The 57,671-nt window shown below is 45.0% G+C and carries 51 protein-coding genes (2 of these 51 only partly in view); 23 read left to right on the top strand and 28 right to left on the bottom strand.

Annotated elements, in window-relative coordinates:
- Positions 1–621: the final stretch of a Fic family protein gene (locus tag C7475_RS22815; protein ID WP_110055714.1), read on the top strand. The gene continues 876 nt to the left of window position 1, outside the view; only the last 621 of its 1,497 coding nucleotides appear in the window; the start codon falls outside the window, past its left edge; its stop codon occupies positions 619–621.
- Between the two features lie 74 nt (positions 622–695).
- Here the strand turns inward: C7475_RS22815 and C7475_RS22810 are convergent, their stop codons facing one another.
- Positions 696–2,105 (bottom strand): sialate O-acetylesterase, encoded by a 1,410-nt coding sequence (locus C7475_RS22810; protein WP_233259932.1) that lies wholly within the window; start codon positions 2,103–2,105, stop codon positions 696–698.
- A gap of 11 nt (positions 2,106–2,116) precedes the next feature.
- Entirely contained in the window at positions 2,117–3,961 is a 1,845-nt protein-coding gene (locus C7475_RS22805) for a glycoside hydrolase family 2 protein (protein ID WP_110055712.1), read from the bottom strand.
- 130 nt (positions 3,962–4,091) lie between these two features.
- On the opposite strand from C7475_RS22805, the gene C7475_RS22800 reads away from it, so the two are divergent.
- Entirely contained in the window at positions 4,092–4,949 is an 858-nt protein-coding gene (locus tag C7475_RS22800) for a serine hydrolase (RefSeq protein WP_110055711.1), read from the top strand.
- 29 nt (positions 4,950–4,978) lie between these two features.
- Here the strand turns inward: C7475_RS22800 and C7475_RS22795 are convergent, their stop codons facing one another.
- The 6 genes from C7475_RS22795 to C7475_RS22770 form a co-directional block, all read right to left on the bottom strand.
- Positions 4,979–6,295: a BamA/TamA family outer membrane protein gene (locus C7475_RS22795; protein ID WP_110055710.1), complete on the bottom strand. Its 1,317-nt coding sequence runs from the start codon at positions 6,293–6,295 to the stop codon at positions 4,979–4,981.
- 141 nt (positions 6,296–6,436) lie between these two features.
- A complete protein-coding gene (locus C7475_RS22790; protein ID WP_110055709.1) occupies positions 6,437–6,937 on the bottom strand; it encodes an SMI1/KNR4 family protein in 501 nt (166 codons plus the stop codon).
- Between the two features lie 13 nt (positions 6,938–6,950).
- On the bottom strand, positions 6,951–7,454 hold the full coding sequence (locus C7475_RS22785) for a GNAT family N-acetyltransferase (protein ID WP_110055708.1): 504 nt from the start codon (positions 7,452–7,454) through the stop codon (positions 6,951–6,953).
- 10 nt (positions 7,455–7,464) lie between these two features.
- Positions 7,465–7,899 carry a MarR family winged helix-turn-helix transcriptional regulator gene (locus tag C7475_RS22780; RefSeq protein ID WP_110055707.1) on the bottom strand — a complete coding sequence of 145 codons (435 nt, stop codon included), beginning with the start codon at positions 7,897–7,899 and terminating at the stop codon, positions 7,465–7,467.
- A 197-nt stretch (positions 7,900–8,096) separates the two neighbouring features.
- On the bottom strand, positions 8,097–10,646 hold the full coding sequence (locus C7475_RS22775; protein WP_110055706.1) for a TonB-dependent receptor: 2,550 nt from the start codon (positions 10,644–10,646) through the stop codon (positions 8,097–8,099).
- 225 nt (positions 10,647–10,871) lie between these two features.
- Positions 10,872–11,759 (bottom strand): transglutaminase domain-containing protein, encoded by an 888-nt coding sequence (locus tag C7475_RS22770; RefSeq protein WP_110055705.1) that lies wholly within the window; start codon positions 11,757–11,759, stop codon positions 10,872–10,874.
- 209 nt (positions 11,760–11,968) lie between these two features.
- Here C7475_RS22770 and C7475_RS22765 point away from each other — a divergent pair, with 209 nt between their 5' ends.
- Together C7475_RS22765 and C7475_RS22760 are read left to right on the top strand one after the other, a co-directional pair.
- Positions 11,969–13,036, top strand: coding sequence for a sensor histidine kinase (locus C7475_RS22765; RefSeq protein ID WP_110055704.1), 1,068 nt, complete (start codon positions 11,969–11,971; stop codon positions 13,034–13,036).
- Entirely contained in the window at positions 13,033–13,755 is a 723-nt protein-coding gene (locus C7475_RS22760) for a LytTR family DNA-binding domain-containing protein (protein ID WP_110055703.1), read from the top strand. The genes C7475_RS22765 and C7475_RS22760 overlap by 4 nt, the downstream gene beginning before the upstream one ends.
- Positions 13,756–13,777: 22 nt before the next feature.
- On the opposite strand, the gene C7475_RS22755 is transcribed toward C7475_RS22760, so the two are convergent.
- From C7475_RS22755 to C7475_RS22740, 4 genes are all read right to left on the bottom strand, one after another.
- Positions 13,778–14,026 (bottom strand): hypothetical protein, encoded by a 249-nt coding sequence (locus tag C7475_RS22755; RefSeq protein WP_110055702.1) that lies wholly within the window; start codon positions 14,024–14,026, stop codon positions 13,778–13,780.
- Between the two features lie 115 nt (positions 14,027–14,141).
- Positions 14,142–15,137, bottom strand: a complete 996-nt coding sequence (locus C7475_RS22750) for an alpha/beta fold hydrolase (RefSeq protein ID WP_110055701.1) — start codon at positions 15,135–15,137, stop codon at positions 14,142–14,144.
- 178 nt (positions 15,138–15,315) lie between these two features.
- Positions 15,316–16,062, bottom strand: coding sequence for a M57 family metalloprotease (locus C7475_RS22745; protein ID WP_110055700.1), 747 nt, complete (start codon positions 16,060–16,062; stop codon positions 15,316–15,318).
- Positions 16,063–16,437: 375 nt separating this feature from the next.
- Positions 16,438–17,178 (bottom strand): SDR family oxidoreductase, encoded by a 741-nt coding sequence (locus tag C7475_RS22740; RefSeq protein ID WP_233259931.1) that lies wholly within the window; start codon positions 17,176–17,178, stop codon positions 16,438–16,440.
- A gap of 102 nt (positions 17,179–17,280) precedes the next feature.
- Between C7475_RS22740 and C7475_RS22735 the strand changes: the two genes are divergently transcribed.
- The 4 genes from C7475_RS22735 to C7475_RS22720 all read left to right on the top strand — a co-directional run bounded on the left by C7475_RS22735 (position 17,281) and on the right by C7475_RS22720 (position 20,463).
- Positions 17,281–17,850 carry a Crp/Fnr family transcriptional regulator gene (locus tag C7475_RS22735; RefSeq protein WP_110055801.1) on the top strand — a complete coding sequence of 190 codons (570 nt, stop codon included), beginning with the start codon at positions 17,281–17,283 and terminating at the stop codon, positions 17,848–17,850.
- 100 nt (positions 17,851–17,950) lie between these two features.
- Positions 17,951–18,688, top strand: coding sequence for a hypothetical protein (locus C7475_RS22730; protein ID WP_110055699.1), 738 nt, complete (start codon positions 17,951–17,953; stop codon positions 18,686–18,688).
- A gap of 31 nt (positions 18,689–18,719) precedes the next feature.
- Complete coding sequence (locus C7475_RS22725; protein ID WP_110055698.1) at positions 18,720–19,571, top strand: AraC family transcriptional regulator; 852 nt, start codon at positions 18,720–18,722, stop codon at positions 19,569–19,571.
- Between the two features lie 148 nt (positions 19,572–19,719).
- Positions 19,720–20,463 carry a 1-acyl-sn-glycerol-3-phosphate acyltransferase gene (locus C7475_RS22720; protein ID WP_110055697.1) on the top strand — a complete coding sequence of 248 codons (744 nt, stop codon included), beginning with the start codon at positions 19,720–19,722 and terminating at the stop codon, positions 20,461–20,463.
- Between the two features lie 138 nt (positions 20,464–20,601).
- Here C7475_RS22720 and C7475_RS22715 read toward each other — a convergent pair whose 3' ends face one another.
- Positions 20,602–23,352: a putative LPS assembly protein LptD gene (locus tag C7475_RS22715; protein ID WP_146217621.1), complete on the bottom strand. Its 2,751-nt coding sequence runs from the start codon at positions 23,350–23,352 to the stop codon at positions 20,602–20,604.
- 239 nt (positions 23,353–23,591) lie between these two features.
- On the opposite strand from C7475_RS22715, the gene C7475_RS22710 reads away from it, so the two are divergent.
- From C7475_RS22710 to C7475_RS22675, 8 genes are all read left to right on the top strand, one after another.
- The gene (locus C7475_RS22710) at positions 23,592–25,235 is read left to right on the top strand and encodes an N-acetylmuramoyl-L-alanine amidase (protein WP_110055695.1); all 1,644 of its coding nucleotides are present in this window, start codon (positions 23,592–23,594) and stop codon (positions 25,233–25,235) included.
- 207 nt (positions 25,236–25,442) lie between these two features.
- Entirely contained in the window at positions 25,443–26,441 is a 999-nt protein-coding gene (locus tag C7475_RS22705; protein WP_110055694.1) for an MlaD family protein, read from the top strand.
- A gap of 8 nt (positions 26,442–26,449) precedes the next feature.
- The gene (locus C7475_RS22700) at positions 26,450–28,498 is read left to right on the top strand and encodes an OstA-like protein (RefSeq protein ID WP_158286587.1); all 2,049 of its coding nucleotides are present in this window, start codon (positions 26,450–26,452) and stop codon (positions 28,496–28,498) included.
- A complete protein-coding gene (nhaA, locus tag C7475_RS22695; protein ID WP_110055692.1) occupies positions 28,495–29,634 on the top strand; it encodes a Na+/H+ antiporter NhaA in 1,140 nt (379 codons plus the stop codon). The genes C7475_RS22700 and nhaA overlap by 4 nt, the downstream gene beginning before the upstream one ends.
- Before the next feature lie 71 nt (positions 29,635–29,705).
- The gene (locus tag C7475_RS22690) at positions 29,706–30,164 is read left to right on the top strand and encodes a hypothetical protein (RefSeq protein ID WP_110055691.1); all 459 of its coding nucleotides are present in this window, start codon (positions 29,706–29,708) and stop codon (positions 30,162–30,164) included.
- Between the two features lie 45 nt (positions 30,165–30,209).
- The gene (locus C7475_RS22685; protein ID WP_146217620.1) at positions 30,210–30,731 is read left to right on the top strand and encodes a hypothetical protein; all 522 of its coding nucleotides are present in this window, start codon (positions 30,210–30,212) and stop codon (positions 30,729–30,731) included.
- 99 nt (positions 30,732–30,830) lie between these two features.
- Complete coding sequence (locus C7475_RS22680; protein ID WP_110055689.1) at positions 30,831–32,375, top strand: NAD(P)H-hydrate dehydratase; 1,545 nt, start codon at positions 30,831–30,833, stop codon at positions 32,373–32,375.
- Positions 32,376–32,461: 86 nt separating this feature from the next.
- Positions 32,462–34,702 carry a sodium-translocating pyrophosphatase gene (locus tag C7475_RS22675; RefSeq protein ID WP_110055688.1) on the top strand — a complete coding sequence of 747 codons (2,241 nt, stop codon included), beginning with the start codon at positions 32,462–32,464 and terminating at the stop codon, positions 34,700–34,702.
- Positions 34,703–35,076: 374 nt separating this feature from the next.
- On the opposite strand, the gene C7475_RS22670 is transcribed toward C7475_RS22675, so the two are convergent.
- A complete protein-coding gene (locus C7475_RS22670) occupies positions 35,077–36,078 on the bottom strand; it encodes a helix-turn-helix transcriptional regulator (protein ID WP_110055687.1) in 1,002 nt (333 codons plus the stop codon).
- A 462-nt stretch (positions 36,079–36,540) separates the two neighbouring features.
- Between C7475_RS22670 and C7475_RS22660 the strand changes: the two genes are divergently transcribed.
- From C7475_RS22660 to C7475_RS22635, 6 genes are all read left to right on the top strand, one after another.
- Complete coding sequence (locus tag C7475_RS22660; protein WP_110055686.1) at positions 36,541–38,919, top strand: TonB-dependent receptor; 2,379 nt, start codon at positions 36,541–36,543, stop codon at positions 38,917–38,919.
- A gap of 23 nt (positions 38,920–38,942) precedes the next feature.
- A complete protein-coding gene (locus C7475_RS22655; RefSeq protein ID WP_110055685.1) occupies positions 38,943–39,812 on the top strand; it encodes a DUF4249 domain-containing protein in 870 nt (289 codons plus the stop codon).
- A 75-nt stretch (positions 39,813–39,887) separates the two neighbouring features.
- Entirely contained in the window at positions 39,888–40,514 is a 627-nt protein-coding gene (locus C7475_RS22650) for a hypothetical protein (RefSeq protein WP_110055684.1), read from the top strand.
- A 222-nt stretch (positions 40,515–40,736) separates the two neighbouring features.
- Positions 40,737–41,129 carry a BlaI/MecI/CopY family transcriptional regulator gene (locus tag C7475_RS22645; protein WP_110055683.1) on the top strand — a complete coding sequence of 131 codons (393 nt, stop codon included), beginning with the start codon at positions 40,737–40,739 and terminating at the stop codon, positions 41,127–41,129.
- A 33-nt stretch (positions 41,130–41,162) separates the two neighbouring features.
- On the top strand, positions 41,163–43,166 hold the full coding sequence (locus C7475_RS22640; RefSeq protein WP_110055682.1) for a M56 family metallopeptidase: 2,004 nt from the start codon (positions 41,163–41,165) through the stop codon (positions 43,164–43,166).
- Positions 43,167–43,269: 103 nt separating this feature from the next.
- Positions 43,270–44,397: a C1 family peptidase gene (locus C7475_RS22635; RefSeq protein WP_110055681.1), complete on the top strand. Its 1,128-nt coding sequence runs from the start codon at positions 43,270–43,272 to the stop codon at positions 44,395–44,397.
- A gap of 511 nt (positions 44,398–44,908) precedes the next feature.
- Here the strand turns inward: C7475_RS22635 and C7475_RS22625 are convergent.
- Positions 44,909–45,184, bottom strand: a complete 276-nt coding sequence (locus tag C7475_RS22625; RefSeq protein WP_110055679.1) for an acylphosphatase — start codon at positions 45,182–45,184, stop codon at positions 44,909–44,911.
- Between the two features lie 336 nt (positions 45,185–45,520).
- Here C7475_RS22625 and C7475_RS32815 point away from each other — a divergent pair, with 336 nt between their 5' ends.
- Positions 45,521–45,805, top strand: coding sequence for a hypothetical protein (locus C7475_RS32815; RefSeq protein ID WP_146217619.1), 285 nt, complete (start codon positions 45,521–45,523; stop codon positions 45,803–45,805).
- A 96-nt stretch (positions 45,806–45,901) separates the two neighbouring features.
- Here the strand turns inward: C7475_RS32815 and C7475_RS22620 are convergent, their stop codons facing one another.
- From C7475_RS22620 to C7475_RS22560, 13 genes are all read right to left on the bottom strand, one after another.
- Positions 45,902–46,510: a 2'-5' RNA ligase family protein gene (locus tag C7475_RS22620; RefSeq protein WP_110055678.1), complete on the bottom strand. Its 609-nt coding sequence runs from the start codon at positions 46,508–46,510 to the stop codon at positions 45,902–45,904.
- A gap of 227 nt (positions 46,511–46,737) precedes the next feature.
- A complete protein-coding gene (gene tpiA / locus C7475_RS22615; RefSeq protein WP_110055677.1) occupies positions 46,738–47,499 on the bottom strand; it encodes a triose-phosphate isomerase in 762 nt (253 codons plus the stop codon).
- Between the two features lie 32 nt (positions 47,500–47,531).
- Complete coding sequence (locus C7475_RS22610; RefSeq protein ID WP_110055676.1) at positions 47,532–48,698, bottom strand: putative sugar nucleotidyl transferase; 1,167 nt, start codon at positions 48,696–48,698, stop codon at positions 47,532–47,534.
- A 68-nt stretch (positions 48,699–48,766) separates the two neighbouring features.
- The gene (locus tag C7475_RS22605; protein ID WP_089836827.1) at positions 48,767–49,018 is read right to left on the bottom strand and encodes a type B 50S ribosomal protein L31; all 252 of its coding nucleotides are present in this window, start codon (positions 49,016–49,018) and stop codon (positions 48,767–48,769) included.
- 157 nt (positions 49,019–49,175) lie between these two features.
- Positions 49,176–49,667: a YajQ family cyclic di-GMP-binding protein gene (locus C7475_RS22600; RefSeq protein WP_110055675.1), complete on the bottom strand. Its 492-nt coding sequence runs from the start codon at positions 49,665–49,667 to the stop codon at positions 49,176–49,178.
- Positions 49,668–49,822: 155 nt separating this feature from the next.
- The gene (locus C7475_RS22595) at positions 49,823–50,563 is read right to left on the bottom strand and encodes a head GIN domain-containing protein (RefSeq protein WP_110055674.1); all 741 of its coding nucleotides are present in this window, start codon (positions 50,561–50,563) and stop codon (positions 49,823–49,825) included.
- A 52-nt stretch (positions 50,564–50,615) separates the two neighbouring features.
- Entirely contained in the window at positions 50,616–51,695 is a 1,080-nt protein-coding gene (locus tag C7475_RS22590; RefSeq protein ID WP_110055673.1) for a hypothetical protein, read from the bottom strand.
- Positions 51,679–52,230, bottom strand: a complete 552-nt coding sequence (locus C7475_RS22585; protein WP_110055672.1) for a hypothetical protein — start codon at positions 52,228–52,230, stop codon at positions 51,679–51,681. Before C7475_RS22585 ends, C7475_RS22590 begins: the two co-directional genes overlap by 17 nt.
- Positions 52,230–52,799 carry an RNA polymerase sigma factor gene (locus C7475_RS22580; protein WP_110055671.1) on the bottom strand — a complete coding sequence of 190 codons (570 nt, stop codon included), beginning with the start codon at positions 52,797–52,799 and terminating at the stop codon, positions 52,230–52,232. Before C7475_RS22580 ends, C7475_RS22585 begins: the two co-directional genes overlap by 1 nt.
- Before the next feature lie 186 nt (positions 52,800–52,985).
- Positions 52,986–55,448, bottom strand: a complete 2,463-nt coding sequence (locus C7475_RS22575; protein WP_110055670.1) for an outer membrane beta-barrel family protein — start codon at positions 55,446–55,448, stop codon at positions 52,986–52,988.
- A 298-nt stretch (positions 55,449–55,746) separates the two neighbouring features.
- The gene (locus tag C7475_RS22570; RefSeq protein ID WP_110055669.1) at positions 55,747–56,172 is read right to left on the bottom strand and encodes a hemerythrin domain-containing protein; all 426 of its coding nucleotides are present in this window, start codon (positions 56,170–56,172) and stop codon (positions 55,747–55,749) included.
- A 2-nt stretch (positions 56,173–56,174) separates the two neighbouring features.
- On the bottom strand, positions 56,175–57,473 hold the full coding sequence (locus C7475_RS22565; protein WP_110055668.1) for a prolipoprotein diacylglyceryl transferase: 1,299 nt from the start codon (positions 57,471–57,473) through the stop codon (positions 56,175–56,177).
- A gap of 176 nt (positions 57,474–57,649) precedes the next feature.
- Positions 57,650–57,671 carry the end of a BrxA/BrxB family bacilliredoxin gene (locus C7475_RS22560; RefSeq protein ID WP_110055667.1) on the bottom strand. Its footprint extends 392 nt past the window's final position, so only the last 22 of its 414 coding nucleotides appear in the window; its start codon lies beyond the right edge, outside the window; its stop codon occupies positions 57,650–57,652.

Below are 57,671 nucleotides of genomic sequence, written 5' to 3'. Positions count from 1 at the left end.
AGTGGCCTCGTGGATGTTTCTAATAGATCTACCGGTATACCGCCTGAAATCAGAGCCGCTATCATTTCCTTTGGCTTTGTTTTTATTCATCCGTTTGAGGACGGTAACGGAAGACTTCACCGGTTTTTAATTCATGATATATTAGTACATGATGGAGTTGTTCCTAAAGGCTTGATCATTCCGGTGTCGGCTCATATGCTGAATAATATACGTCAGTATGACTCCATACTTGAAAAATATTCCAAACCACTAATGCAACTGATAAAGTATAACAAGAATAAGGAAGGTGGAATTGAAGTCATAAACCCGCAGGAGGTTGAACCCTACTTCCGTTTCCCGGATTTGACTGACCATTGTGTCTATCTGGCTGAAACAATTTATGCAACGTTAAAAGAGGATATGCCGGAAGAATTACTATTCATACAAAGGTATGATGAAGTGAAACGAGCATTGCAAGATGTCGTGGACATGCCGGATCGGGATATTAATCTAATGATTTTGTTTTTACATCAAAATAAAGGCATATTCCCAAAACGCAGGAGATCACAATTCTCCAAATTAACAGATCAGGAAATTGAAAGAATGCAAACGGAATATCGAAAAATATTTGAGTTAGAATAGTTCTGATCTTAAGGATCTAACAATAAAAGTCGGGCCTCAGTTTATCACTGAGGCCCGACTTTTTTAAAGCAATACTATTCCGAATCCGTCCTGAACGGCGATGCAGGTAGTCCTGCTGAATTATACAAATTACACTCCGGTACATTCGCCCAGCCATAACGCACCGCTACAGGCTGGGACACCGATGCACTGTGTACAACGACTGTATTCCCCCTGATCTCCGCAGTAGCAGGTACAAACTTCTTATCTGCACCAGCTATTGTAAACCCGGATAGTGTCCCGTTATCTTTCGCACGAAGCCCTTTTGCGGTATGACTGAAGTTCAGCACTACATCATTACCATTAATCTTCTGAGACGCAAATAGTGGCCCTGAATACGCTATCTTCTGATGATAGGCCAATCCACAGGCAGCAATGCCTAATCGCTCGCCAACAGGTTGTTTATGGGTAGGATGAATATCGTTCGCATCCCCGCAATCTGTTGTCACGATCAGCGCAGTATTCTTCACCCGTTCTGATACCTTTAGCTGTGCTTCCCTGATCTCTGGCGTCATGTCCTTATACGGCGCGATCTGCACAATAAGGAAAGGGAAATCTCCCTGGCCAAAGTCAGTCCGCCAGTTCCGGATCATATTCGGAAGGATCACCTGATATTCCTTTGGCCAGTCCCGGTTTGCTTCGCCCTGGTACCAGGCTACTCCCTTAATGGCATAAGGGATCAATGGGGCGATCATACCGTTATAAAGACCGCTCATTAACTTACCGGCAGGCCGGTAACCTTCAACTGGCTTGTCATAGTTCTTTACCAGCTCTGCCAGTTGAGGATTGCCTTCCAGCGCAGGCTTACTTGTCCAATCTTCTGCAGGCGTACCTCCATAAGCGGAAAAGATAATACCTACAGGAATATTCAAACGTTTATACAGCTCCCTCGCAAAAAAATATCCTACAGCTGAGAAATCAGATACCGTCTGCGGAGAACAAACCGTCCACCGTTGCTGTACGTCTTCCACTTTCTCTGCAGCATATTTTAAAGGCACATAATACTCTCTGATCATCGGATAATTAGCAGCATCGCGCTCCTTCTCCCAATCGGTAATAGGTTGCTGTGGAGGTCTTGGTCCCAGTTGCCGCTCCATATTGGACTGGCCGCTGCACAACCACACTTCACCAACAAGAACGTCCTTGATCGATATCGTATTCTGTCCTGTAATGGTCATTTCCTGCGGAGTGGTAATGTATGGCATTGGCGCCAGTTTCACCATCCATTTGCCATTCTTTGCCACGGTAGAGACTACCTGTCCGTTAAACTTAACCACTACCTTCTCCCCTTCATCAGCACGGCCCCAAACCGGTACAGCCACTCCTTTCTGTAAGATCATATGATGCGAGAAAAGACTGCTGGGACGTACGGTAGCATCTGCAGCCGCAGTTATTGCGAACATCGAAAACGCTGTAACAAGATATTTCTTCATAACGAGCTTCATAACGCGTACGTTTATTTCACTAAAGTAGGATCATACAATTTTACATTTGCTTCATGCAGTTTATCAACAGGCATTTTCTCTACCTTACGATCATAAGTCATAAAGCCATTCACCTCTCCTTCAACATCTGTGGTCTGTGTATACACAGCGGCCGATAAACCTAAAGGGATCAACTGTTCGATCCTTTCAGTAAACGTTTTGTACTTCTTGAACATATCCTCTGATGTCTTGAACGACTGATACCCCCAGTTCTTGTTCTTCTGCCAGGTATGTCCTTCCAGCGGTAATCCCAGACCACCGAATTCACCCAGTACCAGGATCTGCTTCTGACCGAACAGGTCCGGACGTGGCATAGCAGGATGAGGATAGTTATGCAGGTCAATGATATGTCCTGTCGGATAGAAGTTACCACCACTGGCACTATTCACTAAGCGGGATGGGTCTTTCTTCTTTGTCCATTCAGTGATCTCTTCTGTTTTAAATTGTCCCCATGCCTCGTTGAATGGTATCCATACCACGATGCTCGGATAGTTATATAACGCATCTATGATAGCATTCCACTCTTTCCTGTAATAACCTTCCGATTCAGGTGTACGGTCCTTATCAGTAGCGTGGTCCAGTATTCCCGGACGATTTTCCCATCCGTTACCCCTGTCGCCACTAGGCATGTCCTGCCACAGCAACATGCCTGCTTTATCGCAGTAAGCATAGTAAGTAGCCGGTTCAACCTTGATATGTTTACGGATCATATTAAAGCCCATCTTCTTCAGCTGATCAACATCATAGATCATCGCTTCATATGTAGGCGGAGTATACAATCCGTCAGGCCACCAACCCTGGTCCAGCGGACCATATTGGAAAAGGAATTTATTATTCAGCAGCATACGCTGTATACCTTTGGCATCAGCAGCCATTGATATCTTACGCATAGCGAAATAACTTTTGATCTCATCCACCGGCTTGTTATTACGTACCAGCGTCACTTTCAGGTCATACAGGAAAGGTGTTGACGGCGACCATAATTTCTCATTGCTAAGTGCGATCTCCGCAGTCTCATTCGCAGCAATTTCCTTCTGTGCTACAACAGTCGGTCCTTCCATTACATCGATCTTCAGTTTATCACCTGCCTGCGCGTTCTCTATTGACGCAGCAACTGAGATAGTGTGTTTATCAATATCAGGCGTTTGTTTGGTAGCGCTGATATATGTTTTAGGAACAGCCTCTAACCATACCGTCTGCCATATACCTGTTACCGGTGTATACCAGATGCCTTCAGGATTAACAACCTGTTTACCTGCCGGCTGCGGACCTTCATCCGTTGGGTCCCACACACGTACAGTTATATCTTGTTTCGCTCCTTTCTTCAGGAACGGTGTGATGTTTATTGAAAAAGGATCATATCCGCCTTCATGTTTACCAGCACTCTTTCCGTTTACGAAAACTTCGGTCTGCCAGTCAACAGCACCAAAGTGCAGTAAGATGTCTTTATTCTTCATGGTAGATGGAATACTGATGGTATTCTTATACCACAGCAGACTATCTTTCCCAACGGTGCGGCCAACACCTGATATGGCCGATTCTACGGCAAAAGGCACCAGGATGCTGCCTTCATAAGCAGAAGGCTCAGTCTGCGCTTTTGGCGTAATAGCATAACTCCAGAGACCATTTAAATTTATCCAGTTATTACTTCTGACCAGCAAAGGACGTGGATATTCAGGCAGTGGGGCTTTCGGGTCAACCTTCTCAGCCCATTGGGTTACAATTTTGTCCTTAATAAGATGCCACTGCGTTCCCTGGGCGCTTGCAGCAGATGCAATGCCAAGAGATACAACGAAACAGGATAATACTTTCTTCATGTAATTCGATTGTAAGATTTCGATTGTTAGAAGCTTGAATTTACTCAAATGTTTTTTAAATCTATAGTGGTTCTTCCGGGGAATTTACCGGTACTGTTTTATATCTTAGGGCAAACATCGCAATAAGATCATGTACCGGTTCCTCATTTTATTCCTGCTTCTTCCTGCATTGGCATTTTCACAGCACGACCGTAAACTTGAAAAAGGCCTGCGTGAGCTCATTAAAGGTTTCAACGGCGATATAGGCATCTATGTCAAAAACCTCAAAACAGGCCGTTATGCAGGTATCAATGAAGACACGATCTTTCCTACAGCAAGCATCGTGAAAGTCCCTATCCTGGTAGGCGTGTTCGATAAGATAGAGAAAGGCGAACTGAAGTATCATCAGCCTCTTATTTACCGTGACTCCATCAAATACGGCGGCTCCGGCATCATGCAGTTCTTCAAAGACAGCACGGAAACAGAATTGAGTGTATTATTGGCATTGATGATGTCATATAGCGACAATACCTCCTCCTTATGGAACCAGGCATTAGCTGGCGGCGGACAGCGCATCAATGAGCTGATGGAACAATATGGCTTCTCCGTAACCCGCGTCAATTCACGTACGCCGGGACGTGCAGAAATAAGGAATATATATGGTTGGGGAATGACCACTCCACACGAGATGGCCGACTTAGTAGCGAAGATCCGTAAAGGAGAGATCATCAGTAAGGCAGCTTCTGAGCGTATGTACCGTCTTATGACACATGGCTATTACGATGAAACGGGCCTCTCCCAGATCCCTCCTTTTGTACAGGCAGCACATAAAACAGGCTCTGTCGACGCATCGAGGTCGGAAGTGTTGCTGGTAAATGCACCACACGGCGATTACGTATTTTATGTAGGCACTAAGAATAATAAAGACCAACGCTGGACAGACGAAAATGAAGCAGAAAACCTGATCAGGAAGATCTCCAAATATTTGTGGGAGTATTATGAGCATTAGGACGTAAAAAAAGGGCTAGCATATTTGCCCTAAAACGCCTCATTCAGCCCCAGAAAGAACCCTCTGGCCCCATACTTACCCCAGGCATAATCGAGGCAAAGATTCGTACGCGTATACTTGTTAAACAGTATCCGCAGCCCCGCTCCTCCTCCCGGTCGGAATACCTGGAACAGTTTTGTACCTAATTCATCACTGGCAGTCTGTAAATGGAAAAACGCCACACCACTCACGAAATTATTCCTCAGTATCGGGAAACGGTATTCCACCTCTGAGTAGTTATAATTCTCTCCCTTAAAATACTGCACCACATATCCGCGGCCACTACGGGAACCGGGATCTTTCGCGGTCCCTGGCAATTCAAGATAGGGCAGCGCACCGTTGATGAGATACGATCCCCAGTTCCAGAACGCCACGACATGTGCCGGATTGCGTGTAGAAAGGCTAACATACTTTCTGAAATCCGTCGTAAACTGTAAAGCATTCCTTGTACTCCCCATCCAGGTCTGATTGGTACGGAAGCCCGCATCTATGTAGACGCCTTTGTAAGCGCGGTTCTGATTATCCCGTGTCGTATACTGGACATTAAACAAAAGACCATTCGCCATATAATGATCTCTTGGAAATCCGTGCCTGTCACTGTAGATGTTAAACGGTGTAAGATCTGTAGTAGTATCCTTACTATGAAGTTTGCGCCTTATATCAAACGATACTCCCAGGCCAACAAAGAGGTTCTTACTGACTTCCTTATATACTTTCTCTCTGAAATTATAAAGCTGTCCATGGATTGCACGCCCTTTACGTCCTGCATTAGCCAGTACCCTGTCCGCTTCGTCCTTTCCTCCTTCATTGGCAATCCCTAACCCATAGTCCGGCGTCACTGTTTTGGCAGCTATCAATGTACCCTGCAGGTTCCATTTATTACCCGGTGTGTAGACATTATGAGATATATAGAAATACATGATCCCCTTCGTAGTAATGGAAGCAGATGTAGCTGCAACTGAAAGCAGGGTTTTAGGGTCGCCGCCCAGCTTCTTCCCTGCAACGGCCTTGATCCCGATCTGTGAACCTATACTGGGGTTAGAAGCCACATTCGGAATGATAATAATGCCGGAACGTGTCTTTGCCGGTCCGGGCGGTCTCTTCGGATGTAAAATATATCTGGCCAGGTCGCCCAGGTCGAACTGTCCATATAGGTTCTCTCCCATTGGCCTGTCCCGCTTAATCTCTGAAGTATCCCTTTTCAAAGTGTCCGCAGGGGTTTGCACCTGACCATAGACTGTCCCGCTTATAATTACGAAAGACGTCAATAGCAAGATCCGCCACAGCACTTTAATGTGTCTATTCATTCGGATGTAATCTCCTTTACGGTTTAACAAAGCTTGAGTTTTTGTTTGTCTACATTTATCAACAAAACAAATTTCAAACCAACAATATCAATACATCCGTCCGGTGCCGCGCTCGCTAATTATTACCACGCGTCCAGTTACTCAAGATTTCGGACGCTGTCGATTTCTTATAATCTCCTCCGCCCATTCAAAAATTCCTACATAGCCCTCATTTAAATGCCTCTCCAGGAATTCAGCTAATGAACTGGTATAGTATAAACGGTCACCCCCATCGGGATGATAAATGATATAATTATTACGGTTATTTTTATCAATACTTACAACCCATACTTCATAAAAGAGAGCAAAATCAGCAAACGGAAATTCCCATGGCCCTTTCCATCGCTCCTCAGGCGCGTCAGGATCATCGTCTTTTCTTGTAATTTCTTCCAGTGTGATGATCCGGAACGCGTCAACGTTCCTTGTAGTTCCATTACAGAAAGAATAGAATTTTCTGAAATCGTCTGGTAAAGCTGCTCCTAATTTTCTTTCCACCTGTTCAATAACATCGTCAGACACCGGAGGCAGCAATTCAAATGATTCCTTAACATCCCCTCTCCGCATCCTTTCCATAATGTCTTCTATCCTTAATATTTTATCCATAACAGATAATATTTTATACAATTTTCAGATCATACCTTCTCTCCACCAACTTCTTATCAAACGCATCCGACTTCTTTTCTTCAGTCAGCCGAAAACCATAACGTAAATACAACCCGATCGCTTCTTCCTGCTCATTGGTCGTCCATAAATATGCCCTGGTAACACCACGCTCTTTCATGAAACTAATAAATTCTTCCATCAGTTTCTTACCAAGCCCTATTCCCCGGTACTCCGGTAAGAAGATAAAGTAACGCAATTGTATACTGTCTTCTCTTCCAAATGCCATCAGGAAACCAATGATCTTTCCCTCATGCTCACATACCCATATCCGGTCTTTAGTAGCATCATACTGATGGGCAAACTCACCCAATCCGTCCAGCACATAACCTTCGAAATTAAATCCGTACCCCCGTTCCTTAGCATACAATATCCCATGCAGATAGGCGACATAGCCCAGATCTCCCGGTAACAGCTCATTGCGTAGCCTGATCTCATTTAAACTCACCTTAGTTGTCATAGCATTCTCTCTATTTATGTTGTAATATGTCCATTATCGATTTCATATGATTCACCAGCTCTTCCTGTTTACGCACAGGCAAATTGCTGATCAGTTCATTTATCTGTTCATCAGATGCTTTATTAAGTGTTTTAAACACCTTCAATCCTTTTCCTGTAAGGGAAATAAGTGTAGCCCGCGCATCCTCTTCTGACGGGGTTTTGCAGATTAATCCGTCCTTTTCCAGCTTCTTCAGTAAACGGCTCAGATAACTCTTATCAATGTGCATCGCCGTCATGATCTGGGAAGCCTGCACACTTTTACCAATGTGTATCTCATATAAGGTACGCACCTCGGACAGCGAATACTCACTGTCAAGTAAATGTGCATCCAGCAGCCCGATAATGTCAGTGTAGAAACGGTTAAACGCACGGATCTCCTGGACAGCTGTTTTAGTGTCTCTCATTTTTCCTCATTTAAGTTTACCAGTGAATCGTAGTGCGAATATAAATAAATGGTGGACAAAGTCCACTATTTATTAAGAAATATTTTCAGGGGAGATCATCAATACAAACAAGATAACAAATACAGCTTTCATTTACAGGTGTCTCATAGATCAGCAGGTGCAAGAACCTATGCCTCGCACCTGCCGGATATTAAGGGTTACGGACGATAATTATAACGTATCGTGATGCCATATGTCCGCTGATCACCAAGCACCGCTGCATAGTGACCTGCATTGCCTGCCGCCGGCAGCAATTGCTCATAATAATCTTCGTCCAGGATGTTACGTCCCCATACAAATACCGACAAACCATTGAATGCACGGAAACCTAACCGACCATTCAACAAAGTGTAACCGTCGATATTCAGGTACTGTGAAGGCGACGGACTGGATGAAAAAGAAGACCGGTAGTAAGTGTCAAAAGCCACAAAGAAAGTAGCGCTCTGACCAATGATCACCCGGGGATTTGATGTTAACTCACCACCCAGTGAACCTGCCCATTTCGAAATACCCGGTAGTTTTCCTCCGGAGATATCTTTAAACGCTGATGGACCTCCGGTTTCCTCCAGCGGCACTGGTGCATTGGTAAAAGATACATACTTGCCATCCGTATACGCCAGTGCGCCATATAATGTAAGATGTCTGAACCTTAAGTTACCGTCCAGCTCTGCTCCCAGTACCCGCACCTTTTCAGCGTTGGCCAGATAGCCACGGTTCACGCCCACTTCGGCCGTCTGTACCTGTGTCTGATAATCTTTGATATCCGTCTTGTGGAATACCAGGTTCAAGGTAGAATTACCGGTAGGCGTTGTTTTTACACCCACCTCAATATGATGCACAGACTCCGGTTTGATCCTGGCCAGATCGGTCAGCACCTTACCTCCCGCTGTTGGCAGCCCGCCCAGGTTAACGCCGATAGGCTTATAGCTGGTGGAATAAGTAGCAAACGCATTCACGTTTTTAGTCGGCTTATAGGCCAGTGTCAATTGTCCGGATAAATTACTTTCATCCACATCTGCCGTAAAGGCCTGATTGGTATACACAATATTCTTCAATGCGATCAGATCAGGATCATCTGTCTGTAAACCGCCATAGGTCTTACGATCATAGTCCACTTCTTTCTTGTCATAGTTGAACCGCAATCCGGGCAACACATGCAATTGATTGGTGATCGCCCAGTCCAGTTGTCCGAACACCGCTCCTCCAAATGTTTTCAGCCTGGACCTCGTCTTGATGCCATACCCTTCAAACAAACCCGGCGTTCTCCATAATTCGCTGGTGGAATTCTGTGAGAAACGCCATTGGTCAGCGCCTGATTCCTCTATATGTTCAGGATCAGTTTTTAAGTCCTGCCAGATGCCAAAAACACCGATCACACCACTCAGACTTGAGGTCAGGTCACCTGCATAACGCACTTCCTGTGTCCATTGCTTATGCTTTGAAGTAGCCTGCGAAAGCGATAATACCGACAAACCCGTAAAGTCCCTGTCATTCGATGGGTCCCAGTTCCAGTAACGCCAGGCCGTAGTAGAGGTCAGGGTACCACCGCCTATCTTCGCATCTATATTGAGTGAAACACCTCCCAACTCATTACCTGAACGCCAGGGCGTATTATGATCCACCAGCCTGTCAAACGCGTTCAGACTTGGCAGCTTGTAATTCAGGTCTGCGATGATCTGGCTAAACTGCCTGTACGCCGGACGTAAAGTCGGCGCCACACCTGCCACCACCTGCGCATAACCCTCCGGATGCTGTTCGGAAACATCACCCGACAAAGTGATCTTCACTCTGTCCGTAGGCGTAAACAGCAACTGGCCCCGCAGTCCCAGGTTGTTGAGGTCATTAATGTGTTTCTCTGTTACAACATTGTAGATAACGCCATCCCGCTGCGTACCTGAAAATGACAGTTTTGCGGCCAGTTTCTTAGTTAACGGGCCTGTTACCGAAGCTTTCGCCTGTATATATCCGAAATTGCCGTAGCTAACCTCAAAATTGGCTCCTGTTTCAAAGCTGGGCGCTTTCGTGGTAATGTTAAAAGCCCCTGCCGTTGTATTCTTACCAAACAGCGTTCCCTGTGGGCCACGTAATACCTCTATCTGCTCTACATCTATGAAATCGAGCGTAGTTGCCGCCGGACGCGCAAAATACACGCCGTCCACATAGAAGCCTACTCCCGGATCAATGCCATCATTGGTTAGCCCGAACGTAGAACCCAGTCCGCGGATGTTTAGTGTCGTATTCCTCGGATTGGAAGAATACAACTGCACCGTAGGCACCAGCTCTTTCAACCGGTTTACGTTGAATGCGCCTGCATCTGCAATCAATGGGCCGCCCACTACAGAAATAGGAATGGGAACGTTTTGCGCTGTTTCTATACGACGCCTGGAAGTGATCACCACCTCGGACAGGCTGTTGTCATTCTCCAATGCAATGGCCAGTGGGGCTGCAGGCCAGGAAGTAACGCGGATCTCCTGTAGCTTATGACCTACAGAGCTAATTACCAGTGTAAAAGGAGGTTCCCTACGTGGAATAATGCTGAACTGACCACTGGTGTCGGCCACGGCATGGTTTCTGGTACCTTTTACAACTACAGTCGCTCCTACCAGAGGTTCTCCTGCATCGTTCTTTATTCCCCCCACCACCGTTTTCTGGGCAGATGCTGCTATAGCCCATAACACCGGTATAAGAAAAAGTAAGACTTTTCTCATCATTATAATATTTAACGTTTAAAAAAAAGACATGCAAAGGTTAACATGCAGAAAGCTGCACGTCTGTGTTCTGTTCGCGGTGGTGGTAAATTGCTACAGTCTACTAGATTTGTAGACAAATATATAATTACTTCTTAACAATGAAAATCTTTAGGGCTTTTTTTATAAATAATAAAGGCGCCTCACACAAGCGGGCGCCTCGTATTATTAGTAAATATGCGTCTTTCAGGGCCTCTGCCAGAATATCTTATTGTTGTTCGTATGATAAGTGATCACCTCATAATTACCATGTACGCCCGTTTCAAACATATCCGCCGCAGGATCGGTACTCGCTACCGGCAACAACTCCACATACCTGATCACTTTACCACCGGTACGTGTCTGCGAATTGTATTCACTGCCCACAGGACAGATCATCCGGTATAAATGTTCCGCCATAAACGTATAGAGATAATCTTCCTTTTTCGTCGGCGTCCCGTGATAGTTGGCCGTAGCATTAAGGAACATCGGGCGCCCGTCTATCAGCCGTTCCCTCACCTCCTCAATACTTAACAAATTCCCCTTTTCATCCTTTACATAGGCATTGTCCTGCGGGTCCATATAGATCCACTTTTTGAGCGAGTCGATATAAACAGCATTGATAACATGACCACCCTGGGCCTCCGGATACAGGTTAGAAAAACAGATCACACTCCTCGATTTAAAGCCCATTGACAGGAAGATCTCATTCATAGCGATGGATAACGGATAACACCCCTGCCCCGCTTTCTTCTCCTTGTAATTATTGATGATGTACTGTGCAGTAAGTACTGGCAGGTTTCTTACATCTTCATGCGGCACCTGGTTATGGAACCATTCCAGCAAACGGATGGCCCGTTGTACCTCGCTGCCCTTCCCTGCCACTGAATCAAGGTGATAGGTTTTACGTAATGCCACCAGTTGGGAATCAGCAGCTGACTGGTAAGTGAACGCAGGAAAATGCTGCCTTTGCAACGTGTCATAAGCCGTTGTCTTCTTCAGGTCAATAACAAATTTCACATTGCCCGATGTCTGGCCCTTTGCAGAAAGTACAACAGCAAACAAGACACCAAATAAAATACTGAGAGATTTCATAAATTAAAAATGATTGATCTTATTGATAACCGGACCGCCCGCAAATAAACGAAGTCAATTCGCAAGCTTCTGGTATTTTAGACCAACTTGAGGTTTATTGCCCTTAACAGGCCTTTTAAGCCCGTATTACATTTTAGCGGCAGGAATTATACTGCTGACGGATATAAACGGCGTATTGGCCGGAAAACAGCTTATAAACGCTAAAGAATATGCAACTTGCAGTCATGAATGTAAAACTGAGAAGCAACTGGCAACTGGTAATAATTCATCTCCTGTTCTGGCTTGTTTATGTTTTGTACCAGGCCGTCAGTTACAACTGGGAGAATACCGACAGCCTCGATTTTGTACTTCCTCCGCAAGTGCTGGTCGTCAGTATACCTGTAACCATCATTGCGGCATACCTGAACTTATATGTACTGTTGCCTTTATTTTACTACCGGCGGCAATATATCAGGTATGCTTTCGCAATATTACTACTGCTCCTGCTGAGTGGTTTGTCCATGAGATACCTTACCCACACCTACATCCTCCCCTGGGAAAAGTTGCATAACCCCGTCAGGTACGCACAGGAAAATAAACACTTCTGGATACCCGTACGCATCCTGCGGATGGCATTGCAAACCTATCCCGTTATTGCTTTCACCACCTTACTGCAACTGATGTATAGGGCATTCCACCAAGAGAAGGATCTGAGGGAACTGGAAAAAGAAAAATACTCAGCAGAAATTGCTTTTTTAAAAGCGCAGATCAATCCTCATTTCTTCTTCAATACACTTAACAGCTTATACGCATTAACACTGAAAGGCTCTGACCTTGCATCTAAAGTGGTGCTACACCTCTCACAGCTCATGCGCTATATGATCTACGATGCAGGTGCAGACAAAGTATTGCTGAAGCACGACATTGACCATATCGGAAATTATATCAAAATAGAACAGATGCGCTTTGCCGACAGACTGGACCTCTCCTTTAACTATTCAGGAGATATTGAGCACAAGATGATTGCGCCCCTGTTATTGCTTCCTCTTGTGGAAAACGCCTTTAAACACGGTATAGAAGAAGATGCAGGCTGGGTCACCATACACTTAAAGGTTACAGGTAACCGCCTTTTCCTCAAAGTGGAAAACAGCTATCCGAAGAACATTAAAACAAGCGGAAATGGTTTAGGCCTCAGAAATGTAAAAAGACGGCTGGAACTGATCTATCCCGGCCAGTACCAGTTACAGCTGAACAGAACAGAAGAATCATTTGAAGCAGATCTTAAAATCAACTTATGAACAGAATCAATTGCATTGTTGCAGATGATGAGGAACTTGCAAGGGGAATCATAGAAAGTTATATCGCTAAACTGCCACAGCTGCACCTGGTTGCCTCATGCTCAAACGGGACAGAGGTTTACAATACGTTAAAGGAAAAGGCAGCACACCTGTTGTTCCTCGATATCAAAATGCCTCAACTGACAGGCATTGAGCTGCTGCGTACCTTAAAAAACCCGCCGCTGGTAGTCATGACCACCGCCTATAGTGAATTTGCACTGGAAGTATATGAACTGAACGTCATTGACTATTTACTCAAACCTATATCCTTCGAACGATTTCTGAAGGCCATCAATAAGTACGAAAACATCACGAACCCTTCCGGCAGAACATTGATCGCAAATAGCATTGAAGAACCCGAACATGAGTCACAGACTTTTATCTATGTCAGATCAGACAAGAAAATGGTCAGGCTGCTCATAAAGGATATCCTGTATATTAAAGGGTTAAAGGACTATGTACAGCTGTATACCGTTGATAAAACGATCATCACTTACCAGACGCTCACCTACCTTGAAGAAAAGCTTCCTGCCAATCGCTTTATGCGGATACACCGGTCTTTTATCATCTCCCTTGACCACATCAGTGCCTTTTCCGCTACGCAGATAGATCTGGGAAAGCACAGCATTCCCATCGGTAATTCCTACAGCAAAGAAGTACTGAAGAAGCTACAGACCTAAGCAGTAAATAAATGATCGCAGATCAGCATTCAGAATAATCGGAAGAGAACTTACCATTGACAGCATACAACTTGTCAATCCTGATCTCTGTCTGGTCGTCCAGCTTTAACCATTGTTGGCCGTCCCGTTCAAAAATGCTTTCGATAAAACCGTTGGCACGGGTAACACCGTTATCGTCATAAAGAATACCCGCTTTTTGTTTATTCTCAAACAGCTCTTTTACTATAGGATAAAAGGTTCCGCCTGTGGGGATGGTATCTTTCTTGTCCATGGCTAGTCGTTTTAGTTCCACAAAGTTACAGCTTGCCCCGTTCATTTACAATGACCGTAAAAGCAGCGGGCGCCTCCTTACCGGAAGCGCCCGCTGCGTGAATATCCTGGTTGTATTATATGTGCTGTTCTTTCGCCCACTCGTCAAACGCCTTGTAAAACTGTTTCGGCTGTTCTATCCATGGAAAATGTCCGGAACTCTTAATAATTACCAGGCGGGAAGTAGAGATACGCTCGTGGATCCTTTTTGCCTCCGATTCTGGTCCACAGATAAAATCTTCATCCCCCACAAAAACAAGTACCGGCACAGTGATATTATGCAGGTCGTTCAACAGGTTCTTGCTTTTGAAAATATTAGACGCACTGGTATATTGCCATGCTTCTGCACTCACTTTAACGGGCGGCAAACTTGCTCCTATTTTTGGATTGGTAAAATATAAAGGCAGAATAACGTGTACAAATTCTTCAATACTACGGTCCTTCACACCGTCCTGACCTAAGAATGCGGCCTTTGCTGTCGCAAATTCCGGACCTGTCTTACCGTTGATGATCTTCATCATTTCAGCAGTATGCACACTATCATACCTGGCCATTGCATCAAGCGCAATGATACCATTCAGATTAGCGTTATGCTGGGAGCCATAGTTAAGTACCTGGAATCCGCCACCGGAATGCCCGGTCAGCCATACCTTCGACTGTCCCAGGTATACCCTGAGAGAATCCATATCATTCACGAGGTCCTGGTCTGTATACTTAGTAGAATCTTCGGGACCGGACGACAAACCACTCTTACGGGTATCATAATACACCATTGTAAAATGCTTCTCAAATGGAACCAGTGAGCGCATATAGTCCACATGCGCACCCCATCCCGGAGAAGGCACCAGACAAACAGGCCCTTTACCTGCAACATAATAATGCATCCTGATACCATTGACATCTGCGAAATGTTCTCCTGCCGTAAGCTTTCGCTGACCGAACGCGTAGCTGGCGGAAAAGAACAATATCAAAAGACAACATGCCATCTTAGTGAAAGTAGAAAAATAGCGGGTAACATTCACTGTACACTGACGCCTTGCAACCATTGTGTTGCCGGCAATAGACTTAATCATTTGTTAAAACTTTTGTTTACTATAAAGTTGACCCGCAAAACTACCGAAACACCGTAAATAAATGATGTACCAGCGTATCCCCAAATGTGGGGACCAGCTGCAAAAAAGGGCCGCTGTAACAGCGGCCCTTCAGCATTTCAGGTAGTTATAGATATTAATCTGATAGCGATAGTTTTTATCAATATAAAGCTGCTGCAGCCTGTTGGTCTTTGGTAGACAATACAGTAGCGCCGCTGCCACACTGACCACCATTCATCAGAGATGAAGCATCGGTACCGCCTACACCCGGAACCGCTGTAGCACTGGATTCGCCAATCGAAGACCAGTTGGTATGCCTGAACGAAACGTTATGTCCCATTTCATGACAGATGGTGCGTGCACGCTGTGCAAAACTGTTACCAGCTATTAAATTCTTATTGATCCTGATAGTACCTCCTGCTCTTCCTCCGGAAGGGAAAGTACCTGAACCGCAAACGCCGGATCCCAGGTTACTGTTGATGATCAGTACATCATAAGTACCGGAAGTAGAGATCGTCCAGTTGATGTTACAATTTGCAACAGCATTCCACTGGGCAATAGCGGAATTGATCTCCGACGTCATAGAAGTCATAGAAGCATCAATCCTCAAACGTATATTCGTCACGTTAGCTGCGGATACCAGGCTTCCTGTATAAAACTGTTCTGTTTTAACTTTAGCGCTGGGAACCTCCATGTTCTTAGGGAATACAATATCTCCTTCTGCAATAAATTCGTTTTCATTCTCCACTACCTGGTCTGCAGGAAATCCCAGGTCGCTGATGTAAGCCCGTACTTTTTTGGCGTTATCATATTCTGTTTGTGGGTCGCCTGGGCCATCGGCAGATTTTTTACAGGCCGCTAGGGAAAAAGTCAATAGCAAAACAAGGGGGAAAAGCATGTTTTTCATGTTTCATTTGGGTTTTTAGTGAAAGATTAGGGTAATCAATAAATGCGGTATACTATAGTGCTCTCAGTAGTACACAATACAGGTTTAAAAAAGATTTAGATTTTGGTTGACGACAGATCTGGATTTAACAATTATACAACAATTTTGTACCGGTAAAAAAATTTTAATTCACCCGCTGTGGTACCATCTCAGCGAAAATTATTACAGGGCATTCCTTTTAAAAACATCATCCATCAATATGGGTCTGACAAAACACAATAGGACCCCGTAGGGGTCCACATGTTTGTAGCCGGAGGTGTAAACCCCGGGGAACGAAATACGTAACGCGGGAATCAAATACGTAACCCGTTCCGTATTCATTCGTTTCCCGGGGGTTTACACCAGCAACGCACCTCCGTCAACCGTAATAACCTGTCCTGTGGCAAACTGTTGCTTCATCATGTAAATGAATGTCTGTGCAATATCTTCAGCTTCACCCACGCGTTTCAGCAACAACGCTTCTCCCACGGAAGTATACAGGTTTTCGCGATCTTCTGCGGACATGCTGTTCCACAGGTTAGTCCTGATCACGCCCGGAGACACCTGGTTCACACGGATAGGCGCCAGTTCAACAGCCATCGCCCTTGTAAAACCTTCCATTGCACCACAGATGCTGGCCGCTATTCCCCATCCTGTATTAGGCCGTGGACTGGCAATACCACCTGTAAGATTGATAGATCCTCCTTCCCTGATATAAGGCGCACCGTATTTAATTGCCGCCAGCACACCCCAGTAACGCAGGTTGAAAAAGGAATGTGCGTCCGCCAGTACCAGGTCGCTGATCTTGTTCAGCGTCAGATTTTCACCGGCAGTATATACCAGGTGATCAAAATACCCTGCCTGTTCGAAGAAGTTTTTAATGTTCTGCTCATTTGACAAGTCGACGGCATAACCTTCACTGCCTGCTGGCAACCTGGTCAATGCCTCATTTATACGCTGCTGATTGCCCGATACGATCACCACCTTCGCCCCTTCTGCTGCCGCTGCTATGGCGGTTGCCAATCCCAGTCCGGAGCTTGCGCCTAATACGATTACCCTTTTACCCGTTAATGCCGTTTTGTTCATTTGATTTTCCATGATTCGTTGTTTTGACAGGTCAAAGGTCGGATGCCTGTCACGGGCACCATTTAACAAATGGTAAAAAACGTTTTTCCTGTTATCAATTCCGATATTTGTTATATGGACAATCAGCTGCTCAATCATCTGCAATTGGGGAAGGTACTGCCGCAAGAAGATCAGGCCGTGATCCTGGATACTTTTGAATACAGGACGTATAAAGAAGGCGAAACGCTATTTCAGTCCGATCATATTTGCCGGCAACTGTTCTTTGTATGTAATGGCGTGCTCCGGATCCTGATGCAAAATGAAAACGGCACAGAAGTAACACATTACTTTCTCAGCGAGAACCGTTTCTGTACTATCCTGAACAGCTTCCTTAACCAGGTGGTGGCCGCAGAAACTATTCAGGCTGCCTGCGATACGGAGGTAATGTATATTGACAGGGCAGCACTGATGGACCTGTATGCCCGGTATCCGGCACTGAAAGCCGCCATAGAACAGTCCATACAAAAGACACTGCTGGAGAAAATAAATACCCGTAATGCCTATCTGGGATATGATTCCAGTGAGAGATACCAGCTTTTCATTGAACGGCAGCCTGAAATAGCCAGGAGGGTACAATTGGGCGACATAGCCTCCTACCTGGGCATTACACGCCAGTCGCTCAGCCGCATCAGGAGGAAACAGTAACCCCATTTGTCCCTTCCGGACGTCCGCTCATCTAAAATGAAATGTTAATATTTCCCCCATTCTTGCTTATGTTTCACACCTGCCTTAGATTGGTACTGAAATGAACACCAAAAACCTCTTCCTGAAAACAGCCCTGTTTGTGGTATTGGTCCTGCTGACGGGGATAACCCAGGCGCAGGTCCGTACAATCTACGGAACAGTATACGAACGGACAGCCCGTTACGGGATGCCGTACGTAAGCGTAATAGGATCTTCCGGAGCCGGCTCTGTCACAGATTCCGCCGGCCGTTACAGTATTAAACTCGCGGTTACAGATTCCATCAGCTTCTCTTACCAGGGTAAGGCCACGATGAAGATCCCTGTCAAAGAAGTGCCGCTTAACCGTCCCTTCGACATGAGCCTTCACGTGGATGTTACTACGCTTCCGACCGTTATAGTAGAGGAAAAAAGGAGAAGTTACCAGCTGGACTCAATAGCCAATCGTGAAGAATACCGGAAGGTATTTGACTTCGCTCCGGAATACATTTCTTCCGCAGGCGGCGGTGTAGGCGTTAACCTGGATGCCTTGCTGAGTATGAGGAAGATCAAACGCATGGAGCACTTCAGGGAACAACTTGTACAACTGGAACAACAGAAATATGTCGACTACCGGTTCAATAAAACACTGGTACAAAAACTAACTGGCATGCAATCGCCCGCCCTGGATAGTTTTATGGTACAATACCGCCCCAGCTATGAAATGATCCTCAGTTTTGAAACACAATATGAATACTACAAATACATCCGCGAATCAGGCAGCTTTTTCCAGGAAGTATGGAAACAGGATCATCCTAATTAGGTGTAACTTGCAATGATCATTTCATCATTACATGAAACTAATACTCAAAGATGCTGCGTCAGGTGGTAATCTCCTGTTGTTTAAAAACGAGGACGACTTTGCCCGCCTGTACTATGGCCGCGACAGGGATAACAAATACTTTACCATTGCCTGGAATACCGGCAAAACGCAGACTGTCACCATCGATGGTACTGAACATACGTTCAAACCCAATACTATCCTGCCACTGATGTTCAATCAGAGCTTTCATTTCGAGCATACGTCAGATATTGTGGCATGGCAGTTCAACCGTGAGTTCTATTGCATTGTCGATCATGACAGGGAAGTAAGTTGTGTTGGATTCCTCTTTGGGATGAACAATATCTTTATTACGCTGGATCCCGTAACACAACAAAGGATGGAGCTGATGCTGGGTATTTTTGTGCTGGAAATGAACACTGCGGATAATATCCAGAACGATATGCTGCTCATGTTGCTCAAGAGGCTTATTATTACACTGACGCAGCTGGCTATGACAGAGTACATCCCCGATAACAAACTACAACAGGACAGTCGTTTTCACATCATCAGGAAATTTGGGTTGCTGGTGGAAGAGCACTTCAGAACAGAACATTCCGTAAGTTATTACGCACAGCTGTTAAATAAATCGCCCAAGACATTGTCGAATCTCTTCGCCCTCTTTGATCAGAAAACACCTACACAAATGATCCAGGAAAGGATCATTATTGAAGCGAAAAGACTGTTACGTTTTACCAACAAATCCACTAAACAGATCACTTTTGAACTGGGTTTTGAAGACCCGGCTTATTTCTCCAACTTCTTCAAGAAACATACCAGCGCAGCACCACTTGAATTCAGGAATGCAAAGGCCAAAGAGGTATAAAATAGGTCCGCATGAAGAACATGTAGACATCAGGATCAATGTCACTTCTTGTTCACGTTATAGAAAGGAATGGAAATAAAGCCTTTTAATATATAGCGGATACTCACTATATTTATATAACAAAAAGGGACTCAAGAATCTATCGAATATGAAATGGCTTAAGAACCTCCTTGCCAGGTTATACGCTGCTTACGCATTGATCCTGTTTATCTGCACTATGCTGATCATGCTGTTGCCCATGTGGCTGGTATCGCTGCTTCCATCTCCCCGGAATATCCGTTATTTTATGGCCTTAGGCCGCGGCTGGATGCACGTTTATATGCCACTGATATTTTGCCCTGTGCGCAGAAAGGGATTGGAATACTTCAAATCAGGCGAACCTTATATCATCGTCTGCAACCATAACTCTATGGTGGACATTCCTGCCACTACCTATGCCATACCTGCCGGCAGCAAAAGTCTTGCGAAAAAGGAAATGGCTAAAATTCCTATCTGGGGCATTATGTACAAAGTAGGGTCGGTACTGGTAGACAGACATGATCCCGAAAGCCGCAGACAAAGCGTACTGGAAATGAAAGAGGTATTACGGGAAGGCGTACACATGTTGTTATATCCGGAAGGCACCCGTAACAAAACGGATGATCCGCTGAAGTCATTTTATGACGGCGCTTTTAACCTGGCCGTTGAAACAGGTAAACCGATACTGCCGGCTGTTATTTTCAATACCCGCAAGATCCTTCCTCCCGGCAAAATATTCTACGCCCTGCCGCACACGATAGACGTTCATTTTTTGGCGCCGATACGTACCGAAGGACTTAGCCCGGAAGATGTGGAATCGTTGAAGGAAAGGGTCTATAAAACGATGTGGGAGCATATTGAGCGCAACTGGTAATCCGCTTGTTCTCTTCCATAAAAGAAGATTGCCAAACAATTAACCATTTACTTATCAATCAGTTAATCATTTGGCAATCCTGCTTTTACTTAAAATATCGTGTCAAAATAGTATTAGCTCATCATTCCGTCAGCCTCGCTACAAATCATAGAACGTTCGCGATCGGTTAATACGGAGGTCTCGAAGGATACCCGATTTCGGACTGATCGTGATGCTGAACTGACGGTAAGTACCGATCGGGATCAGGTTGATCGACATCTGCCAGCAGTGCAGGTCACGTGAAATGTACACGTTCGTATATGCCAGCTTATTCTCAATGAAATTATAACCACTGTTCACCCCGATCTTCCATTTTGGCGTCAGGCTGAAGTCACCATTGAAACTTAGGTACTGGTTAAAGCTAACCACTACACCTCCTGAGTCAGGAATAATATTTTTACTGTAAGACAAGCTGTACGAGAGGTCCAGTTTCCACGGAATATCAAAGTCAACGTATTCTCCAGGATTCTTTCTCACCTGCTGCAACTGACGTTGCTGTGCCTGGAAAGCTGCATCCGTGCTCTGCTCATTCTCAATGTTATTGATCTCCTGTTCTTTCTCTTTGCTCTTCTTGTCCGACGACTGGAATGAAGTACTCATCGCAATGGTCGCGTTGGTCAGACGGCCGATACTAAGTTTTCCATCTTGCCATACGTAGCGGTCTACTCTGTTTCCTCTTGCATTAACCACATAAGGATCGAGGTTACCGCTGGCGGTGATATTCAGTTTATCGAAAAGGTTAGTACGCGCATAAATGTTGAAAGACGATAAATGGAAACTATCTGCCAGCAGGTTATAAGAACCATTGATACCGAAACCGTCCAGCAGCTTGATCTTCTTCTCTTTATTGGCAGAGGTATCCTTTTTAGAGAACACCTTCATCTCCAGGTTATTATCCAATCCGAAGGAAATAGACCCCGATGTTCCCTCAGAAGGCACGCCCACCGAAGAACTTGTGAAGTAAGACTGCCTTACCTTCTGACTATCCCTTGTATAATACAGATCATAATAAGCATTCTTTGCAAGATCAGGTGTATAGCTGGCGCTGATGGTCGGTCTCATCACGTGCCTGATCGCCTTGATCTTGGAGTTTTTACCAAACTGGTACATACCATACAGGGCGGTAGACAATGAGAGACTGGCGCTTGCCTGTCTTGCCGCAAAGAAACCTGCCTCATAGGTAGTATCGATGCCTCCCAGAGAGTCAATGCTGATACGTTTGTCCCTGTTAAAGGTCCTCTTTGTCTTTTTCGTATACCAGTACTCTCCATAACTAACACCCGGTGAAAGTGTGAAATTCTTCATTACCGGTATAGAGAAGGAGATTGGAATGCTGTGTTTAACACCTGACTGTAACGCGTCGAACATCTGGCTCTTACCGAACACAGAGTCTTTAAAGGTCACGCTGTTATTGATCGTACCATTATACCCTATACCCAGTTTGTGGTACCATTTAGCCCTGCCCACCATTTCTTTCGGCTGGAAAGGATAGATGGTATTGACAGTAAAGGTCGCCGACGGGAAGGATATATTTACGTCGCGGGTACTAAGGTTCTGTGAGTGCGTCAAGCTGGAAGTAAAGTTGAATGGTTTACCCTGCCAGCTCTTCGAGAAACTGATAGACGATCCTAAGTTATTGTTCACACGGGAAGCGTAATCATATACGTTGAAGGTATTATAGCTGGACGTACCGAAGTTCACGCTGGCCCCGAAGGTAACGCCAGGACGTGCTTTACTGTCCATGCTGTGGTTCCAGGTAACACGGAAGTCACGTGACCGGCTAAACTCTGATTTAACGGATGGATCACCAAAACGGGTATTGGCAAAACTCAGCGTCATACCACCATTATAATGATAGCGCTTCCGGTAAGTAGGACTGGCTGTCAGGGCCCAGCTACCATAAGAATAGATCTCACCGCGCAGGGTCAGGTCGAAATTGTCGCCCAGCCCTATATAATAACCGCCATTTTCCAGCCCCATCCCCTTTTGTGCATTCACCACATAACCTGGCATGAGGATACCTGATTGTTGTCCGTGGGTGATCGGGAAAATAGCAAATGGTATAAATAATGGTGTCGGTACGCCTTCTATTTCCAGGTTTGCCGGGCCGGATATTACCAGTTTGTCCGGGATCACCTTGATCTTTTTGGCCCTGAACTGGAAGTGAGGAGTATCCAGGTTACAGGTGGTATATCCGTTCCTGAAACCGAAGATGCTGTTATCAGGCTCACGTTTCGTCTGCTCACTGGCCACAAATCCTTCCCCATATTGTGAACGGGTATTGTAGATTTTTGCCCGCTGTGTGGTAATATTATATCTGAGCGTGTCGGAATCGAAGGCCTGTCCGTTATCATCCAGCTGTGGACGCCCGTAAGGCTTTCCACTGGTGTCCTGAGCAGTGGTAGCTTCCATGATACCAGTGCTCTGGCTGTAGTTCATGCGTTCGGCGGAGAGGGACGTCTTTTTATATTTGGTATTGGCGGTACCATAAAAATAAAAACGTTTATCCGGCACTACAAGTACGATCGAGTCCTTTGCCTTATAGGTAATAGGCGCGTCCAGACTGTCTTTCGAGAGTTTAGGCACGAACATGCTGTCTGTTCCGGTGTAATCCGTAGATACCGGAATACTGTCCTCCACGGCATTACTGTCCGTAACCGGCCTTATTGTTGTATCTTTTCGCCCTGAGGAAGTATCAGGTACGGCAATGGGCACCGTATCTTTTGGCACGCCATCTGTGAAACTTTTGTTAAAACTCTCATAGGTATCTGGCGCGGGAGTAGCTACAGCGTTTATTATGAAGGGAACGACAATTAATATACCGGCAAAAACCAGGTATATCCGTCGCAAAAACTTTTTATAATTATTTTTGTGATTCAGGTGCATGTGTTAAGCGGGCACAAACCTACATGTTTTTAGACAAATTATTATCAATTGTAAAACGAAAATGAGTGCCAGGCCAAACAAAGCATACGGTCATTTATCAAGGACAAAATACAAACGACATTTTAAGGATCAAAGCAGCGACTGCGATCTTTGGACAATTTAACATACTACTAACGCCCATTAAAATATATAAAAACTGAGTCATGCGCTGGAACCGATTTTGGATCTTTTTGGGATGTGCCATCTTTTTGGGGACTATCCTTCTTTACGCTACAAACCGAACTGTCATTGGGAAAAAACAAAATCCGCCTCTCAGAACGATTGTCATTGATCCCGGCCATAGCGCCCAAACGCCTGGTGCCCGGGGTAAATATTCTACCGAAGAAGAAGTTGTGCTGGATGTAGCTTTACAGCTGGGAAAACTGATTGAAGCCAATATGAAGGACGTACGTGTAGTATATACGCGTAAAACCAGAAACGCCCTTGCCTCTACCCTTCGTGCCGATCTGAATGAAAGAGCCATCATCGCCAACAGGGAAAAAGGAGACCTTTTTATTTCAATTCACTGTAACTCAGCGGGTCCTACCCGCCGGGTAACTGGTTATAAAACCGTATACGTAAAGAAAGGAAAGCGTAAAGTACCGGTGAAAAGAGCCATCTATGCCACCTCTCCCAGCACCGCCCAGGGTACTGAGACCTATGTGTGGGCTACCGGAAAGAACAACGCCAAAACCGAATCACTGAAAGAAAGTTCCGTTATCATGCTGGACGCCAACTCAGAAGATGCTAACTCTGTGTTGGATATGTCTGATCCTGAAACCTTTATATTATTAAATACCCTTCGCAACGCCTACTTCGACCAAAGCCTCCGTTTGTCCACACTCATCGAAGACGAGTTCACCAACGTAGGCCGTATCAGCCGTGGCGCCCGTCAGCGTGATGAAAAAGGCATCTGGGTACTCCAGGCCACCGCTATGCCGAGCGTACTGGTGGAACTGGGCTTTATCAGCAATCCTGAAGAGGAAGATTATCTGAACTCAGCTAACGGCCAGTCGGAAGCAGCCAATTGTATCTTCAAGGCTATCAAACGTTATAAAGATGAACTGGGCCGTTACAGCGCTCCGGAAGATCGCCAGGCGGCTCCTGCATCAGAACAGCCCAATGTACAGTCCACCCCGATCAGCTACAATCCCAGGTCAAGGAATAACACCAAAAAGCCTGCTGTAGCAGCGTCGGCATCGAAATCGACCGCAAAGGCCACTACCCGCCAGGTAGCGTCCTCCCGCAAACCAGCGGCTAAGAATCCTTATAAATATGATGTACAGCTGCTGGTCAGTGATAAAAAATATACCCGCAATGCCTCCATCTTTAATAAACTTAGAGGCACCATCCGGAAGGAACAGGTGGTCATGAACAGCAGGAAAGTAAATAAATATAAATACATCTGGGGCAGCTTTAAGTCCCAGTCTGAAGCCAATGCTGCTTTGCGACAAGCAAAGCAGCTTGGCTTCAGGAAAGCCACTCTCATGGGCGGAGGCAATGACAAGGCTCAGCTGGCAGCGGCCACTCCAGCCAAAAAATCCGTCCCTAAAGTGACCTTTAAATATGATATACAACTGGTGATCACCGACAAAAGATATACACGCAGCGCTCCCGTTTTCAAAGGCTTACGCGGTACCATCATCCGGGAGACCGTTGTTATTAACCGCAAAACCCTCAATAAATATATCTGGGTGAACTTCAAAACCGAATCCGAAGCCAATATCGCACTCAAAAAAGCAAAAAAAGCAGGCTTCTGGAATGCCTCCGTAATATCTGCAGATAATAATAACGTAGCCAGCCGTTAATACCCTCTCCCTCGTTAGTACCCCCGATATTTACCCCCTCCCCCATTATCTCCTTTAATATATTACCTTAAATTTTCTGCTGAAAAGCTGCATATTTGCCTGCCGTCAAAAGCACCGGTATGAAATCTGGTATTGGCGCAGGGAAGCAGGTGCATGATTGCCCGCAACCTTTTTTGATTATTTTTGCAGCAACGTATAACGTATTCTATGCTTAAAGTATCTAACGAAACCAAAGTAGGCATCCTCGCAGCTGTCTCGATTGCTATGCTGATTTTGGGTTTTAATTTGTTAAAAGGTAAAAGCCTTTTTTCAACAAGTAAGAAAATTTACGCCGTATATACCCAGGTAAATGGATTACAGCCTTCAAACACCGTACAGGTGAATGGCCTTGTAGTAGGTAGCGTGTCAAACCTGGAAATTATGGACAAGAATGCCGGCCGGATATTGGTAGAGCTCAGGATCACCAAGAAAGTGGACATTCCCCAGAATTCAGTAGCCCGTATAGCCAGTGACCTCTTAGGTACCAAAACCGTACAGATAGACTTCGGTAACGCGAATGCCTATCTGGAAGACGGCGATACCATCTATGCCGCTGTTGACGGTTCTATTACCGATGCACTCAAAGAACAACTGAACCCATTGGTTAAAAAACTGGAAGTAACCCTCGGATCAGTAGATTCTGTGCTGCTTACAGTAAATTCTATCTTCGACCCTACCACCAAAGGTAATCTGCGTGACGCTATCGCCCACCTGAATACCACCATGAACAATTTCACCCGTACTTCCGCTTCCCTGAACAATATGCTGGATCCCCAGCACGGGAACGTGAAAGCAACGTTCGACAACCTGGAATCACTGACCGCTAATCTGAAAAATAATAACGACAAGATCACCGCCATACTGGGAAATGCAGAAAAAACAACTGCCGCCCTGGCGAACGGTCAACTCGATAAAACACTGCTGGAACTACAGCAAATGGCTACACGCCTGAACGAAACAATTGCTAAATTAAACAGTACGGATGGGTCCATCGGCTTGATGCTGAACGACAAGAAAGTATATAATAACCTGCAAAATTCGCTCAATAGCCTGAATAAATTACTGGAAGACTTGCGCGTAAATCCTAAACGGTACGTGCATTTCTCGCTGTTTGGCAAAAAAGCCAAAGTACAGCCCATACCATCAGATACCGCTAAGGCACTATGATCTTGAAAATGCAGCAATTAGCAAAATGCGGGCTTATCCTGGCAGGGCTCTTTCTCGGTAAGCTGTTTCCGGCTACCGCGCAGGACGCACAACCCGCCGCAAGGGATACGAATAATGTGATCCACATCATACAGGCAGATAAACTGAATGTGGTCACCGGAAAAGATAGCGTTCAACTGAACCGGTTTATCGGCAATGCCATTTTCCGCCAGGGCAGTACTTTATTCTATTGTGACAGTGCATTGATCAACAGGGCCGCCAACGTACTGGATGCCTATGGTCATATCCATATCAATCAGGCAGATAGTATCCACATTTACGGAGAATATCTTCACTATGAAGGAGATACCAGGCTGGCTACCCTGCGTGACAACGCCCGGCTTACCGACGGTAAGGTCACCCTTTCCGGCCCTGAACTCATGTACGATATGAACGCCAGGATAGGTACCTATGTCAAAGGTGGAAAACTCGTCAATGGCAGCAGCGTACTGACAAGCCAGGAGGGATACTACTATGCCGATACCAAAGATGTTTATTTCAATTATAATGTACTGCTGGTAGATCCGGAGTATACGCTGAGCACCGACACTCTATTATATAATACCCAAACCAAGATAGCCACTATCGTGGCCCCTACTACTATCAATGATGGTAAAACGGTCATGTACACTACTTCCGGAGAATATAATACCGAAACAGGAGAAGGCAACTTCGACAGCAGGCCTACCATTGAGGACAGTACTGCAACCATCACTGCCGACAGGATCACGATGGATAAACGTACAGGTCTTGCGTACGCCGTAGGTAATATGATCTATCGCGATACCGCACAGCATATGACCCTCCTGTCTAATTATGGTACAGTTAACCAGACAGAGAAAACCGTACTGGCTACCCAGCATCCGCTGATGATCCTGGAACGGGAAAACGATACGCTCTATCTCTCAGCAGACACGCTCTTCTCCGGTGTATTGAAAAGGGACACCTTTACGGTGGCCCCTGTCCGTACATCGACAGACAGTCTATCAGCTGCTATAGATTCTGTGAACGTCACAGATTCCACACTGGCCCCCCTGCCCGATTCGACAGGAACTTTGCCTGCAGATACTTCTGCGTTCGCGAAGAAACTGAAGAACGTATTACAGCCGGGAGATACCAGCAGGAAGCTGATACCCGCAATGGTGGTACCGAAAGACTCTGCACTCATTACGCTCAAAACCAAAGCTATAGGAGTACTTAGCGATACCGCCAAAGCAATGGCCATCCTCAGGGATACAACAAGGAACTTAAAGCCCGACAGCATTGTACTGTCTAAAGATTCGGCTATCATCGGACTGAAATCCAGAGCTTTATCTTTAACGAAAGATTCCCTGAACGCAGCACCGGCGCTGCCATTACAAACAGATACCAGCACCACGAAAGATACCAGCGAGATCAGGTACATCCGCGCATGGCACCATGTACGCATCTACTCCGATTCACTCCAGGGTGTAGCAGACAGTATTTACTATTCCAGCAAAGATTCCATCTTCCGCTTCTACAGGAATCCTGTACTGTGGGCAAATGAAACACAGCTGAGCGGCGATACCATCTTCCTGTATACAAAAAATCAAAAAGCAGATAAACTGTTACTCGACCAGAACGGTTTGCTGGTGAAAGAATCTGGCCCGGAGATGTATAACCAGATCAAAGGCAACCAGATAACCGGTTACTTTGCAGGCCAGGCAATTGACTGGATGCACGTGGACGGTAACGCAGAAAGTATTTATTACGTCCAGGACGACGATTCAGCATATATCAGTGTAAACAGAACGCTGAGTGGTGTGATCAACATCTATTTCAGGGAAGGTCAGCTGCATCATATCGCTTTCATTAAAGACCCGGAAGGAACCATGTATCCTTTCACCCAACGTCCGCTGGAGCAGATGCAACTGGAGAATTTCCACTGGGATATCAAACGCAGGCCTAAGAGCAAATATGAGCTGATGGGCACTGTGGGCGAAGTCAAAGTGAAAGATGAGCTACCACCGGTGCCAAAAGCAGAAGACGAATTTTGATAAAAAAGTTATTATCTCCGATTTACGAGTTTTTACAGGATAGCCGTGCAGTAGGGATTGTATTGATCATCTGCACGGCTATTTCACTGTTACTGGCTAACTCACCCTGGCAGCAAATGTATGTGGCCAGCTGGGAAACCGTTGTACACACCCCTCTCCCACAGCTTCATCTTCCACATACCATACTGCACTGGATCAACGACGGCCTGATGGTGCCCTTTTTTTTCCTGGTAGGTATGGAAATCAAAAGAGAGGTGACCATCGGCGAATTATCATCTATCCGCCAGTCCATGCTACCGATAATAGCCGCCATTGGCGGTATGGTATGCCCTGCACTGATCTTTACAATATTCAATGGCGGTACGCCTTACGCAAACGGATGGGGTATTCCGATGGCCACGGACATCGCCTTTTCACTGGGCATCCTTTCCCTGCTTGGTAACAGGGTGCCGCTTTCACTGAAGATATTTCTCACAGCCCTGGCTATTATAGATGATCTGGGCGCTATTCTCGCTATCGCCATCTTCTATACCGCCAGTTTGCAGTTGGGTTACCTGCTGGCCGCCGGTGTTATCCTTGCCCTGCTGATCGTTTTGAATGTTTGCAAAGTGCGTGCGTTGTGGTGCTATTTCCTACCAGGTATCGTACTCTGGTATTGCATATACAATTCAGGTATCCATGCCACGATTGCGGGAGTACTGCTGGCCGCTTGTATGCCCTTGCCAAAGATCTCCGGATTGATCCACAAACTGCACGATCCTGTCAATTTTGTTATCATGCCCATCTTTGCATTGTCCAATACCGCTATCATTTTCCCTCCGGATATACTGCAAACATTCACCAGCAGTATCAGTTACGGCATTCTGGCAGGCCTGGTACTAGGTAAACCGCTGGGTATCTTCCTGTTCTCTTATGTTGCAACGAAACTTAAGCTGGCCACTTTACCCGAGCAGTCAACCTGGGGGCAGCTGATAGGAATAGGCATGATTGCCGGTATTGGTTTTACGATGTCAATATTTATTTCAACCCTGGCTTATATGACCCCGGAATGGCAGATTATCTCTAAAATAGCCGTTATTGCTGCATCCCTGCTTAGTGGCATTGTCGGTTTTTGTTACCTGAGGATATCAAAATGACCAGTTATTTACAATATAAAAAATAATAATCTGTATCTTGGCATCGTTATTGCCATTGCATTTGCGATAACATGAGAAAGCGCCTTTTCATTATTCTGCTGCTTGGAGTGGTTATTCACACAGTGAATGCCCAGACGAAAGGTAATCCGCAATTAGGATTACGACTTGGCCTGCCGTTCGGCGGCACCGCACGTTACTTTTTTGATGATGCGAACGCCGTAGAAGGTATTGCCGGCATATATTCCGGGACCTTTACAGTGACCGGTCTTTATGAGCGCCATTTCGATCTTTCAGCCCTTACAACTGAAGGTTTTGGATGGTTTATCGGAGCCGGGGCACACATGGGAACACGTAAAACAGATGGGAATGTAAAATTTATAGCAGGCGTGGATGGCATCGGGGGAATTGATTATAATTTTCCGACGTTGCCGCTGAACCTAAGTCTTGATTGGAAACCGGCCATCCACTTTAACACCTCATCCGACCTGACGGATTTCGCACTGTCTGTGAGGTATACCTTCGGAAGATAACGACAGAAAAAAACCTTATACACAATTCCTTAAACAGTTATAAATATGAAACAACTTGTGTTATTACTTAGTCTGTGCACGATGATGGCAGTACAGGCAAATGCACAAAGACGTGGTGCTAGTGCATCATTTGGCTATGAGACAGCTGTAGGTCTACGCGTAAACCCCTGGCTGGTAGGTGGTACTATTAAGCATTTCATTAAAGGACCTCATGCTATTGAAGGTCTGATTACCACAAACGTTAGCAACAGGCGGAATGTTACCTTTACCGGCCTCTATGAGTATCACATTGCTCCATTCCCTAAACCGGAATTCCACCTGTATTTTGGTGGTGGTGCTCACCTCGGTATTTATGACCGTCGCGACTACTACAATGACGACTGGAACAGGCACGGCGATGGTACTTACGTAACTCCAGGTCTGGATGGTATCGTAGGTATTGAATACAAATTCAAGAAAATTCCGTTAGTAGTGAGTGGTGACCTGAAACCATACTTTAACTTCACCGGAGGTACTCACTTCGTAGGAGAAGAGATCGGTGGTGCTTCTGTAAGGTATACCTTCTAATTACCTGACAAAATATTGAAAAGCGACCATGCCGTTGACTGGCATGGTCGCTTTTTTTTGCTTATATTTATAAGCTATGCCATACGGCTGATACTAACTATGAAAATATTCACCGCTCAACAGATACGCGACGCAGATGCCTATACAATCAGGCATGCCCCCATCAGCAGCCTGGATCTCATGGAAAAGGCAGCCATCGCATGCACTGCATGGATCTGTCGTCATTACAATGAGGATACGCCCGTTTATGTGTTCTGCGGTGTAGGCAACAATGGCGGCGACGGTCTCGCCATTACAAGGCTGCTACGCAACAGGGGTTATAATGCAGTTGCGTTCATACTTCACCATAGCTCCAAAGCTTCTGATGATCATACGGCGAACCGTAACTCCCTGCAACAACAATATCCTTCCGCTGTTCATGATATCCTGGATAATGGCCCCCTTCCACTGCCAGATAAAAATGCATTGATCGTAGATGCCATCCTCGGTACAGGATTGAGCCGTCCGGCAGAAGGCTGGATAGCCAGTGTGATCCAGCAACTGAATGATCTGAAAGCACAACATGATATAGTGGCTATCGATATGCCATCAGGATTACAGGCAGATGCTTCTTCTCTTGATACGCCGGTCATAAAAGCAGATCATACGCTGAGCTTCGAGTTTTATAAGCTGGCCTTCCTCCTGCCTGAAAATGCAGCGTTTGTAGGGGAAATATGCATTCTTTCGATAGATCTGTCACCGGAATACATTGCGCAAACACCTTCCCGTTTCAATATTACCGATGCCTTCCAGGTGCGCAGTATGTACCGCCCACGCAAACCATTCTCTCATAAAGGCACATTCGGGCATGCCCTGCTGATAGCAGGCAGCGAAGGAAAGATCGGAGCGGCCGTATTGAGCGCTAAAGCCTGTCTGCGTACAGGCGTAGGCTTACTGTCCTGCCATGTTCCCAAATGCGGCTACGAGATCATGCAGATCTCAGCGCCGGCAGCCATGTGTTTTATTGATGAACAACGTGACCACAGTTCCGGCTTTCATAATCATTTTCCCACGCCGGAAGCAGCCGCCAAATATAAAACGATAGGCATAGGCCCCGGTCTGGGCACAGCAGCAGGCACCTGCTGGGCATTTGAAAAACTATTGGACCATTACCGGCAGCCCATCGTCATTGATGCAGACGCACTGAATATTCTTGCCAGCTCCCCTGCCCTGTTGAAAAAGGTACCGGCAGGCTCTTTACTGACGCCACATCCGAAGGAATTTGAGCGCCTCTTCGGTAAAACGGCCAATGATGTGGACAGACTGAAGGTATTATCTGACAATGCTGTTGAAAGACAATTAAATATCCTGTTGAAAGGCCGGTATACCGCCATGGCATTCCCCGATGGGTCTATCTGGTTCAATGCCACCGGCAATCCGGGTATGGCCACCGGTGGCAGCGGCGATGTACTTACTGGAATACTCACATCCCTCCTGGCCCAGGGATATAGCTCTCAGGAAGCTATGTTACTTGGCGTTTACCTTCATGGCACGGCAGGCGATCACGCCGCAGCAGAGCGCTCAGAAGAAGCCATGATAGCAGATGATATTGTTGAGTTCCTCGGCAAGACTTTTCTTGAATTGCATAGAATAAAATCCTGTTGACCCGTTTTCTCCCGATCATGTCACCAAAACCCCATCATAAATAAATCATAAAAGGTTATATTTATAGAATTGTTAAAATCACGTATATGAATATCGTTTACCTCGTTCCATGTTTTGGATTACTAGCTTTGCTATTTACCGCTATCCGAAGTTCCTGGGTATCCCGCCAGGACGCCGGCAATGAAAAGATGCAGGAAATTGCCAAACATATTGCAGAAGGAGCAATGGCATTTCTCAAAGCTGAATATAAGATCCTCACCTATTTTGTAATTATAGCCGCACTGTTGCTAGGCTATATGGGCGCAACAAACCACAATTCTGACTGGACCATCGCCGTAGCCTTTATTATCGGAGCCTTGTTTTCTGCAACGGCAGGTTTCATAGGTATGAAGATCGCAACCAAAGCTAACGTACGCACTGCACATGCAGCACGTACCAGTCTTTCCAGTGCATTGAAAGTATCCTTTACAGGAGGTTCTGTAATGGGAATGGGGGTAGCCGGACTGGCCGTATTAGGTCTCGGCGGACTGTTCATCGTACTCAGAGCGTATTTCGGCGCCAACGCCAATACTGAAGAAATGATCCGTACCATCGAAGTACTGACAGGCTTTTCTCTCGGTGCTGAAAGCATCGCCCTGTTTGCCCGTGTTGGTGGTGGTATCTATACAAAAGCTGCCGACGTAGGCGCTGACCTCGTAGGTAAGGTGGAAGCAGGCATTCCGGAGGATGATCCCCGTAACCCTGCCACTATTGCCGATAACGTAGGCGATAACGTAGGTGACGTTGCCGGTATGGGCGCTGACCTTTTCGGTTCCTATGTAGCCACCGTACTGGCTACCATGGTATTAGGCAGTGAGATCATTTCCAATGATAATTTCGGAGGCCTCGGCCCCATCATACTACCGATGCTGATCGCCGGTATCGGCATCGTATTCTCTATCATCGCTACCCTGTTCGTAAGAATATCCGATAGCGTAGGCCTGAGCACCAGTTCCGTACAGAAAGCCCTGAACATGGGTAACTGGGGCTCTATCGTGCTCTCCGCTATTGCAAGCGCAGTCCTGGTATATTACATCCTGCCTGCAGAAGCGATCTACCTGAAACGTGACTTTGTTGCAGGTACCAGTGAATTAAAAGAAGGAGCAAAAGCCATCACACAGAATGGCGTAGTAGGCGCCATCTTCGTAGGTCTGGCTGTGGGTACGCTCATGAGCCTTATCACTGAGTTTTATACAGCTATGGGCAAACGTCCGGTGCTGTCTATTATCCGTCAGTCTTCCACCGGTCATGCTACCAACGTAATTGCCGGTCTGGCGATAGGTATGGAATCCACCCTCCTCCCGATCATTGTACTGGCAGCGGGCATCTACGGGTCTTTTGCCTGTGCAGGTCTTTATGGCGTTGCGATTGCAGCCGCAGGTATGATGGCAACCACCGCTATGCAGCTGGCCATTGATGCATTCGGCCCTATCGCCGACAACGCAGGCGGTATTGCTGAAATGAGCGAATTGCCTAAAGAGGTACGTGAAAAAACCGATATCCTGGATGCTGTGGGTAACACCACTGCTGCAACCGGTAAAGGCTTCGCTATCGCCTCCGCAGCACTGACAGCGCTGGCGCTCTTCGCCGCATTCGTAGGCGTAGCAGGTATCAGCGGTATTGACATTTATAAAGCCGATGTACTGGCAGGTCTCTTTATCGGTGCGATGATCCCGTTCATCTTCTCCTCTCTCGCTATCAGGGCGGTAGGTGAAGCTGCAATGGCGATGGTGGAAGAAGTACGCCGCCAGTTCAAGGAAATCCCAGGTATCATGGAAGGTACCGGCAAACCTGAATACGATAAATGCGTAGCGATCTCCACACAGGCTTCCATCAAAAAAATGATGCTGCCGGGTGCGATTGCCATCCTGACGCCATTGGTGGTAGGTTTCATCTTCGGCCCTGAAGTATTGGGCGGATTCCTGGCAGGAGCCACTGTAAGTGGTGTATTGATGGGGATGTTCCAGAACAATGCCGGTGGCGCCTGGGATAATGCCAAAAAATCATTCGAAAAGGGAGTAGAGATCAAAGGCCAGATCTATTATAAGAAATCAGAGCCACACAAAGCATCCGTAACAGGAGACACTGTAGGTGATCCTTTCAAAGATACTTCCGGTCCATCAATGAACATCCTGATCAAACTGATGTCCATCGTATCGCTGGTAATAGCCCCTACCCTGGCAGACCTGCACAATACACGCCCGTCAACGGCGGCCACTAAAAAGGCTCCTGCTACAGAACAGGCAGCACAGGTTAAAGTACTGGCGGCAGCCCCGGCACATCATTAATATCGTTAAGCTATCTCAATATCAAAGGGTGCATCTACTTCGGATGCATCCTTTTTTTATACACAATTCTATCCGGTTTCCAGGACTGCCATGTCCAATTCCCGACCACAAGGGAGGCTTGAAGCATAGAAGAAGGAAGGCCGGAAGCCTTTTCAGGTATGAACAGGTGTTCATTTTAGTTGCACTATACAAGGTTTATACAAGCTTTATCTTACGTTCATCTTACGTTCAAAGACGTAAGATGAACGTAAGATAAAGCTTGTATAAACCTTGTATAGTCATGCATTGATACAGGATCAGTAATACTTGTAGTAACGGTGGAGGAACTTTCCGGATTATCGCTTTAAATGCCTTTTCTAAGGCTATTTCCGGGCTTATTGCATCCTGCTGGGGCTTACCCCGTATTTCTTCTTAAAAGCGATACTGAAGTGTTGTAATGAGGAAAATCCAAGTTGGTCGGCAATTTCCGTGAGAGAAAATTGCTGCCCGATGATCATTCTACGGGCATAGTCCATTCTATGGTCATTCAGGTAACCAAAAACGGTATTATTAAAAACCTGGCGGAAGCCGTTCTTCAATTTGAATTCGTTCAGTCCTGCCAACCTTGATAACTCTGCCAGGGAAGGCGGGTTCTGTATGCTTTTCAGGAGTATATCCTTTGCATAATGGATCCTTTCCCTATCAGCAACAGATATCAGGACTGATTCAGGCCGTACCTGCTCCACCTGCTCGTATTGCTCACATTGCAGGGCGAGTAATTCCAGGGCTTTGGATTGCAGGAACAATTTCTTGGCGCCCCCGTTAACCCTGCACTGGCGTATTTCCTCCAATACCATCGACATGCGGGGAGTAATAGGCGGATTGATCCTTTTGTTAAGATAGGTTCCTGTCCCCCCGGCTACTTTATTGGCCAAACCATCCAGTACACGACCGCCGTTAGCAGCAAGCTCCAGGAAACGATCTGTCGAAAAAGCCAGTGCGACCACTTCAAACCCGCGTTGTTTAAACATATCCATATTTTCCTCCGTACTTGGATTAAAAAAGAGATTATGTTCAAGGCTCTGATAGCGCCTTTTGCCAAATTTACCGGTGATCCTGTCAGGACCGGTCTCCAACTGGCCGTTCAGCAGGAAGATGAGTGATATAGTAGGAATATCCTGCGTAGCATATATGTGGATGTTTTCATAAACCTGCACATCTCCTATGGCAATTTGGTATCCGTCGAAATAAATCCCTTTGATGCTGGCGTCAGCAAAATGATAGTTCAGATCCTGCCTTTCTTCGATCAGGGAAACAGACGATAGCTTTTCCATAGGAAAGTCCACTTGTTCCTGGTACAAAAGTTCACTGGCATCATTTTTAATCTGGATGTCCATAAAAATCCTTTAAATATAAATTTTAATCCCTTTTATGTAACAGTGATCCGGACGGAGACTTGCAACTTTGCACAAAAATATTCCTTAATATTTAATATTGTAGTTATGGTGATTGGAATATTCCGTACAAATATATGCACCCATCAGGATAAGAGCTTTGTTATAACGGCACTTCTTTCACACTTTAACATTATCAGTTGTACCATTGATACCGAGGACTGTGATAAAGTGATGCGTGTTGTGAACGGAACTGTTGCTGTAGCTGAACATGAGATTATGCTTTTTATCCGCCATTTGGGCTTCCAGTGCGATAAACTCGACTAAATTATCCAGCTTTAAAAAATTCCCCTATAGCCTTATAGGGGTAACCCCTTCCCCCCACGTTTTATATACGTAAACAAAAAATGTCATAGCAAGGCCAGCTATCCGCTATTAAAAAATACAAGAACACCTTAACCTTATATGAAGACAAGATTACTTATGCTGCTTGGCGTATGCCTGCTGCTTATGCAGACCCGTCATGCCTGCGCACAACAGAAATATACTGTAAGCGGTTATGTAAAAGACCAGCAGAATGGTGAAAGCCTCATCGGTATATCCGTATCGAAAGCCGGCACCAGCCTGGGAACAGTGACCAATGAATATGGCTTTTTCTCTCTCACTTTACCGGCAGGCGATCACGAGATCCAGTTCTCTTATATAGGATATGCGCCCATTAAAATGAGCGTATCGCTTAAATCGAATAAGAACCTGGATGTTAAAATGGAGAAGTCCAGCAGCCAGCTTAGTACTGTTACCGTAACCGGCAATAAACAGGAAAAAGCGGTAAATACGCTTACCACCAGTCTTAACAGGCTGGACATCGCCCAGATGAAGAAAATGCCAACGTTTATGGGAGAGGTGGACGTACTCCGCTCTATCCAGACACTTCCGGGCGTAGCTACGGTAGGTGAAGGCGCCAATGGCTTTAACGTTCGTGGCGGTGCGGCAGATGAGAACCTTATCCTCCTGGACGAGGCCCCGGTTTACAACTCTACGCACATGATGGGTTTCTTCTCCGTATTCAACCCGGACGCCGTTAAAAGCATCAATCTCCTTAAAGGCGGTTTTCCGGCCGAATACGGCGGTCGTACGTCTTCTGTACTGGATATACGCATGAAGGACGGAAACAACCAGAAATACAACGTAAATGGCGGTATAAGCAATGTATTCAGCAGGCTGTCTGTTGAAGGACCGATCAAGAAGGATGAATCATCCTTTATACTGGCCGCCCGCCGTTCTTATATCGATGTGCTGATGAAACCTTTCCTGAAAGGGGACATGAAAGACACCAAGCTGAATTTCTACGATGTTACCGGTAAAGTGAACTTCAAACTGAATAAGAACAATACCTTGTTTGCGAGTGGTTATCTGGGTAGGGATGTTTTCGGTTTCGGTACACAGATCAATATGAACTGGGGGAACAAAACAGCAACTGTACGTTGGAACCACGTATTCACCAATCGTACATTCCTGAACCTGACAACTTTCTACAGCAACTACGACTACAGTCTGAAGTTCAACAATGAAAGCGAGAAAGGCGCGGGAGAAGCAACTCAGTCTTACAGCTGGAAATCCAACATCATCAACTACGGTGTAAAACCTGCATTCACTTTTTATGTCAATGCACATAACAGCATCCACTTCGGATTGCAGGGCATTTACTACACCTTCAAACCTGGTACCGGCACCGGTGTGGAAGACGACGAAACAAGTGTAAAAGAACTGACACAACAACATGGTCTTGAAGCAGCGGCTTACCTGGACCACGAGTGGAAACCAAGCAGCAGATTTGGTATCCAGTATGGCATCAGGTTCTCCGGTTATCAGTATCTGGGTAAAGGCACCGCATACTATTACAACGATACCACGCCAGGCATCCGCAGAACGCTGATCGGAACAAAAGAATATGGCGCAAATGAACTGATCAAGGCATACAATTACCTGGAGCCGAGAATGACAGCACGTTACGCAGTATCTGACAATCATGCGCTGAAAGCATCTTATGCCCGTACCACACAGTACATGCATCAGTTGTCGAATACAGCTTCTCCTACTCCACTGGACATCTGGACGCCAAGCACCAACAACATACAACCGCAGGTTGCTGATCAGTATACTGTAGGATATGTATATGATGCGCCATCCGGTGTATATGAGATCTCAGCTGAAGCATTTTACAAGAAGATGGAACATCAGCTGGATTATATCGACAATGCGAACCTGGAACTGAACCAGCAGATAGAAGCAGACCTGTTACAGTCTCACAGCCGTTCCTATGGTCTTGAACTGATGGCAAAAAAAGAACTGGGAAGAACTACAGGATGGGTTAGCTATACGCTGTCACGTTCTGAAAGACAGACCAACGGCATCAGTCAGAATGAATGGTTCCTGAACCGTTACGATCGTACACACAACCTGAACCTTGTTGTTACACATGAATTAAGCAAGCGTACCTCTCTTTCCGCCAACTGGGTTTACGCTTCCGGTACACCGGCTACTTTTGCAGACAGCCGTCTGGAGTTCCAGGACTGGGACATTCCTTACAACAGTACCGATAAACGCAACAATTACAGGCTGCCATCCTTCCATCGTCTGGACATGTCCCTGACACTGAAAGGCAAACAGCTGCGCCGCTGGAAAGGCGAATGGGTATTCTCCCTGTATAACGTGTATGGCCGCAGAAATGCTTACACCATCTACTTCAGACAGAATGAGGATGATCCTTCCAAAAAAGAAGCCGTTCGTCTTTCCATCATTGGTTCCATCATTCCTGGCATCACGTACAACTTCATATTCTAACCATCCTTTAAATAAGAATACAGATGAAACAGATAAGACTTAGCATATTAATAGCGATGGTAGCAGCATTCACTGCCTGTGAAGATACAATAGACCTCGACATCAAGAAGGGCACATCCTACCCTGTACTGGATGCCTGGATCACAACAGAGCCGGGCGTACAACAGATCAGGTTTACACAATCAGTACCATACACTGACCAGGCGCCTTCGCCGGTAATAAACGATGCATTGATCACGCTCTTCGATGAAACAGCAAATAAATCATATCCATTCACATTCAGTGACGGTGTGTATAAGCACAATCCCGGAGATAATGAGACCATTGGTGTGATCGGACATGCATACAGACTGAGAGTGGAATATAAAACAGAAGTATTCGAAGCGGTAGATACTATCAAGAGAATTACACCGATCGATTCTATCTCTTACAAGTACGAAACAACCGAGACAGCCTTTGTAGATGAAGATGGATATGTTGCAAAGTTCCATGCAATAGATATCAAAGGCGGTGTGGATTATTACTGGATGCGTTCATACAGGAATGATCTGCAGCATAAGGTAGGCGATGCATTTTCTGTAGATGGTTATTTTGATCAGAGCGTGAAAGATGGTTCAGCGTTTATCCTGCCGATACAGGAAGCAGTGACAGACTTTGATAAACCTTATCAGAAAGGAGATAAAGTGATCGTGAAGTTACGTTCGCTTACTTATCAGAGTCATTTCTTCCTGACCCAGGTAGAGGACCAGATCAACTCTGGCGGCCTGTTTGCGAAGGTGTTGGAAAATGTAAAATGTAATGCCATCAATGTTACTACCGGTGGTGGTAAACAAAGAATACTGGGCTGGTTCGGTACATCTGCCGTAAGCAGCAAAGAAAGAACTATCGAATAATATCTCTCCATAAACAAGCTGGCTAAAGTAACCCGCTTTAGCCAGCTACACACAAAACACTTACAAGCAATTTTTATGAAAAAGATTCTATCAGCGCTGCTGGTGCTAGTTGCACAGCAGGCCTGGGCACAGCATGCCACAACCGAAACATTATTTTCTTCAGGGAAAGGTAAAAAAACTACTGTTGGAGCATATGGAGCGCCTGCAGCGAAATTTACACCCATCGATGGTAACTTTGGATTGTTGACAGGCGGATATGGCGGTGTATTATTAAACGGTAAGGTGATGCTCGGAGCAGGCGCTTATTCACTGGTTAACAATGTTGACATGCCGACGGTAAATGTTAACGGTACAAAAGAGTATCTGAACCTCTGGTATACAGGTCTTGTATTTGAATACATACATAATTCAGACAAACTGATACACTGGACGGCGGGTACATTGATCGGCGGAGGCGCTGCTGGTCGCCGGGACAAGAACAGATGGGATGACGACGACTTTGATCATGACTATGTGTATGACAACCACGGATTCTTTGTAGCTGAGCCATATGCTAACATTGAACTGAACCTCACAAAATTCCTGCGTCTTGATATTGGAGCTTCTTACCGTTATGTTAACGGTTCCCGGACCACAGGTATCACTGACGGAAAGTTAAGCGGCCCTTCTATTAACGTAGGACTGAAAGCAGGTAAGTTCTAAGCAACTACATTTAATTGGAACAGGCATCGTTGCCCGTCTTTGCTGAACGATTTCATGCAGACGGCAACATGCCTGTTTTTTTATGCATCTCCATTTATCCCTGATTATCAACGTTCTCCACCCTTCTTCAAAAAAAACTTACTCTCAGATTTGGCAATTACGAAAACTATCGTACATTTGTTTACGAAAATATTCGTAGATCAATAATCATTGGAATATAAGATGAGTACCGCCAAAAATAACAAGCCGACAGAAAGTGAACTGGAGATCCTGGGTATATTATGGGAGAAAGGCTCCGGTACGGTAAGGGATGTGCATGAGATACTAGAGAAAAGCAAAGACGCCGGTTATACTACTACCCTTAAGCTGATGCAGATCATGCATGAGAAAGGGCTGTTAAAAAGGGATACGAGCAGTAAGACACATGTGTACGAAGCTGCGATTTCCCAGGAGAGTACCCAGCAACAATTACTGAATAAAATGATAGATACGGTGTTTAACGGCTCTGCCTCGCAACTTGTGTTACAGGCATTGGGTAATCACCGTTCCTCGCAGGAAGAGCTGGATAAGATCAAGCAATATCTGAATGAGATAGAGCAACAACAGAAAAAGTAAACCAGGCGTCCACGCGCCTCTAATATTACAATCATGACTGCACAACTTCCATTCACCGCAGACCTCATCCAGGCTTTCGGCTGGGCCCTTCTGCACTCTTTCTGGCAGGCATTCTTCATCTTCGCCTGTCTGAGGTTGGTATTAATACTCTGGCCACAGGCAAGCTCCAGTATCAAATATAACCTGTCGTACATTTCACTGGCAGGCATTTTCACCTGGTTTTCCGTAACGCTCTGGCAACAGATAGAAGCAGTTAAAAGAGTGCATCATGCGGCGCAACTGATGATAGAGACCGGCATAAGGCCCTCTTCCAGAGTGGAAGTACCGGTGATCTATAAAAGTCAGGCGGAACTGACAGGCCTGTTCCCCAGTCTGGAAATGTGGTTCCCCGTATTAGTGGCCATTTATGTGGCCGGGGTGGCAGTCATGACCATCAAGCTAACACTGGACCTCTTACAGCTGCAACAGATCAGGAAGAAACAGGTATTCCCCATTGACGAGGCCTGGGAAAAACACCTGCAGAAACTGGCTGTTCAGTTAAGGATCCCGCGCCGGGTAAAACTGCTCATATCACAGTACATACAGGTACCGGTGATGATCGGATTCCTGAAACCTGTGATCTTATTACCTGTAGCCATGTTCAACAACCTGACGGCGGAACAGCTGGAAGCTATCCTGTTGCACGAACTGGCACACGTTAAACGCAATGATTATCTACTGAATATTTTCCAATCAATTGTTGAAACCATTCTCTTTTTTAATCCTTTTGTATGGTGGATATCCAAAAATATCCGCTTAGAAAGGGAGCACTGTTGCGACGACCTTGTACTAGCAAGTCAGGTGCAACCGCTCCATTACGCTAAAGCCCTGGTAGCATTGGAAGAATACCGGTTAACAGTCAATGCACTGGCCATGGCGGCGGCCGATAATAAACAACATTTATTTCATCGCATCAAACGCATCATGGAAATGAAAACTAAAAACATCAACTATACGCAAAAGTTATTAGCTGTAATGATCATCGCCGTCGGCCTGGTGTCCATTGCATGGCTTAACCCATCCAACAGGGAAGAGAAGCGTGATAGTAAAAAAGTTACTGTAAAAGAAGAAGAAACTACCACTGCAAGTGTAGCTCCCGCTATAGCAACTCCTGCTATAACACATGCTGTCAGCATGATACATTATCTCACCGATACGGTGCCTGCTACAAGAGAGAGCAAGGAAGCTGAAAAGGCTGCCAAAGAGGCTGCAGAGGCCAGTGTAGAGGCAGCAAAATTAGGTATGGAAGCAGCAGAGGATGCAATGAAAAATATTGACTGGAACCAGATCAATACAGAAGTATCCAACGCTATGAAGAACGTTGACTGGAATAAGATCAATGTTGAGGTGAACAACGCCATGAAAAACATTGACTGGAATAAGATCAACGTAGAAGTGAATACAGCACTGAAAAATATTGACTGGAACAAGATCAACGAGGATGTTAAAGTAAGCATGAAAAACGTACCTGATTCCCTGGTAGATCCAAAGGTTATCCAGGAAAGCATCCGCGTAGGTATGGAAAGTGCAAAGGCGGCAATGGCTGATATTGACATCAATGGCATTATCGCCAAGAGTATGGCAGAAGCGCACACAGCCATGAACAGTAAAGAGGTCAAAGATGCTATGGCAAACGCCAAAAAAGAAATAGCCAAAGCGCAGAAGGAAATGGTAGCCGCGCAGAAAAATGCACAGAAGCAAATGATTATCGCGAATAAACAAAACAAAGCGATAATACTGGAAGCAGACCATGCAGCGATCGACAAAACTATCTCCAGTAAATACAAAAAACTCGTAGAAAGAATGGCTGCAGACAATCTCATAAATGAGGAAGAAGGATTTACCATCGAGAAAAAGGATGGCGTCCTGAAGATCAACGATGTGAAACAGTCCGACGATGTGTACAAGAAGTACGCAGATGCATTCGGCAAGAGTGAGAATGTTCTGATCGCAGGGAAGGGTAAGAACCTGAGTGTCAGCATCAACGACGAACAATAACCGCAATTTTTTCCGTCATTCTATGCGCTACTGCCGTTCATACAGCAGTAGCGCTTTTTGTATGTCTTAACCCCTTATCTTTAGGTGGCAAACCTCACTTTATATGAGATCATATCTAGTATTATCAGCCCTGTTCCTTTGTATACAGGGCCGGGCGCAGGAGACGAAATCCCTGGAAGAGATAAAAATCATCAGGAACAACCCCGCGACATCCGTGAAAGATCAGGCCAATACCGGTACCTGCTGGAGCTTTTCCACGACGTCGATGATCGAAGCGGACTGTCTGCATAAGGCACAGGTATCGCTGGACCTCTCTGAAATGTTCACGGTACGCAATATATACATTGAAAAGGCGGAGAACTATATTCACCGGCAGGGATATGCGCGTTTTGACGAAGGTGGCCTGGGTCATGACGTACTTCATGCCGTTGAAGCATATGGCATTGTTCCCGAAGACGTCTACAGCGGTCTTAAAGACGGCCATACATCGCACGATCATGGTGAGTTGATACAGGACATGAAAAATTACCTGGACAGCATTCTGAGGCTTCCTAAGCCCATTCCTGCGGATTGGAAAACAGGCCTCACTGCTATTCTGGATAAATACCTGGGAGCGCCGCCGGCTACCTTCAGTTATAATGGACATTCCTATACGCCAAAGACATTTGCCAAAGAGGTGGTGAAGTTCAATCCGGACGACTATGTCAGTCTTACTTCATTTACCCATCACCCTTTCAACAGTTCTTTTGTGCTGGAAGTACCCGACAACTTCTCCAACGGCGCTTATTATAACGTTCCTATCAATGATCTGATCACGATAGCCAAAAGTGCCGTTATGAAGGGTTATACTGTGCTGTGGGACACCGATGTAAGTAACAGGGGCTGGATGGTTGGCAAAGGGTATGCGTTGCGCCCGGTAGTGGATTCACAGACCCGTGGTAATATCATCAATCCGGACCTCGACGAAAAGGGCTATTCTCAGGAGGAGCGTCAGCAGTTATTTGAAGAGTTAGTTACCCAGGACGATCACCTGATGCATATTACAGGCATTGGAAAGACGGCCAAAGGCAAGGAGTTCTTTATTGTTAAAAATTCTTACGGCAGCAAGTCCGGACCATTTGACGGGTTTGTGAAAGTATCTCTTCCCTACTTTGCTATCAACACCATTACGATCATCGTACCGAAGTCGGCTCTGGAGATCGTAAAGCGGCAGCAGGTGGCATTGAAGTGATATCCTCAAATAAATTACCATACAAAAGGGCAGCCTTGTGAACCCACAGGACTGCCCTTTTGTATGGTAGTTTGTTTGAGGGAAAAGCTGTTGATATCTGCTGGCACCTCCAGACGCCGGCAGATACAACAGAAGCTGCAAATGCAGATCAATAAACGTATTGCTGGTTGTAATGCATCAAAGCATCTGAAAACAATAAATGATTAATCGTTATCAAAAGTTACAGGCAACAGCACTTACAAACAATAATTCTTTAAAGTTATATAGAGTAGATAAGGTACGCAGCATAAACAGATTTCAACGCAGGGGCAACACATTGGTCAATGTTGTGAGTAAAACACCGGTTAACATACCGGGCCAAATGTACGGGTCAACATATCAGGTCAACGTCCCGTCAGCATACCAGGCCGACAGAACGGCCGGCGCTCCTGTAATACAGTAAAGGCAACAACACATTTAGCACACCTACATCAACGCACTTTGCTAATACTTTAAAAGGATAACAAATCACTTAGCGCACTACATCAAAAACCGCATAATGCTGCATAGGGGCAACAGTGATAATCAGTTCAGTTACTTTAGCAAACGGTGGTCCCTGCCGGCACCAGGCAATAAATGCCTCCATCTTACTCACCTCTCCTTCTGCTGTGATCAGCACATTGCCATCGGGTAAATTCTTTGCTTCTCCTGTAATGCCAAGATCATCTGCTGTATGCTTTGCACTGGCTCTGAAATACACGCCCTGGACTTTCCCCTTTACCAGGATCTGCTTATGTATCTTTTCCATATAACGCGGTGATGATAGATGAGTAATTGTATTATCCAAATCTACAAACAGCCGTGTAAAGGGAAAAATAAATCTCAAATGGGAAAGGTTAACAAACATGGGATAAAAGCCAATAAGAAAAGGACTTTTAATATTTTGATATAATGATTTATATAAGCTAAACAATGTTATAGAAACCAGGTGATGGCTGCACCACACGTACCAAATGGATTAACAATGTCATCCAGGTATATAATCTTAACCTTACTACATGATACTACATGATACTATATGGTCTAAACAATGTTATATGAACTATATGATTGCCGGCCTGTACGACGTACAAATACTACACGATTGTCTCACTATACAATGCCATACAGGCATAGATTATTATTGTCATTGAATGCTGCAATGCAAACAGGTTACACGATTATCGCACCACACATTGCATGCAGGCTAAACAATGTTATAAGAGCTACACACGATCGTCTCACTAAACAATGTCCTTCTACTGCCTATGCCGCACCAGACAATGCCATCCTGACTAGACAATGTATAAGGACTACATTATCGCCGATCTGTACGATGCGCAAACTACATGGCTTTCTCATCACACACATGGCCCTTTCCATCACATAATTACATTACACAATAGCATGCAAGCGCAAGTGTCCTATAGACAACACAATTATTATGCAGACTATATAATGTTTTATCTATGAAATGGGATACAGCTTATGCTGCGTAGTTAAACAGCGTTGCATCCTGTTGTACAGCTTCATCTCCGAATACAAACTCTTTTACTGGCTCGTAATGACCGCCACTGGCAGGCTTACGTAACAGGGTGAAGCTCTTGCATTGGAAACTACGTACAAAGACCTGATTAGAAAAGTGATCGTATACTTTATTAAATTCAGGTGTACTGATAGCTCTTGCAATGGTGATATGCGGCTTGAATGATCCTGGCTTTATATCAAATTCCTGGAGTATCTTTTTGTGCAGCTCTACCATGGGTTTAGGATTGGCTACATTGATATAAATGGTACGTTTATCAGGACCGTGTTCAAAATGGTCGAACTTTGAGGTATATAAAGTAAAGCCTGATTGTTTTCTGGCTATATCGTCCAGCAACTGTACGAAGTCGTCCTGGAACCTCTCAGGAAACTCAGATCTGAAAAGGCTGATGTGCGCTTTGGAAAAGCGACTGCCATACATTCCCAATTCCTGGGCTACTAATTTTTTCAATGCTGTTACGTCATTGGTAATGCTAGTACCGGGACTTACTACCAACAAGTAATCATACAATGTTTCCTGTTCAAATGCAATGTTGTTATTTGTATGCATAACCAAGTAAGTTTTTAACTTAAGATGTACTGGTTATTTGAATATTGACAATACAAATATAGAGAAGATTTTCTGAATTACTAATTTATTTAGCAAAAAATACTAACTTTTTTTGCCAGTAAAGCTATCTGATTGAGATTAAAACTTTTATGACGCTAGTTATTTTAGTAAAATAAAAAAGCAGCCCGCAAAGCGGACTGCTCCATATAACTAAATTAGACCGGTAATTATCCGAGCTTCTGAATAATAGCAACGAAATCAGCAGCAACCAAAGATGCGCCACCGATCAGGCCACCATCCACATCAGGGCATGCGAACAGTTCTTCCGCATTGGAAGGTTTTGCGCTACCACCATACTGGATAGTCATACGTAATGCAGCTTCCCTGCCATATTTAGCAGCTATCTGCGCTCTGATGAATGCGTGCATGTCCTGTGCCTGTGCAGCGCTGGCAGTCAGACCAGTACCGATAGCCCAGATCGGCTCATAAGCGATCACGACATTCTTTAATTGCTCTTCAGTTAAATGGAAAAGGCTTTCTTCCAGTTGCTTTGCCACATATTCATTCTGCGTTTCAGCCTTTCTTACTTCCAGTGGCTCACCGCAGCAGAAGATCGGTTTCAGGCCATTAGCCAGTACCAGGTCTATCTTCTTAGCCAGGGTAGAGTTACTTTCCTGGAAATACTCCCTTCTTTCGGAGTGACCCAGTATCACGTAGTCAACACCTACAGACTGTAACATTTCGGCAGATACTTCGCCAGTATAAGCGCCTGATTTTTCAGATGCACAGTTTTGCGCTGCCAGGTAAAAACCAGGCGTATTTTTTAATAATGACTTTGCTTTCACCAGATATGGAAAAGGCGTGGCCAATACCACTTCCTGTCCCTCGTTCAATCGCAGGCCAGCCTGCAAAATGTCATTGATCAGCTGTTCTGCCTGACTGAGGGTCAGGTTCATTTTCCAGTTACCAGCAACGATTTTCTTTCTCATTTTAGAGCTATATTGATTTTTTAAAAAAGTGTTCACTTATAAAATTGTGCAAAGAGGGCTTCCAGCATTTGTCTGTCTGCCTCTTCCATTTGTCTTCCTTTAAACTGCATCCATGTGCCGGCGTCCCTCAATGCTGGTTCCAGTCTGTAAGATTCTAGTCCGGCTGCGCCTCCCCAGGAAAAAGAAGGAATGAACTTAGGTGGCAGCTCTCCGCCGAAGACGTTGCAGGATACTCCTATTACCGTGCCGGTATTGAGCATTGAACCGATACCACAGCGGCTGTAATCGCCCATTAGTAACCCACATTTCAAACCAGCCGGTTCAGTCTTGTTATAGGCCTCTATCCAGACTTTTACGGTACTGGCATTGTTCTTCAGATTGGAACACGTGGCATTAGCCCCAAGGTTGCACCACTCCCCGATCACTGCATCTCCCAGATAGCCGTCGTGGCCTTTATTGGAATGGCCGAACATCACCACATTCTTGATCTCTCCCCCTCCTACACTTCCCGGTCCCAGCGTGGTAGCCCCGTATACTTTGCTTCCCATCTTCAGTACTGCCTTTTCCCCCATTGCCAGTGCACCTCTGATCAGGCAGCCTTCCATTATTTCAGCGTTCTTCCCTATGTATATAGGTCCGGTACTGGCATTGAGGACGCTGTGCTCGACGATAGCACCATCTTCCAGGAAAATACGCTCCGGGGCGATCACCTTATTGGTATCACTGACAGGAGCAGAAATACGGCCCTTTGTCAGCAGTTCGAAGTCGTTCCGGATAGCCTGATCGTTCAGTAGAAAGAAGTCCCAGGGCATCCTGATCCGCGAAACCGCACCAAGATACTCTTTTCGTTCTACAGGTTCTGCATCCGGATTGTTTCCGGGAGCAACATTTGCGATCAGTTCATTTTCTTTATACAGTCCCTGGCCGGGCTGGAGCATGCGAATAGCGTGCACCAGGGCCTCATCGGGCAATATACTGCCATGGATCAGGACAGCGGGAACAGTTTCGTCTTTTTTAAAAGGATATTTTTTCTGAAGATGTGGGACGGTAAGATGGCTGATACCGGCATTCAGCCAGTATTCCCATTTTTCCCCGATGGTGAGTATACCTAAACGGCATGCTGCGACGGGTCTTGTATGAGTGAAGGGGTATAACAACTCTCTCGCGGGTGTGTCAAAAAGAATGTAATTCCGCTCCATATGGGATAAAAATAAAAAATCCCATCGAAAATGCCGATGGGATTCTTGAAATTATTTTAAAGGCCTTATTAGGCTTTCTTAGCGTAACGCTTGTTGAATTTGTCGATACGACCTGCTGTATCCACCAATACGTTTTTCCCGGTATAGAAAGGGTGAGAAGTATTGGAAATTTCCAGCTTGATCAACGGATACTCATTACCATCTTCCCACTTCAGGGTTTCTTTGGAAGGAGCGGTAGAACGGCTTAAGAAAGTATGTCCGTTAGACATATCTTTGAATATTACAAATCTGTAATTTTCTGGATGGATTCCCTGTTTCATCTGAATTTATATTTTCTTTTTGTTTACCAGATGCAACCCCGCATATTCATTCCTCTGATGCATGATGAATGCCATGCTTGGTTTCATACCAATATTATTAGACAGGGTGCAAAGGTAAAATATTTTTTCTAAAAACAACAACAGAAGACTAAATATTTTAGCTCTTCATGTTGATATACTGTAAAGGGATGCCCAGGCCCGCTTCTTTCGTTTTCTGTATAACCTCCTGTAAATCATCTATTTTCTTACCGGTTACCCTGACAATATCGTCCATGATGGCCGCCTGCACTTTAGCGCCGGAGTCCTTTATCAGTTTGACAATTTTCTTGGCGTCTTCCTGCTTGATCCCATTTCTGATCGGAATGTCCTTTTTCACCACTTTTCCGCTCTGATAAGGCTCCTTGCTCAGATCGTAGATATTGGCATCCAGTCCCTGGCGCATGGTACGGCTTATTAAGACGTCTATTAACTGGTCGAGCTTCATTTCGCTTTCCACTTCCACATTCAGGGCCAGTTCTTTTTTATTCAGTTCTATTTCCACATGGGTACCTTTGAAGTCGTACCTGTTGGTAATCTCCTTTTTCACGGTATTTACCGCGTTATCAAGTGTCTGAGTATCTACTTTGCTAACAATATCAAAGGATGGCATGATAAAATAGTTTTATATTGTTAATCGCTTAAGGGACACAAATATAAATCAATACTACCGAGATATAAAAAACCCCGGGACGATACCCGGGGTGTGTTAACGGAATGCCTTCCGATAACCGGCTGCGTTGTATAACAAGCAGCCAACAACTATTCTTAATCTATTTTGGAAATCTTTGCCATACCTGAAGAGGACTGATTGATCACCGGAGTGCCTTTATAGCGGATCTTGCCCATTCCGGATACATTGAGATCCAGCTTTTTCGCTACCGCTACGTCCAGTTTACCGGAACCGGAGATAGAGATCTGTGCATCAGAAGATTGCATGTCCAGTGCTTCCACATCAGCAGAGCCGGAGATATCATACCTTGTTGCAGGAACACTTCCTTTCAGATTGAGGTGGCTGGAACCGGATACTTCTACTTTCAGGGCACTGGCATCCAGATCAATTTCTGTGTTGGTAGATCCACTGAAGGAGAATTTCACGTTACCGCCTTTCAGTTTTCCCTTGCTGTAAAAGCCACCGCTTCCACTGGAAGACAGGCCTTCCAGCTGATCCATCGTTACATAGATATTGATGGTCTTGCTAGGCTTGATATCGTATCCTTTCTTTGAATAAATTTCGAGGTTTTCACCACTCACCTTCGTCACTATAAAAGGCAGCAGGTTATCGTCCGCTTCGATCCTGATATCATTTTTGCTACCTGGTGTGATGTACACGTTGTATGAACCGGAAGTACTGATACTTCTGAACGGTCCTTCTGTGCGGGTTTCTTCTTTAATGTTTCCGCTTCCTTTTACTTTCTCGTTATTACCGATGATGGTGAATGCAGAGAATGAAAAGGCAAGAAGGAGCAATGATACCGGCAATAACCAGTTAAGACGTAACGTTTTCATAAATGAGATTTAGCGGTGATAGTTTAGTTTTTTTACAAGAGGAATTTGTTGATCAACGGCTTTCAAAAGACACGTCGCTATATACTCCATTTACAGTAAAAGTCGGAGACTTCTCGTCTGCGGAGGATGTGAAAGCCGTATATGTTAATTGTGAGTTCTTCTTAATATTGGTGATATTCTTCAATGAAAGTTCTCCCGTCCGCACATCCCCACGGTTAAGCTGTACATTAAACTGTATACCCAGTCGCTGTGGCACCCCGATCTTCACGTCTGAATAGGTCAGATTAAACTCTGCGTTCTTAAATCCTGTTCCCAGTGTCTTTGCAGAGAAATCGCCATACACTAGTTTTGAGCTGATCGCTGTCTGCACTTCTGTGATGCGGAAATCGGTATATGTATTACTTCCTTTAAAAGAGCCTACTTTATTCACAGTGTATTCGTCATAATTCCCAGATACGTTCAGGTTGTTAACACTACCCAGATTATATTCGCAATAGTTGGATTTGGTCACCAGAGACGTAATAACGTCGCTTTTAAGATTGGAATAGTTAGCTCTTATCGTTACTGATTCAGCCTTACCTATACGTCCGCGATCGCAATAATTCATGTTTAGATCGAGCTGTCTTTCTGCTTCCTTTATATCGTAATTGCAATAGTTCATATTGATCGATGTAGGGAATGAAAGCACATCAGTGATAACATCTCCGAAGTTATTGTCCATCGCGAGTTTTGCCAGTCTTTCAGGCACGTATACATCATAATCGATGTTCACATAATCCTTAGAGTCTTTCTTGTTTCCCCAGGAGAACCATTTACTGCCGGAGGAAGGATTGTAAACAGTTTGCAGGCTTGCGTTATTACCTGTGTTTACTGAAATATCTACCATGTTCACGATAGAAGTAGCTTCTTCCACGCTCTTACCAAAACCTGTAATAGTGATTGTTGCTTTGACTTCATTCTTCTGCCATGTGTGAATAACGATCTTACCGTATTTGTTAGATATGTTCAGGGTTGTACCAGGATTTGTGCTGAATTCCTTTACAATAACTTTCTTGAATTCACTGTCACCTTTTATACCGTAGGTAAGTATAGGTACTAATAAAAATAACAGGATACTAAATTTCTCTTTCATAATCAGATTGCTTTTTACTTACAGGCTGTTTTTCTCTCAGCTCTTCTAATATTTTATCGAGTAGGTCCAGCTTAAGCTGATAGTAGCGGACCATTGCTGCTTTAATTCTTTCGTTACCCGGATTCTGTATCAGTTCGGCTTCCAGTATCTGATACGTTTCGTTGCGTAGTTCCAGTTCTTTACGTGCGGTGCTGTCGAGTCCCAGCACTGCATCAGGATAGGTTTTAATTGTCTGCAACCGCTGTTCTATCTGGGTGGTGTAATACATTTTCGCTTCCTGCATTTCCGGCGAAACATTTGTCAGGTGTTGCGCTTTCTTCATTTGGATGAACTGCCAGATCATGACGCTATTTACCACGAGCACCAGCACTGCTGCTGCTTTCAGCCAGTGACGGCCCATCAGTTGTATTACCTTGTTTTTCCTGCGGGGAGCAATTTGCTGTTCTAATTGCGCCCAAACCCTGGATGAAGGGCCGGTCTCTTCAAAACTCTGACGGTGTTGCCTGACAAAATCTTCAAAACTACTTTCTGACATCAGCGTATTACTTTTTTTTGTTTTATTATCTGCCTCACTTTATCCTTTGCACGCATATACTGTGTTTTCACTGTTGACTCAGAAATGTCCAGCATGGCTGCTATTTCTTTGTGTGAGTACTCTTCAAATATGTACAAGTTCAGAACAGTGCGGTATCCATGAGGAAGAACCTGTATGGCTTCTTTTATTGCCGCTACTGTCCATGCAAAATTATCTTCGTCTACGATCGTCGTATCTTCTTCAACATCTATATTATCTACTTCCTCAAAGTATACTTTCTTCCTGCGAAGGTGGCTGAGACAGTGATTTACAACTATCCGCTTGATCCACGCTGTTACGCTTCCGGCATTCTCCAGGCGCTCAATGTTCCTGAATACCTGCATAAAAGCTTCCTGTAAAGTATCTTCAGCATCGGCCTGATTCCCTGTCATACGCAAACAGATGTTATACATTGCCCCGGAATAGGCGTTGTATAGCTCACGGAATGCGTGCACATCTCCCTTTTTACACCGGGACACCAGGTGGTCTGTTATGGCTGTATTGTTCAAGTTGTTGGCTAATGCTTGCATTATAAAGACATTATTTCAGAAAAAGGTTGCACGAAATGGAGATTATTTTGGGAGAAACAGGGGAAAAAGGCATCACAAACATCACAAATCACTAACTATCAATAATTAACAAATTTAAGAAAGGACGCGGCCTAAGACTAAGCCACGTCCATTTCCATCCTTATATATACCTAAAAACAGGTCATATTAGTTCCCGTTCTTCACACGGCTCTGTTCATCTTCGAGACCGGTTTTACGGGTGCGCGCTGCTTTTACGCTGGTATTTCCGAAACGGTAGTTGAAAGTGACCCTCACCTGCTGGGTTTCCCATTTGCTGGTTACACCGGTGTAGCGGCCTGCATTTTCAAAACTTCCGCGGAAGCTCTGTATATTAAAAATGTCATTTACGTTGATCTTGATGCTTCCTTTTTTATTCAGGATCTGTTTGGACACGCCCAGATCAACTGCTTTCATTGCTTTCATTCTGAACAGGCCTTCATCAGCGATCTGCGGAGAGAGATAGAATACGCTCAGTTCAGCACTGATACCTGCAGGTAAGGTAAAGGTCTGCTGTGTACGCCCCATGAATCCACCACTGGAGATACTCACTGACTGGGCATCCACGATAGTCTGGTACTTGTTATAATAAGCTGACAGGTAAGTGAAGCTGCTCCACCATTTGGTGATGGTCACCGGAAGGGAGATGTTCAGGTTCACGACATCAGATGAGGCAACGTTCAGGTATTTATAACGGATGCTCAATGTATCGCCTGTCACCACATCTTTTTCTGATTCCACGATCTGCGTGATCTTATCTTTTGTATGTGTATAGCCTACTGAAGTGGTCAGAAAGTGTTTGAACGTATGTGTCAGTTCGATGTTGTTGGCGTAGGATGGCTTCAGATAAGGGTTACCTGCTGCCACGGTATACCTGTCCAGATAGAATTCGAAAGGATTCAGATCACCATAGTCAGGTCTTTGCAGACGGCGGCTGTAAGAGATCCCGAACTGGTGGTTTTTCGTCGCATCATAGCTAACAAATACACTCGGGAAGAGGTTAAAATAACTGGTATCTGTAACCTGGTTGATAGTGATAGAATTACCTTCTACATTACTCTGTTCAGCACGTAAACCTAACTGTACGTTCACCTTTTTGAATTGTTTCTGGAAGTTGATGTACGCTGCATTTACGTTCTCTTTATACAGGAAGTGGTTTGAGCGGTTTTTGTCATATACCCAGTTACCGTTACGCAGGGAATCAAATCTTGCATCGTTATCAGTTTTTACAAAACTCAGTTTAAAGCCTGCTTCGAATTTAGCCTGGTTGCGTAAAGGATGTACATAATCGGCTTTGATCGTTTTTATGTCGATGGTACTAGGCTGATTGTTACGTGAAGTATCGCCGTGTCTGTAGTCTTTGCCGATAGCATCCCATATGGTAGAGTAAATATCTGTACCTGATTTTTCTGTATTACGTGCATAATCCAGGTCAACGTTAAACTCTCTGCCGGTTGTATCGAGGATGGCTCTGTAATTCACGTTATAAGCCCATCTTCTCCAGGTCCCTTCATTGTATGTACCTGTTTTTAATGTGGAGTCAACTGTTTCCCTGCCTCCTATTTTAGTGATGGCGTCCCCGTCTTCATTTGAAGTTCTGAAACCTGCATCTACCATCACACCGATAGTATTATTCTTGTTGATGAAATAGTCCATACCTACTTTGGCGCCATGGTAATCGGATACCCTGTCTCTTACATTCTGCTGATCGAATACATTAAACTTTCCATCGGTAGTGCCGGTACGGTACAGGCCAAGATGCTGTTCGTTTTCGCGACGGTTATAGTTATAAGATCCGAAGAGATTGAACTTTTCGTTGCGATGATTCAGGTTCAGTGAACCGCCCCATTTTGGTGTGAGGCCGTAAGCGCCGAATATAGAGGCATTACCGTTGGTACCTACTGTTCTATTTTTCTTCAATTTAATGTTGATGATCCCGGCGTTGCCCGCTGCATCATATTTGGCGGAAGGATTGGTGATCAGTTCAATTTGCTCAATATTGCTACTGGGCATACTTTTCAGCAGCTGGGCAACGTCCTGGGAACTCATATTGGTAAGCTTGCCATCAATCATGATAACGACACCACTCTTACCCTTCAGGTTAATATTATCGTCTTTATCTATTGAAACGCCTGGTGATTTTTCCAGTACTTCCATAGCGGTACCACCGGCGCCGATGATGCTGTTTTCAACATTCACGATCATTTTATCGGCCCTTTGCTCAATGAACGGCTTTTTTGCAGTCACGTTCACCTCTTTCAGGTTCTTAGCATCTGCTGCCAGTGAAAGTGTTTCCATTGAGATCGGTGTAGTTCCTTTTACTTCAAAAGGTTTGCTGTATGCTTTTGACATACCAACATAAGCGGCTGCGATCAGATATTTACCTTGTTTGATCTGTTCAAATTCATAACGACCATTTAAGTCGGCAATAGCCCCTTTAACGAGGGAGGAATCTTTTGCTTTCAGCAAAGTGATGGTGGCAAATTCAACAGGTTTGTTCCCGGTTTGCATTACCCGCCCGGAGATTTTGGCGGTCTCTATAGTTTGTGCATGAATGGTTGTAACGCTACACATGAGTACAAAAGAGGCCAACAATGTAGTAGTTGATTTCATATAAGGAGGATTTAAATGTATTATTAGCTTCTGGTCAATTTTTTGTTGTTATAGAACTTTCCTTGATCAAGAACCTTTCTTTAACAACTACAGTGTAAAGGTAGGTAGTTTGCATTGCATAGTACATAGTTTTACACAAACGGTAACCTGGCAGTGATGATTGGCAAAAGTTTAATAAGGAGACAGGAATTTTTTTATAAAGACGATCACGCCGGGAATTCGTTACAGAATCGAGGACCATAAAAAAAGGCACTGCCGGAAATATAGCAATGCCTTGACAATTATAAAGTTAGCGGACTCAGGTCCAGCTTATGGATTCAAGTACGTCAGGAAGTTTGGTTTGTATCTTCTCAAAAAATACCCGTTCTTCTTTTCTTATATGTGCTTCCAGGCTTCTGGCCAGTAAGTCCATTGCTTCAATCATACCGGTATTTTCGGTAAGAGCGCTATACATGCGGGAGATCTGCTGGTGCTCCCGCTCCAGTTCTTTAATTATACTATCTATTTCCGGATTACGGCCGGCACATATTTCAAAAAGATATTCTTCTTTCTGGATGTGCGGCACCATTACTTCCTGGAAGACTTTTACGATGTAAGCAAGTTTGGCATTGGTTTCCAAAGGAAATCCCTCGTATGCTGCTGCATCATTTTTAAGATAACGGCATACGAACAACAAGCGCTGGTGCTCTTGTGACAAGGGTATCAGGACCGGGTGACGTTGCATGATCAGATGGCTGGTTTTGCTGCTTTGTTTATTTTACGGCAATACCATATTAATGCGGCGCCACCTATAATCATTAAAGAGGATATTATTTCTGCTTGTGTAGGATGAAATCCGAAGATGTCGTATTTGGTGTTTACCCTGATCTTTTCGATGAAGAAACGTTCCAATCCGTTCATGATGAGATATACGCCAAAAATAACACCGGGTACGGTGATCTTTTTACGCAGGGCCCATAAAGCGGCGAACAACAAGAGACAAACGATGATCTCGTACAGGGCGGTAGGATAAACGGCTACAGGCAATACACTACAATATTTGCCTGTGCAACCTGCCATTTGTACTCCTTCGTTGATGACGTTATGAGGATAACCGTAGGCAAAGAACCAATCGGGCAGGAAACTTAGTCCGCCGGGTTTTGTAAACGGTGCATGCGGTATATGTTCCAGGCTGGAATACTGCCTGATAAAAAATTGTTCACTTCCTTTTACTACTTCCTGGAATTTAGAAGGATCTGCGGCGTGTATTTTACCTGCAGCATCGGTCACGTAGGCACTATTATAAATACCCCAGTCGCCATCTCCAGAAAAGTGGCACCCCATACGTCCTACTCCATAAGCAAGCATTAATGCGGGAGCGGCGCTGTCTATCAGGTGCCAGATGTTGATACCTTTTTTAGCTGCGTAACGTATAATAACGATGGCTGCAAGGATCAATCCTCCGTAGAAGGTAAGACCACTAAATGATAATAATGCACCGATAGGGTCTTGTACAAATTCGCCCCAGTTCTCCAGGTTATGAAAGATCTTAGCGCCCAGTAAACCGGCTACGGCTGCCATTACTGTAAAATCGGGCACCCGCTGGTGCGGCATGATCATAATTGTTTCTTCCTTCGGCTTTGGAAGTTCCTGTTTTTTAGCGGAGCTGTATTTCAGGTAACCAAAGAGCCCACCTAATATAATACCTCCTAACAGGTTTCCTTTGAGGGACAATATATATGACTGAGGGTCAGCTATGGCTTCACCTTTGTCAACAATCAACCCTAATATCTTGTATCCTAATACAAAGCCCAGCAGCCCCTGAACCAGTACTTCCGTCATGTTAAGGGGTTTACCTGTTACGGTTGTTTCGGACACACCTTTAAGCCAACCTAATTTTTCCCTTCTTTTTAACTCACTTGTTAATACGTAAGCAGCCGCGAGAAAAGCGATGGCCACAAAAAAGCCGAATGTCTGCAGAAGTTTGAGTACAGGGATGTCTAAGCCGAAAAGGTCCTGGAATGCGTAATATAAATTAGGATACATAGCCAAAAAAAATTGGTGATCTGAAATTTCCTATGAACAAAGCCGAATTAGTCAAACGGAAAATCAAACCACCAAAGTAAGCTGTAAAAATCACAAATTCCAAATCATAATTCCTTTTTCTATTGTGTAAACAATATCATAACAACAGAAAAAAGAACTATGATCCGGATGGCATGTTAGCAGTATTGCTCAAATGCG

The organism is Chitinophaga sp. S165 (genome assembly GCF_003182155.1).
Taxonomy (GTDB): Bacteria; Bacteroidota; Bacteroidia; order Chitinophagales; family Chitinophagaceae; genus Chitinophaga.
The sequence above is the reverse complement of the archived record's forward strand: the minus strand, read 5'-3'. Positions and strand labels throughout refer to the sequence as shown.

Coding starts and splice junctions, on each gene's coding strand:
- C7475_RS22810 (WP_233259932.1), bottom strand. CDS start 2,105: ATGAAGCTCGTTATGAAGAAATATCTTGTTACAGCGTTTTCGATGTTC.
- C7475_RS22805 (WP_110055712.1), bottom strand. CDS start 3,961: ATGAAGAAAGTATTATCCTGTTTCGTTGTATCTCTTGGCATTGCATCT.
- C7475_RS22800 (WP_110055711.1), top strand. CDS start 4,092: ATGTACCGGTTCCTCATTTTATTCCTGCTTCTTCCTGCATTGGCATTT.
- C7475_RS22795 (WP_110055710.1), bottom strand. CDS start 6,295: ATGAATAGACACATTAAAGTGCTGTGGCGGATCTTGCTATTGACGTCT.
- C7475_RS22790 (WP_110055709.1), bottom strand. CDS start 6,937: ATGGATAAAATATTAAGGATAGAAGACATTATGGAAAGGATGCGGAGA.
- C7475_RS22785 (WP_110055708.1), bottom strand. CDS start 7,454: ATGACAACTAAGGTGAGTTTAAATGAGATCAGGCTACGCAATGAGCTG.
- C7475_RS22780 (WP_110055707.1), bottom strand. CDS start 7,899: ATGAGAGACACTAAAACAGCTGTCCAGGAGATCCGTGCGTTTAACCGT.
- C7475_RS22775 (WP_110055706.1), bottom strand. CDS start 10,646: ATGAGAAAAGTCTTACTTTTTCTTATACCGGTGTTATGGGCTATAGCA.
- C7475_RS22770 (WP_110055705.1), bottom strand. CDS start 11,759: ATGAAATCTCTCAGTATTTTATTTGGTGTCTTGTTTGCTGTTGTACTT.
- C7475_RS22765 (WP_110055704.1), top strand. CDS start 11,969: ATGCAACTTGCAGTCATGAATGTAAAACTGAGAAGCAACTGGCAACTG.
- C7475_RS22760 (WP_110055703.1), top strand. CDS start 13,033: ATGAACAGAATCAATTGCATTGTTGCAGATGATGAGGAACTTGCAAGG.
- C7475_RS22755 (WP_110055702.1), bottom strand. CDS start 14,026: ATGGACAAGAAAGATACCATCCCCACAGGCGGAACCTTTTATCCTATA.
- C7475_RS22750 (WP_110055701.1), bottom strand. CDS start 15,137: ATGATTAAGTCTATTGCCGGCAACACAATGGTTGCAAGGCGTCAGTGT.
- C7475_RS22745 (WP_110055700.1), bottom strand. CDS start 16,062: ATGAAAAACATGCTTTTCCCCCTTGTTTTGCTATTGACTTTTTCCCTA.
- C7475_RS22740 (WP_233259931.1), bottom strand. CDS start 17,178: ATGGAAAATCAAATGAACAAAACGGCATTAACGGGTAAAAGGGTAATC.
- C7475_RS22735 (WP_110055801.1), top strand. CDS start 17,281: ATGGACAATCAGCTGCTCAATCATCTGCAATTGGGGAAGGTACTGCCG.
- C7475_RS22730 (WP_110055699.1), top strand. CDS start 17,951: ATGAACACCAAAAACCTCTTCCTGAAAACAGCCCTGTTTGTGGTATTG.
- C7475_RS22725 (WP_110055698.1), top strand. CDS start 18,720: ATGAAACTAATACTCAAAGATGCTGCGTCAGGTGGTAATCTCCTGTTG.
- C7475_RS22720 (WP_110055697.1), top strand. CDS start 19,720: ATGAAATGGCTTAAGAACCTCCTTGCCAGGTTATACGCTGCTTACGCA.
- C7475_RS22710 (WP_110055695.1), top strand. CDS start 23,592: ATGCGCTGGAACCGATTTTGGATCTTTTTGGGATGTGCCATCTTTTTG.
- C7475_RS22705 (WP_110055694.1), top strand. CDS start 25,443: ATGCTTAAAGTATCTAACGAAACCAAAGTAGGCATCCTCGCAGCTGTC.
- C7475_RS22700 (WP_158286587.1), top strand. CDS start 26,450: ATGCAGCAATTAGCAAAATGCGGGCTTATCCTGGCAGGGCTCTTTCTC.
- C7475_RS22690 (WP_110055691.1), top strand. CDS start 29,706: ATGAGAAAGCGCCTTTTCATTATTCTGCTGCTTGGAGTGGTTATTCAC.
- C7475_RS22685 (WP_146217620.1), top strand. CDS start 30,210: ATGAAACAACTTGTGTTATTACTTAGTCTGTGCACGATGATGGCAGTA.
- C7475_RS22680 (WP_110055689.1), top strand. CDS start 30,831: ATGAAAATATTCACCGCTCAACAGATACGCGACGCAGATGCCTATACA.
- C7475_RS22675 (WP_110055688.1), top strand. CDS start 32,462: ATGAATATCGTTTACCTCGTTCCATGTTTTGGATTACTAGCTTTGCTA.
- C7475_RS22670 (WP_110055687.1), bottom strand. CDS start 36,078: ATGGACATCCAGATTAAAAATGATGCCAGTGAACTTTTGTACCAGGAA.
- C7475_RS22660 (WP_110055686.1), top strand. CDS start 36,541: ATGAAGACAAGATTACTTATGCTGCTTGGCGTATGCCTGCTGCTTATG.
- C7475_RS22655 (WP_110055685.1), top strand. CDS start 38,943: ATGAAACAGATAAGACTTAGCATATTAATAGCGATGGTAGCAGCATTC.
- C7475_RS22650 (WP_110055684.1), top strand. CDS start 39,888: ATGAAAAAGATTCTATCAGCGCTGCTGGTGCTAGTTGCACAGCAGGCC.
- C7475_RS22645 (WP_110055683.1), top strand. CDS start 40,737: ATGAGTACCGCCAAAAATAACAAGCCGACAGAAAGTGAACTGGAGATC.
- C7475_RS22640 (WP_110055682.1), top strand. CDS start 41,163: ATGACTGCACAACTTCCATTCACCGCAGACCTCATCCAGGCTTTCGGC.
- C7475_RS22635 (WP_110055681.1), top strand. CDS start 43,270: ATGAGATCATATCTAGTATTATCAGCCCTGTTCCTTTGTATACAGGGC.
- C7475_RS22625 (WP_110055679.1), bottom strand. CDS start 45,184: ATGGAAAAGATACATAAGCAGATCCTGGTAAAGGGGAAAGTCCAGGGC.
- C7475_RS22620 (WP_110055678.1), bottom strand. CDS start 46,510: ATGCATACAAATAACAACATTGCATTTGAACAGGAAACATTGTATGAT.
- tpiA (WP_110055677.1), bottom strand. CDS start 47,499: ATGAGAAAGAAAATCGTTGCTGGTAACTGGAAAATGAACCTGACCCTC.
- C7475_RS22610 (WP_110055676.1), bottom strand. CDS start 48,698: ATGGAGCGGAATTACATTCTTTTTGACACACCCGCGAGAGAGTTGTTA.
- C7475_RS22605 (WP_089836827.1), bottom strand. CDS start 49,018: ATGAAACAGGGAATCCATCCAGAAAATTACAGATTTGTAATATTCAAA.
- C7475_RS22600 (WP_110055675.1), bottom strand. CDS start 49,667: ATGCCATCCTTTGATATTGTTAGCAAAGTAGATACTCAGACACTTGAT.
- C7475_RS22595 (WP_110055674.1), bottom strand. CDS start 50,563: ATGAAAACGTTACGTCTTAACTGGTTATTGCCGGTATCATTGCTCCTT.
- C7475_RS22590 (WP_110055673.1), bottom strand. CDS start 51,695: ATGAAAGAGAAATTTAGTATCCTGTTATTTTTATTAGTACCTATACTT.
- C7475_RS22585 (WP_110055672.1), bottom strand. CDS start 52,230: ATGTCAGAAAGTAGTTTTGAAGATTTTGTCAGGCAACACCGTCAGAGT.
- C7475_RS22580 (WP_110055671.1), bottom strand. CDS start 52,799: ATGCAAGCATTAGCCAACAACTTGAACAATACAGCCATAACAGACCAC.
- C7475_RS22575 (WP_110055670.1), bottom strand. CDS start 55,448: ATGAAATCAACTACTACATTGTTGGCCTCTTTTGTACTCATGTGTAGC.
- C7475_RS22570 (WP_110055669.1), bottom strand. CDS start 56,172: ATGCAACGTCACCCGGTCCTGATACCCTTGTCACAAGAGCACCAGCGC.
- C7475_RS22565 (WP_110055668.1), bottom strand. CDS start 57,473: ATGTATCCTAATTTATATTACGCATTCCAGGACCTTTTCGGCTTAGAC.